The sequence below is a fragment of the Paraburkholderia solitsugae genome (assembly GCF_013177695.1).
Lineage (GTDB): Bacteria > Pseudomonadota > Gammaproteobacteria > Burkholderiales > Burkholderiaceae > Paraburkholderia > Paraburkholderia solitsugae.
In genome coordinates this window covers 169,176-226,846 of the sequence record NZ_WOEY01000134.1, presented here as the reverse complement: position 1 = coordinate 226,846, position 57,671 = coordinate 169,176, and the positions used below count along the sequence as shown (strand labels likewise).

43 protein-coding genes and 3 pseudogenes (2 of these 46 cut by a window edge) are annotated in these 57,671 nt (G+C 58.5%); 24 read left to right on the top strand and 22 right to left on the bottom strand.

Annotated features, from left to right (window positions below; genetic code table 11):
* On the bottom strand, positions 1–10 hold the beginning of the coding sequence (locus tag GNZ12_RS35405; protein WP_172316602.1) for a methyl-accepting chemotaxis protein. 1,613 nt of this gene lie to the left of the window's left edge; 10 of the gene's 1,623 nt are visible here — the first part of the coding sequence; it begins with the start codon at positions 8–10; the stop codon falls past the left edge of the window.
* A gap of 1,087 nt (positions 11–1,097) precedes the next feature.
* On the bottom strand, positions 1,098–1,862 hold the full coding sequence (locus tag GNZ12_RS35400) for an SDR family NAD(P)-dependent oxidoreductase (RefSeq protein WP_172316601.1): 765 nt from the start codon (positions 1,860–1,862) through the stop codon (positions 1,098–1,100).
* A 641-nt stretch (positions 1,863–2,503) separates the two neighbouring features.
* On the opposite strand from GNZ12_RS35400, the pseudogene GNZ12_RS35395 reads away from it, so the two are divergent.
* A pseudogene (locus GNZ12_RS35395) lies at positions 2,504–2,725 on the top strand (thiolase family protein); the annotation flags it as partial.
* A gap of 40 nt (positions 2,726–2,765) precedes the next feature.
* On the opposite strand, the gene GNZ12_RS35390 reads toward GNZ12_RS35395, so the two are convergent.
* From GNZ12_RS35390 to GNZ12_RS35380, 3 genes are all read right to left on the bottom strand, one after another.
* Positions 2,766–4,937, bottom strand: coding sequence for an FUSC family protein (locus GNZ12_RS35390; RefSeq protein ID WP_172316599.1), 2,172 nt, complete (start codon positions 4,935–4,937; stop codon positions 2,766–2,768).
* 708 nt (positions 4,938–5,645) lie between these two features.
* Positions 5,646–6,047 carry a tautomerase family protein gene (locus GNZ12_RS35385; RefSeq protein ID WP_172316598.1) on the bottom strand — a complete coding sequence of 134 codons (402 nt, stop codon included), beginning with the start codon at positions 6,045–6,047 and terminating at the stop codon, positions 5,646–5,648.
* Positions 6,048–6,086: 39 nt separating this feature from the next.
* The gene (locus GNZ12_RS35380; protein ID WP_172316597.1) at positions 6,087–7,007 is read right to left on the bottom strand and encodes an alpha/beta hydrolase; all 921 of its coding nucleotides are present in this window, start codon (positions 7,005–7,007) and stop codon (positions 6,087–6,089) included.
* Positions 7,008–7,099: 92 nt separating this feature from the next.
* Here GNZ12_RS35380 and GNZ12_RS35375 point away from each other — a divergent pair, with 92 nt between their 5' ends.
* Both GNZ12_RS35375 and GNZ12_RS35370 read left to right on the top strand, forming a co-directional pair.
* Entirely contained in the window at positions 7,100–7,885 is a 786-nt protein-coding gene (locus tag GNZ12_RS35375) for an alpha/beta fold hydrolase (protein WP_172316596.1), read from the top strand.
* 120 nt (positions 7,886–8,005) lie between these two features.
* Positions 8,006–8,485, top strand: coding sequence for a MarR family winged helix-turn-helix transcriptional regulator (locus GNZ12_RS35370; protein WP_172316595.1), 480 nt, complete (start codon positions 8,006–8,008; stop codon positions 8,483–8,485).
* Positions 8,486–8,721: 236 nt separating this feature from the next.
* Here GNZ12_RS35370 and GNZ12_RS35365 read toward each other — a convergent pair whose 3' ends face one another.
* Complete coding sequence (locus GNZ12_RS35365; RefSeq protein ID WP_172316594.1) at positions 8,722–9,057, bottom strand: PAS domain S-box protein; 336 nt, start codon at positions 9,055–9,057, stop codon at positions 8,722–8,724.
* Between GNZ12_RS35365 and GNZ12_RS45650 the strand changes: the two are divergent.
* Positions 9,053–9,214 (top strand): annotated as a pseudogene (locus GNZ12_RS45650) (short-chain dehydrogenase); the annotation flags it as partial. The gene GNZ12_RS35365 and the pseudogene GNZ12_RS45650 sit on opposite strands and share 5 nt — an antisense overlap.
* 51 nt (positions 9,215–9,265) lie before the next feature.
* Positions 9,266–9,379: pseudogene (locus GNZ12_RS45645) on the top strand (2-hydroxychromene-2-carboxylate isomerase); the annotation flags it as partial.
* 574 nt (positions 9,380–9,953) lie between these two features.
* Here the strand turns inward: GNZ12_RS45645 and GNZ12_RS35355 are convergent.
* Positions 9,954–11,138, bottom strand: coding sequence for a thiolase family protein (locus tag GNZ12_RS35355; RefSeq protein WP_172316629.1), 1,185 nt, complete (start codon positions 11,136–11,138; stop codon positions 9,954–9,956).
* A 979-nt stretch (positions 11,139–12,117) separates the two neighbouring features.
* Entirely contained in the window at positions 12,118–12,600 is a 483-nt protein-coding gene (locus GNZ12_RS35350; RefSeq protein WP_172316593.1) for a MarR family winged helix-turn-helix transcriptional regulator, read from the bottom strand.
* A gap of 729 nt (positions 12,601–13,329) precedes the next feature.
* On the opposite strand from GNZ12_RS35350, the gene GNZ12_RS35345 reads away from it, so the two are divergent.
* Complete coding sequence (locus GNZ12_RS35345) at positions 13,330–14,364, top strand: NADP-dependent oxidoreductase (protein WP_172316628.1); 1,035 nt, start codon at positions 13,330–13,332, stop codon at positions 14,362–14,364.
* 572 nt (positions 14,365–14,936) lie between these two features.
* Here the strand turns inward: GNZ12_RS35345 and GNZ12_RS35340 are convergent.
* The 4 genes from GNZ12_RS35340 to GNZ12_RS35325 all read right to left on the bottom strand — a co-directional run bounded on the left by GNZ12_RS35340 (position 14,937) and on the right by GNZ12_RS35325 (position 20,616).
* Complete coding sequence (locus tag GNZ12_RS35340) at positions 14,937–15,932, bottom strand: D-2-hydroxyacid dehydrogenase family protein (RefSeq protein WP_172316592.1); 996 nt, start codon at positions 15,930–15,932, stop codon at positions 14,937–14,939.
* Between the two features lie 405 nt (positions 15,933–16,337).
* A complete protein-coding gene (locus GNZ12_RS35335) occupies positions 16,338–17,033 on the bottom strand; it encodes a dienelactone hydrolase family protein (protein ID WP_172316591.1) in 696 nt (231 codons plus the stop codon).
* 290 nt (positions 17,034–17,323) lie between these two features.
* Complete coding sequence (locus tag GNZ12_RS35330; protein WP_172316590.1) at positions 17,324–18,256, bottom strand: SMP-30/gluconolactonase/LRE family protein; 933 nt, start codon at positions 18,254–18,256, stop codon at positions 17,324–17,326.
* Positions 18,257–18,345: 89 nt separating this feature from the next.
* Positions 18,346–20,616: a CoA transferase gene (locus tag GNZ12_RS35325; protein WP_172316589.1), complete on the bottom strand. Its 2,271-nt coding sequence runs from the start codon at positions 20,614–20,616 to the stop codon at positions 18,346–18,348.
* A 1,016-nt stretch (positions 20,617–21,632) separates the two neighbouring features.
* On the opposite strand from GNZ12_RS35325, the gene GNZ12_RS35320 reads away from it, so the two are divergent.
* Together GNZ12_RS35320 and GNZ12_RS35315 are read left to right on the top strand one after the other, a co-directional pair.
* Positions 21,633–22,418, top strand: a complete 786-nt coding sequence (locus tag GNZ12_RS35320; RefSeq protein WP_172316627.1) for a 3-hydroxybutyrate dehydrogenase — start codon at positions 21,633–21,635, stop codon at positions 22,416–22,418.
* Between the two features lie 287 nt (positions 22,419–22,705).
* Entirely contained in the window at positions 22,706–23,014 is a 309-nt protein-coding gene (locus GNZ12_RS35315; RefSeq protein ID WP_172316626.1) for a DUF4148 domain-containing protein, read from the top strand.
* A gap of 651 nt (positions 23,015–23,665) precedes the next feature.
* Here the strand turns inward: GNZ12_RS35315 and GNZ12_RS35310 are convergent.
* Positions 23,666–24,481: an IclR family transcriptional regulator gene (locus GNZ12_RS35310; RefSeq protein ID WP_172316588.1), complete on the bottom strand. Its 816-nt coding sequence runs from the start codon at positions 24,479–24,481 to the stop codon at positions 23,666–23,668.
* Between the two features lie 786 nt (positions 24,482–25,267).
* Between GNZ12_RS35310 and GNZ12_RS35305 the strand changes: the two genes are divergently transcribed.
* From GNZ12_RS35305 to GNZ12_RS35280, 6 genes are read left to right on the top strand one after another with little or no spacing between them, the layout of a single operon-like run.
* Positions 25,268–25,714 carry a MarR family winged helix-turn-helix transcriptional regulator gene (locus GNZ12_RS35305; RefSeq protein ID WP_172316587.1) on the top strand — a complete coding sequence of 149 codons (447 nt, stop codon included), beginning with the start codon at positions 25,268–25,270 and terminating at the stop codon, positions 25,712–25,714.
* Positions 25,711–27,783 (top strand): FUSC family protein, encoded by a 2,073-nt coding sequence (locus GNZ12_RS35300; protein ID WP_172316586.1) that lies wholly within the window; start codon positions 25,711–25,713, stop codon positions 27,781–27,783. Before GNZ12_RS35305 ends, GNZ12_RS35300 begins: the two co-directional genes overlap by 4 nt.
* Positions 27,784–27,791: 8 nt before the next feature.
* Positions 27,792–27,986, top strand: a complete 195-nt coding sequence (locus tag GNZ12_RS35295; protein ID WP_407947747.1) for a DUF1656 domain-containing protein — start codon at positions 27,792–27,794, stop codon at positions 27,984–27,986.
* Entirely contained in the window at positions 27,983–28,876 is an 894-nt protein-coding gene (locus GNZ12_RS35290; protein ID WP_172316584.1) for an efflux RND transporter periplasmic adaptor subunit, read from the top strand. Before GNZ12_RS35295 ends, GNZ12_RS35290 begins: the two co-directional genes overlap by 4 nt.
* Positions 28,873–30,318, top strand: coding sequence for an efflux transporter outer membrane subunit (locus GNZ12_RS35285; protein WP_172316583.1), 1,446 nt, complete (start codon positions 28,873–28,875; stop codon positions 30,316–30,318). The genes GNZ12_RS35290 and GNZ12_RS35285 overlap by 4 nt, the downstream gene beginning before the upstream one ends.
* 20 nt (positions 30,319–30,338) lie before the next feature.
* Positions 30,339–31,292, top strand: coding sequence for a LysR family transcriptional regulator (locus tag GNZ12_RS35280; protein WP_172316582.1), 954 nt, complete (start codon positions 30,339–30,341; stop codon positions 31,290–31,292).
* A gap of 658 nt (positions 31,293–31,950) precedes the next feature.
* Here the strand turns inward: GNZ12_RS35280 and GNZ12_RS35275 are convergent.
* Entirely contained in the window at positions 31,951–32,526 is a 576-nt protein-coding gene (locus GNZ12_RS35275) for a TetR/AcrR family transcriptional regulator (RefSeq protein WP_172316581.1), read from the bottom strand.
* A gap of 512 nt (positions 32,527–33,038) precedes the next feature.
* Here GNZ12_RS35275 and GNZ12_RS35270 point away from each other — a divergent pair.
* The 7 genes from GNZ12_RS35270 (at position 33,039) to GNZ12_RS35240 (ending at position 44,472) form a co-directional block, all read left to right on the top strand.
* The gene (locus tag GNZ12_RS35270) at positions 33,039–35,909 is read left to right on the top strand and encodes an ATP-binding protein (RefSeq protein WP_172316580.1); all 2,871 of its coding nucleotides are present in this window, start codon (positions 33,039–33,041) and stop codon (positions 35,907–35,909) included.
* 1,005 nt (positions 35,910–36,914) lie between these two features.
* Positions 36,915–38,132, top strand: coding sequence for a bacteriohopanetetrol glucosamine biosynthesis glycosyltransferase HpnI (gene hpnI, locus GNZ12_RS35265; RefSeq protein WP_172316625.1), 1,218 nt, complete (start codon positions 36,915–36,917; stop codon positions 38,130–38,132).
* A 75-nt stretch (positions 38,133–38,207) separates the two neighbouring features.
* Positions 38,208–39,629: a hopanoid biosynthesis associated radical SAM protein HpnJ gene (hpnJ, locus tag GNZ12_RS35260; protein ID WP_172316579.1), complete on the top strand. Its 1,422-nt coding sequence runs from the start codon at positions 38,208–38,210 to the stop codon at positions 39,627–39,629.
* Positions 39,629–40,489, top strand: coding sequence for a hopanoid biosynthesis-associated protein HpnK (hpnK, locus tag GNZ12_RS35255; protein WP_172316578.1), 861 nt, complete (start codon positions 39,629–39,631; stop codon positions 40,487–40,489). Before hpnJ ends, hpnK begins: the two co-directional genes overlap by 1 nt.
* Positions 40,486–41,499, top strand: coding sequence for a lysylphosphatidylglycerol synthase domain-containing protein (locus GNZ12_RS35250; RefSeq protein ID WP_172316577.1), 1,014 nt, complete (start codon positions 40,486–40,488; stop codon positions 41,497–41,499). The genes hpnK and GNZ12_RS35250 overlap by 4 nt, the downstream gene beginning before the upstream one ends.
* Before the next feature lie 185 nt (positions 41,500–41,684).
* Complete coding sequence (locus GNZ12_RS45640; RefSeq protein WP_172316576.1) at positions 41,685–41,966, top strand: helix-turn-helix domain-containing protein; 282 nt, start codon at positions 41,685–41,687, stop codon at positions 41,964–41,966.
* A gap of 232 nt (positions 41,967–42,198) precedes the next feature.
* A complete protein-coding gene (locus GNZ12_RS35240; protein ID WP_172316575.1) occupies positions 42,199–44,472 on the top strand; it encodes a CoA transferase in 2,274 nt (757 codons plus the stop codon).
* On the opposite strand, the gene GNZ12_RS35235 is transcribed toward GNZ12_RS35240, so the two are convergent.
* The gene (locus GNZ12_RS35235; RefSeq protein ID WP_172316574.1) at positions 44,456–47,752 is read right to left on the bottom strand and encodes an ATP-binding protein; all 3,297 of its coding nucleotides are present in this window, start codon (positions 47,750–47,752) and stop codon (positions 44,456–44,458) included. The genes GNZ12_RS35240 and GNZ12_RS35235 overlap by 17 nt on opposite strands.
* 751 nt (positions 47,753–48,503) lie before the next feature.
* On the opposite strand from GNZ12_RS35235, the gene GNZ12_RS35230 reads away from it, so the two are divergent.
* On the top strand, positions 48,504–49,283 hold the full coding sequence (locus tag GNZ12_RS35230; protein ID WP_172316573.1) for an acetoacetate decarboxylase: 780 nt from the start codon (positions 48,504–48,506) through the stop codon (positions 49,281–49,283).
* Between the two features lie 28 nt (positions 49,284–49,311).
* Positions 49,312–50,094, top strand: a complete 783-nt coding sequence (locus tag GNZ12_RS35225) for a 3-hydroxybutyrate dehydrogenase (protein WP_172316572.1) — start codon at positions 49,312–49,314, stop codon at positions 50,092–50,094.
* 573 nt (positions 50,095–50,667) lie between these two features.
* On the opposite strand, the gene GNZ12_RS35215 is transcribed toward GNZ12_RS35225, so the two are convergent.
* The 3 genes from GNZ12_RS35215 to GNZ12_RS35205 all read right to left on the bottom strand — a co-directional run bounded on the left by GNZ12_RS35215 (position 50,668) and on the right by GNZ12_RS35205 (position 51,981).
* A complete protein-coding gene (locus GNZ12_RS35215) occupies positions 50,668–51,108 on the bottom strand; it encodes an SET domain-containing protein (protein ID WP_172316624.1) in 441 nt (146 codons plus the stop codon).
* Positions 51,109–51,293: 185 nt separating this feature from the next.
* Positions 51,294–51,500 carry a hypothetical protein gene (locus GNZ12_RS35210; RefSeq protein WP_172316571.1) on the bottom strand — a complete coding sequence of 69 codons (207 nt, stop codon included), beginning with the start codon at positions 51,498–51,500 and terminating at the stop codon, positions 51,294–51,296.
* A gap of 202 nt (positions 51,501–51,702) precedes the next feature.
* Positions 51,703–51,981 (bottom strand): HU family DNA-binding protein, encoded by a 279-nt coding sequence (locus GNZ12_RS35205; protein ID WP_172316570.1) that lies wholly within the window; start codon positions 51,979–51,981, stop codon positions 51,703–51,705.
* 1,069 nt (positions 51,982–53,050) lie between these two features.
* Between GNZ12_RS35205 and GNZ12_RS35200 the strand changes: the two genes are divergently transcribed.
* Entirely contained in the window at positions 53,051–53,479 is a 429-nt protein-coding gene (locus GNZ12_RS35200) for a hypothetical protein (protein WP_172316569.1), read from the top strand.
* A 183-nt stretch (positions 53,480–53,662) separates the two neighbouring features.
* On the opposite strand, the gene GNZ12_RS35195 is transcribed toward GNZ12_RS35200, so the two are convergent.
* The 4 genes in view from GNZ12_RS35195 to GNZ12_RS35180 are tightly spaced (at most 59 nt apart) and all read right to left on the bottom strand, a layout consistent with a single transcriptional unit that may run on beyond the window.
* On the bottom strand, positions 53,663–54,676 hold the full coding sequence (locus GNZ12_RS35195; RefSeq protein ID WP_172316568.1) for a relaxase/mobilization nuclease domain-containing protein: 1,014 nt from the start codon (positions 54,674–54,676) through the stop codon (positions 53,663–53,665).
* A 1-nt stretch (position 54,677) separates the two neighbouring features.
* Positions 54,678–55,211 carry a plasmid stabilization protein gene (locus tag GNZ12_RS35190; protein WP_172316567.1) on the bottom strand — a complete coding sequence of 178 codons (534 nt, stop codon included), beginning with the start codon at positions 55,209–55,211 and terminating at the stop codon, positions 54,678–54,680.
* Positions 55,212–55,219: 8 nt separating this feature from the next.
* Entirely contained in the window at positions 55,220–56,752 is a 1,533-nt protein-coding gene (locus tag GNZ12_RS35185; RefSeq protein ID WP_172316566.1) for an LPD7 domain-containing protein, read from the bottom strand.
* A gap of 59 nt (positions 56,753–56,811) precedes the next feature.
* A protein-coding gene (locus GNZ12_RS35180) for a PriCT-2 domain-containing protein (protein WP_172316565.1) crosses the window boundary here: on the bottom strand, positions 56,812–57,671 show its 3' portion. 964 nt of this gene lie beyond the right edge of the window; only the last 860 of its 1,824 coding nucleotides appear in the window; its start codon lies off the right edge, out of view; the stop codon is at positions 56,812–56,814.

Sequence of the window (57,671 nt, the reverse complement as noted above, 5' to 3'; positions counted from 1 at the left end):
ATAGCTTCATGTGCTTACCGACCTTTCAGATTGGTCAATGGGTATGGGGAGACGCGAAGTTCATTCTGAAGGGTGAGCTTCGACGGAATACATACATACATATAACGGTTCAAGGCCGATCGCGATTAATACCCGATCCGGGAACAGTCTTTTAAAGAAAATTGCAAGATACTGGCCGCCGGTATGTGATAAGGGCAGGCGCGGGCGCCGCAGGAGAAAAACGCCGGACGCCAAAACTGAAACTCGGGGGACCGGACAAGAGGCGACCGGTGCTTGGTGGATTCCTTCAGATTCAGGGCGACAAATTGGCTAGCCAGGAGTCTCTCGGGCAGGCTTTTCGCCGCTTACTTACCACGGTCGGCGCCGCGTCATCACTCCGATTTGCTGATGCGTGTGAGCACAAACAATTGTCGACACCGACTTTTCCACGAACTATGCATGGCGGCGCGCACGAGCGCTTCTTTAGACAAACAACAAGTGGCGCTTCGACGCTCGTCAGCGCTCGTCCCCCAAGCCGACCGTGAAGGGCCGTTCATGGCCGACATCTTCCTGACGCGAACGGCTGCGCACGATCTATTCCTCTCATTCGAGTCTCTGTGAAGCGAACCACTGGCATGCCTCGGCTGGGACTGCAACGTGCGCCTGAAAACACCATGAACACGGGGTCTGCCACCAGAAAACGGCGCAGCTTTGTGAACTGCACGTGAAAGGCCCAAAAAGCAATCCGAGGGTGTCATGGAGCCCGAGACACTTTTATGTATGTTGCTGTCATCTGACGTGCCGGTAGCGCCACGCCGGCTGACGTCACGTCAGCACGCGTTGCATTCCGGCATCTTTTTGCACTACAACAGATATGGCAAGTATTGAACGCCACCGTCAAATTCTCGAAGTCTATTCTCTGTCTGTTAATTGATCTGCTAAATATTGCCGCGCGCGTCGCATGTGCGACGCGCCACCGGCTACCTGTATAGCGAAGCGGCCGGCCAGCCGCTTCAACCTTACCACCCGAGGGTGTATATAGTTGGGCCATCAAGAAACGGTCCGTGCGTAGGCCCATCCGCTTCGACTACTACCCCCACCCGACCCATCGTGACGATTCAGGCCGTCCCTCCCCCATCCACGCTGATGTTCTGTCCGTGGATATAGTGACCGGCTGGTGATGCCAGCAGCAACGCGAGGCCCGCTACGTCCTCTGGTTCGCCGATCCGGCCCATCGGAATGCTCGCAACGGCTTTCTTTTCACGTTCAGGATCTTCCCAAAGCCCACGCGAAAAGTCGGTGCGCACCGCACCCGGGTTGATCGAATTGACGTTAATATTCGAAGGCCCGAGTTCGAGTGCAAGGTTACGCACAAGTTGGTCAATTGCAGCCTTCGACATTGCATACAAGCCGAGAAGTGCCGATCCACGCTTGGCCGCCCGGCTCGACATGAAGATGATCGACCCATCTTTGCGCGCGATCATCTGAGGCGCCAGCGCCGTGACGAGAGCGAAACTGCCACGCACGTTGTCGGCCATGACCTGGTCGAGTTGAGCGGTGGTATGGTTCAGAATCGAACCGGTTGGTGAGACGCCTGCGGCGCTCAGCACCAGAGTGTCGACGCGACCGAATGCCCGAAGTGCCCGTGCAGCGAACTGGTCAACGCTCGCAGGATCAGTAATGTCACAGGCTATTGCCTTGACGTCGATGCCATCCGAATCGTGCAGCCTAGCTGCAATCAAATCGGTGACTTCCTGGTCGCGACCGGAAATCACCACCTTCGCGCCAGCCGTGCCGAGCGCACGCGCAATCTCCAGTCCCATACCCTTGGTCGCGCCGGTTACGACGGCCACGCGGCCGCTCAGATCAAAAAGCTCATGCATGATTGTTAATCCATATTCCAAGTGTTGTTCGAGTTGCGTCTCCCGCTAAAGCCGCGGGTCACGCGAGCAGACGTGGCTCGATTGCGGTCCGTCGTAGATACCAGCCATGAAACCCATGGTCTGCCCGCAACAAAGAAGGGAATTCCCATTGATACTTGTACCTGCTAAATCTCTGAAGCACCAAAGCGGGCCCCTGCGTTGAGCCTATAGACGGGCCTTGACGCGTCTACTCTGCCGTCCATCACAATCACCTCCGCCGACCTTCCGATCCCTAGCGGACCGTATCTCGCCAGCGTGTAGAGGATCGAAAATTGCGTCGCCCGCAAACCAAATGGGTTCAGCGCCTGATCGTATGCGGCCGTGAGATAGCGTGTCGCGTGGCGGGCTGCCAGACAATTGCAGCGACCTTCGATATCTTCCACGGGTCTGCTACGCGTTGCCATTAATAGTGGCTCATTCAAATTCGCAAACAGGCGATATTATGAGTATATACTCCTTTTTACATCGAGAGTTGTCTGACGTAGAAACTAGGCGGATCGCCACCCTGCGACGACCCTTCGGCGCCCTTGCACAATGCCGGCAATGTGTGCCGCGCAAGCTGCAGACTCTAAGATTTCCACAAACTCGTGCTCAGTCCGACAAGCGGTGTGCGTATGAACCCCGCACGCCAGGCCGCGTCCGACGGAGGGTTGCCAGTGTCAGTGGCCGCGCCGACCATTGACCGCGTTTGCGGGCCGGGCGCCCAGGCAATCGAATCCGCCACCTGCACGGTTGCGCCAGGTCTAGCTGACGCGGCAATTGCCGGAAGTATGGTGAACATGGATCGGGCACCATACCTGCTTGACGGTGGTCGGTGCGGCTACCATGGGCGACGCTGAAAGAAAGACTGAACTAGCGCGTCGATTAGCGCATATTGAACGGCGCGTCTTTATCGAGCAAGGCAGTGCGAATGAAACGCAGGCTGCCGAGCATGCGCTGCAGGTCGTGGTGTCGCTCGCCATCCGCAGGGACGGTATCGAGAACCCCCTGCGCGATTGCGGTGGTCTCGCGCAACGACGTCAACACGCGATCAAGACCACGCCTCTCGGGACGTTCAAACAGCTCTGCTATATCGGCGCTCATCTCCTCGAGGCAGGCGCTCCAGCGTGGATGCAGCCCCTCGACATAAGTCGCGTGGGCCGCTTCGTTACGTAGGTCGATAACGGCATGTCCCACTTCGAGCGTGACGAGCATCCATCTCAATGCGTCGCTATGCTGGCGCGAGCGATTCTTCAGCAGCACGCGCAATTGCGCCATCAAATCGTGGGTGCTCGATTGAAAGTATTGATTTAGTCCGCCCAATTCACCCTTGCAGGCGAGTACGACCTGAGATCGCAAACTTCCTTTAATCTTGCCGATCAGCCATGGCATCTGCGCGGGGAAAATCACTGCCAACACCAACGAGGCAACGAGCATCGCCGCGACGAGTGCGACGCCGTTGTTGATCAGGAGATCCGGCTGATAACTCACCACATTGTCCGGGCCGGCCAGCAAGCAGAAGAACACCGAAAAGCCCACACCGTAGCCAGAGATACCTGGGCGCATCGCGATGAACGCGCCGAATGCCAGCACGGGCGCAAGCGTCACGCAAAGAAGCGGGAAGCCATCAATGTTCGGATACACATAGCAGGTGAACAGGTAGGCCACCACGGTGGCAAAGACAGTGCCGATGGCAATTTGCAATGTCATCTTCGATGCATCGGGCGCTGTCGAGCTCAATGCACACATGATCGCTGCGCCGATGAAGGCGAGGCCGCCGCTCGGCCAGTCGGTCTCGATCCAGAACCAGGCGACGATCCCCATGACAACCACCGAGCGCAGGAACGTAAGCCCGACCACCAGGCCGTTCGTTTTGCTGACGTACCGGACCACCGGCCACTCCTTGACTGGCGTGTGTTGCTCGATCGATGCGGAGGTCTCCGCATAACGGATGAACTCGTCTACGAAGCGATACAACAGCTCGGTCGAGGTATCGAAATCGGCCAGCAATTGAGGCACGGAAGCTTCCAGAGGGCCGCGCGCCTGCCGCACACGTCGTGGCAGCGTAACCTGAAAGATCCGCAGTTCGACTGCCGCACGAGTTGCATGCGACGCACCGGAATTCTGCTCATTCCGACGGACTAACAGGGCCGATAGTTCTTCGAAATATGGCGCAATTGTATCGACAACCGGGGTCAAGCCGTTTGCCTTCAATCGCTTGAGCAATTGATTCAGCGCGTGCAAGCGGGCACAGACGTCCATGAACTCGCTATTCAGGCGCGCCAGACGTTGGCTGCGCGTGCGCACGCCTGGGTCTTCGAAAGCAGCGAACGCACGCGTTGCCTCAAAGCCCACGATTCCATCCACAAGGTCCGCAAAACGCTCCTCGAATACATCCCGCTCGACCTTGCCGCCGAGCACCTGTGCAGCGAACGCCGTAAAATCGAGGTACCGATTGCGTAACGTGCGTTGCAGTGCGACGCTAGAACTTCGGGGCGCGATCAACGCACTAACGGCGCTCGAGCACGCAATGCCGACCGCGACCTCCGCAGCGCGCGTGAGGGCAGCGAGAAACAAATTGTTTGGGTCTGTCACGGTGGGAACGCCGATCAGTGCGGCGGTATAACCCGCCAGCACGAAGCCGTACCAGCGAAAATGCCGATACCGGAGCGCCGCAGCAATGCAGCCACCTATCCAGCAGCTCAGAGCAAGCATGTAGAGTTCGGGCTGCTGCACGAAGACTGCTCCCAGCACGAGCGCGGCGATTGCCCCCGCCGCAGTCCCGATGATCCGATAAAAACTTTTCGCCAGCACCATGCCGCTAAACGGCTGCATCAGCACAAACACAGTGGTCATGGCGGTGCGGGGCTGCTGCAGATCCAGGAGCATGGCGATGCCCAGCGCGAGCAGCGCCGCGGCCACTGTTTTGAACAGATGCATCCACACAAGACCGTCGCTCGTCGCCCAGTCGCGACTTGCTGTGGGCAGCGCGCGCAGTACCGCAGTCCATCGCCGACGAAGGTCGGACGTTTGCTGGATCAAATGCTGGTGTTTCATGAAAGTAACGCCGCGCCGTCGGTTGTCGTTCGAACTGGAAAGAGCGCCGGAAATGTCGCTGCACACTCCGGCTGGCATGGAGCCGATTGTAGAAGTCCCAGAGGTGCAGATAAATGACACACACGGGGAGTGTCCGTTTCCGATCGAACAACAATTGCGTTGCGCGACGGGTCTACAGCACTCCGGGCGATGTCGAGGTCAAAGTCGGCGGCCACGATCGCTGTGCCAACAATCGCAAGCCTGCGCGCGCACTGACAATCATGAACGGTGCGGCTAGCGATAGCTCGAAGGCGGATTTGCAGTTCAGCTCCGCAATGGTAGGGCAAGAGATCGCGGCCCGCACCACGGGTTTTGCTATAGATCGTTAGCAATATCGCGACATCGAAGCGTCGCTGACACTCTTACGACTCTCGAATTCCGACTTGCAAACGCTAGGCTGGATAGCGGATCTGTATGGCTCGATGAGGCGCAGACCCTACGCGAGCATGGCAGGCCAGCCGCTCGCACAAGCTATTCTCCTTCGGCTCGAAGGACGAGACGGCAAGCAATCAAGCCGTATCATCTGCAAAATGCCAGTAATGGACCGTACACGCTGAAGGCTCGGGTGCCGGACGGGCGCCGTCGTCGAGACGATGACAGATACCTTGTTATCGACACCCTCACGTTCAGCCACCGCGGCGACGAGGTATGCGGCCGCCGGCAGTCAGATCACCACTTCGGCGCGGCATCCGCCAACTGGGCCACGCCCCGGCCGAATGAGAAATTCTCGTTCGGCACTGGCACAAGCGCGACGAACACATCATCGGGTGATATCCCGGCGGCCTTCTCCAGCAAACGGGTTATCGCGGCCAGCAGGGCATTTTTGTCTGATGCGGGACGATGCGCGCCGATCAGAACTGAGATGATCATGGCGTCCGCCGTTCGGTTCATCCCCATGAACGTGGGATCGATGAACAGCTCATCATCGCCATGTTCACTGATCATTACAAAACGGTCTCCCTTGGGAATGTTCAGTGCTTCGACGAGCGACTGATTCAGCGCATTGCCGATGGCAATCTTCTGCTCCTTCAGAAAGCGGCCTTTCGGGATGTGGGCATGAAATACGGGCATAGCTTGTTCTCCAGATGATTACAGTTTTGGGACAGTTCGCTACCGCACCGCGGGGCAATGCCCGCCCTGTGCGAGGTGTTGCGCAAACCATTCGGTGGCAGCCTTGCTGGCAATAGCAAATGCTGCGTCATACGGATCAAAGTGGCCGCCTGGAACCAATACGAGGCGTTTGGGCTCGAGTGCGCGCTCGTAAGCGTCGAGTTCCAGATCAGTCATGGTCAGACGGTCATCGGTGGCGATGACCATCAGAAGTGGCGTTGGCGAAATGCGACTTATCCAAACGCCCGGTTCGTAGGTACGCGCTGCGAACGACGACCTGAGCGTGACGATATTCGTCCAATCTGCCCCACCAAGATCCTGGGAGTAGAAGGCAATCGCATCGGGCGAACGGTATGCCGCGAGTGCGCTCGGATCCGCGTTGACTACAGCCTGCAGTCGCGGAGGATCTCCACGGTGTTGCGCCCGCAAGTCATCGGCCAGCGTCGCAAGAAAACCGGGCAGCGCATCAGGCGATACCCGGCGCCGGCTTTGCTCGAAGCCGCTGATAGTGGGTACCTGTGAAACCACACATTTGACCCGCCGGTCGGTTGCTGCCAGCACGAGCGCATGGCCACCGCTAAAACTGCTGCCCCATATGCCGATCCTGCTGGGGTCAACTTCCGGCAGCGTTTCAAGGTACGAAATCGCCCGCCGCCAGTCGGCGATCTGTGCCCAAGGATCGATGTCCTGCCTTGGTGTCCCATCGCTCGCGCCGAAATTACGATGGTCGTGAACCAGCACAACAAACCCCGCCTCTGCAAACGCGCGCGCGAAGCCTTCAAGCCCATGCTCCTTAACGGCGGCAAAGCCATGACTCATTGAGATAGCGGGTTTTCGGCCATCACGTTCGGGCACAAACAGCCAGCCGCGCAGGGTCACGCCGGCCTCCCCCGAAAACTCCACGTCGCGTTTGCTGATCATCGGGTACCCCTTCCTTTACAATATGCGCATATGCTCATAATATGCTGGCTATACGCTTCTGGCAAGCGGATTTCCTTATCAGGAGAAACAGCATGGCAATTGATTCACATCAAGTCCACAAGACATCGCCCGGGCGGCGAACCTCAGTACGCGAGCATCAGGCATTGGTGTTCATCCACGGCTTTCTGGATAGTCACGTCAGCTGGGAGCCGCTGATGGAAGCCCTGTCGAAACACGGCGTCCCATCGATCGCGCCGGACCTGAGCGGTGCCGGGAAGCGGCAAGCGCACCCGGGGCCCTATACCCTCAATCAGGCGGTGACCGACATTCTGGAGCAACTCGATGAGCAAGGACTCACGAACGTGGCGCTCGTCGGCCACAGTATGGGCGCCCAGATCGCCGAGCTCATCGCGTGGCAGGTGCCGGAACGGGTAACTTCGCTGACACTTATCACGCCCACCCCCCTCGCCGGCAACATCCTGCCAGAAAGTGCCCGGGCAATGCTCCGCGAGTGCGGCGCCGACGCGCTCGCCCAGCGCAACATCCGCATGCAGTTCTCAACGAACCTGAACGGCGACCAACTCGACCAACTTGTGCAGCCGACAGTACTGATGGGCAAGGAGGTTGCTCGCGATTACTACGATGCTTTCATCCAGGGCGATGCGAGAGGTCACTCCCCGTGCACCTACGGAGGGCCCACGCTCATTCTCGGATCAACCGATGATTCTGTCATTCCTGCCCAACAGGTGGCTGAGATCCACCGGAATCGCTTTCCTAACGCCGACTTGAGACTGATCGACGGCTGCGGGCATTGGCCACAGCTGGAACAGCCGGAGAGAACGGCGGAAGTTCTCGCAAGTCACCTGCAATTGAGTTGATCAAAGCAGCTCGATGCTCGACGTTCCGCCCCCTTCATCGACCGAAATTCCTCGCCGCCTTGCATATATGAGCATATGGTCATATATTTCTTACTCAGACAAAATTTCGCGAGACGAGAGATGGCAGCACACCAGAAACGATTAAACGATATCGATGGGCTTTGTAATTGCCTCGCGGCCCGCCAGGCATCGCGGTACCTGACGGCTGTATATGACCAGGCGTTGAGTCCGGTCGAGTTGCGAATAACGCAGTTTTCGATTCTTTATAAGCTGGTGAAGAATGGCCCATTGGTCATCGGCGAGCTTGCCAGCAAAATGGCGATGGATCGAACGACCCTCTCGTCGAATCTGAAGCCGCTGGAACGTGATGGACTAGTCAACATCGTGCCAGGAGAGGATCGTCGCGTAAAGCAGGCGATGATTACGAAGGCCGGGCTTGCGCGGTACCGGATGGCGCTGCCGCTGTGGAGCGGAGTGCAGGCAAAGTTTGAAGGGACTTACGGCAAACAGCCTGCGGCCGAATTACGTAATGCCTTGCGGACGGTACTCAACTCCGGTTTTGAGCCATGGGCAGAGAGCGGGTCCGCAGCAAGCGCTTGACACTGTTCGGACCGGAGAGGTCGCCACGGAATGGCTGGCCTTCTCCGGATTCACCCCGAGGAGGAGTGACGGTTGGGCCGACCGCCCATTTTTTTAGGAAAGATATGCGCATATACTCATACATGATAGATGAATGATAATCGGGCCGGTCGAGCGCGGCGACCGTCTTGTCTGAATCCAGGCACACGTTATCCAGGTTGGAGAAACGACTGGCTTGCCACGAGCGCGGCGTCACATCAGCTATGCCTCGCCTCAATTGCGCTTACAGGACGTGCAGCGCGTTCGCGTCCGATACGCTCCCTCACGTCCCGTGCGACCGCCGCCGAGCCGAGCGCCGTCTCATCCGGGGTCTTGATCAACGCGAATGTCATTTCGACGCAGAGCTTGCATCCGCTCTTGTGCGTCGCGCGGGTCAACGTTGGCCGTCCACGCAGTCTCGTCGTGCCGTTCGTGATCGCCGCCCCAAATCCCGTGGAGTGCGCGGTCCGCAGATGCTCCGGGATGATCAGATCAAGCTTGCTGCCGAGCGCTTCGTTCGTACTGTAGCGGAATAGTATCTCGGCGCCCATCATTGAAACGACCGCTCAGACGTACTTCAAGGTGTGGGAAATGGCGTGTTTTGCCGGCTTCCTTGTCGGTCGTGAAGCGGCAAAGGTAATGCTGCCACGCAATCGCGGAACCATCATTTTCACCGGCGCAACCGCAAGCGTTCGAGGCTCCGCCGATTTCAAGGAACGAGTCACTTCGCCTGCGGTAAAAGAGAAGCTCAGGTGCAACACCGAGGAAGCTGTCAGGGCTGGCGTCTTCGGATGTCCGACCATCATGGTGAGAGAGACGCTATTCTTTGGACAAGGCCCGTCCGACTTCGTCAGGGAAACACTTAGTTCGCGTTGACGAAGTAGTGATGCGATGAAGAGGCGGCGGTTCACTGGGCGAAGTGATTCGTCGTAAGGCGCGGAACATACGGACGGGCATGGAAGCGTACGTGTTATGCCATTAGTCCGGCCCACCTCGCAAGTGAGCATACGGACATACAGGACGCCGTCGGATGCATTTCGGATTTCAACCCCTCAGGACTGCGGCAACAACCGTTTCCGGTGTCGTGATAATTAACAAATGAGCGGATTCGCGCTCGCCAGCGTTATTCGCACCGCGAGCTTCGTATGTTCCTACAGCAGCGAGGCACGCTCAACTGTTGCCGAGTCCCAAGATGGCGGCACACCCTAGTCCTCCGACGACTCACCTAGCCGCCCTGAAGGTTCGCGTCAATTTGGATATCGCGCAGTGTATCGACCGTTGCCCCTATGATTTGCCTGGTGGTGTGAAGTCGATGATGCTGCCAGCTCCATGGCGCAAGATCGCATGGCGTCCATACACTGCACTCCGATTTGGCGTGGATATGCAGTTGACGGCGCCACGCGCACGACACAAAGCGGTGGTGCATTAGCCTTTGAAAGTGGGAATCTAATCAGACAGCCTCGAGTGCCAGTGCGATGCCCTGTCCGCCGCCAATGCAAAGCGTCACAATTCCTCGCTTGATGCCGTCACGTCGCATCGAATGCATCAGACGTGTAGCCAAAACGCTACCAGTCGCCCCGATGGCGTGGCCGTGAGCTATTGCACCGCCCTCAACATTAGTAATGTCTTGCGGCAAGCCAAGTTCCTTTAGCACTGCCAGAGGCACCGCGGCAAAGGCCTCGTTGATTTCCATCCGTTCGACATCCGTCTTTTGCCAGCCTGCGCGCTCAAGCGCGATCCTCACCGCCGGCACCGGACCGAGCCCAAACATCCCAGGTTCCACTGCAGCCACGCCAAAGCCCGCAAGGCGTGCGTAAGGAACTAGACCCTGCGATTCGACGAAGGAACGTTCAGCCACCACCATAGCGGATGCACCGCTGTTGAGACCCGGCGCATTACCGGCTGTGATCGTTCCGTCCTTGCGGAACGCAGGCCGCAACTTGCTCAGTGACTCCGCGGTTGTGTCCGGCCGCGGCTGCTCATCTTTCTCGAACAGGATCTCACTTTTCTTCCCTTTGAGCGTAATCGCCGTGATTTCCGCAGTGAAGTGTCCCGTCAATTGCGCCGCGGCGAAACGCTCCTGTGATCGTGCGGCCCATTGATCCTGCTCCTCGCGGGAAAGCCCAGCTTTCTTTACGAGGTCTTCGGTATGCCAACCCGAGTGTTCGCCCGAAAACGCGTCGTTCAGACCGTCACGCAACATGCTGTCGTGAACTTCGGCATTACCCATCCGATAGCCCCATCGACCGCCGTCAAGGAGGTACGGTGCCCGATCCATGTTCTCCATGCCTCCGGCAATCATGACGTCACCGAGGCCCAAGGCGATCTCACACGCGGCCGATACGATTGCTTGCGCTCCCGACCCGCAGACGCGGTTCACAGTAAGCGCAGGGACCGACACAGGCAAGCCCGCGCCGATCGCTGCCTGACGAGCAGGGTTCATTCGATTTCCAGCCTGAATGACGTTACCCATGACAACAGAGGCAATCTGATCAGCATTCAGTCCGGTGCGCCTTAGAGTTTCACGCACAACGGCAGCGCCTAGTTCCGTTGCGGGGACGTCCTTCAACGCGCCGCCATAGGCTCCGATTGCCGTGCGCACCGGGGCGCATAGAAAAATTTCTCTCTTATTCATACGGTCCACCTAATCTAAAAATGTTCGTTCAAGCAACGTCTTCGGTCGCACACTCGGCCCCAATATTCCGGCGCCTCCAATTGTCTACCTAGTGCGTAGTCTTGCCGGAAGTCATCCGTACCGCGAAGCCTTGATGGTTCGAACCCGACAACGAGCCGGCGCACTCGACAGCTTCTCAATTAGTCCGATGAGGCTAATGTACCCTGCCCCCAGTTGAAAATCTTCACTCTCGATTCATGTACGCCGGAACCCAGTGTACTCGCATACACGAGCATATGCACCCAATCTATCAGAGCCTCTTTGAAGTGATCAAGTATTGCTGAAACCATGAGATATCCGCGGCTGCTGAACCAAAGCAGCGGCCGGCGATATGATTTGCAGCGCGCGGATGTATTGAAAAATGGCGCTTGCGAGTTCATCATCGCTCGTTGCAACCATCTCGCCGGGGTCCGCAACCGCAGTGATAAGTAGAATTAGCAGTCCCTTTTCAATGGCGAAAAAATGATGTCCGCGACTTCGCGATTGACACGTCAGCCAGAATGCCAACTCTGTCTGGGTGTGAACTGTGCCGATCCTTCTCTCTATGTCGAATTTCCTAACCCGTAAAACACTGTTTCAGCGCTGGAAATGAAGAGAGGGGAAAACTCTGAATGGAGCCCATTAAAGGCATCGTAAATGTTTGTCAGGCAGTAGAGATGTCCAGCGATGAGGCGGCACCAAAGCGATGTCGCCGGCCGGCTGGGTGACCATCTCCCTAGACCACCTCGTAGAGGTGGGTAATGGTGCCGCTCGCAACGCATTGCTCGGGAAGCCTCATCTCGCCTCGCTGCAGGATTGGGCCCCCATACGCTGTATCGACGGCATGCCTTTGACAATCATCGGCGCGCTGAATCTGACATTGTGCTCGCGTTCCCAGTCTCGACTGAGCCTCACCCAATGATACGGGTCAAGTCCCTCAAAAAGATCTCGTCCGTGCCCGCTACGCGTCAGCATCGACAAATTTTTCCGCCCACGGCTCGAAACCACTCTCGAGCACCTCCCTGAGGGCATCCCGAAGCCGCACGGCCGGAAACTCGCCATAGGAATCTTCGAACGCCGACTGGACGTCACTCCACAGTGGAAGTGCCCTTTTATACGTGGCAAGCCCCGTCTTCGTAATAATCGCCTGCTTCGCGCGCCTGTCCTCTTTGGACGGAACGATATCGATCAATCCGTCTCGCTCCAAAGGTTTCAGATTGGACGTCAGCGTTGTCCGGTCCATGGCTATCACCCCGGCCAACTCACCCATAGTGATCGGTTCGCTCCTTACGAGCTTGTGAAGAATGGAAAACTGCGTGATACGAAGGCCGACGGGACTCAAAGCCCTGTCGTAAGCAGCAGTGAGATACCGCGACGCCTGCCTCGCAGCGACAAAATTGCATAACCCGTCGATGTTGGGAAGCGTGTCCTCGTTCCGTTTCATGTCCGTCTGCCCGATATTACCCAATTACGGAAATATACGCTCATATCCGCCTATTGAAAACTGAACCCCATCCAGGAGACATCTGAGGCGTCGGCAACCTGAACCTTGCCAAGACATGCGGTAGATTATATTATGCGCATATCAACGTATTATTCTTACTGCCGAAACCACACCGGTGAATTCATCTGACTGCCCCGTGTTGCGAGACGCCCTTGTTCCTGGTTACGCGGTCTATTCGAATCGATCCTCCTGATACAACTGGTTCTGTGACGAACAAGGCACGAAGATGACAATGCATTTAGATGGGGAGTTTGAGGTTGAGAGCAATGAGCCGCTGCGAGCAAGGCTGTTCGTGCCAGAAGGATCTACTGAACCCAGGCCGGCCATCTCGATGGCGCATTGCGATGCCGGCTTAAGGGAACATGGTTTGAGCCGTTCGCACACGCTTTTGCAGACGCGGGGTCCGAGTAGAGCTCTGCTGCAACTTATCGCCGACGCCCTATGTTATGACATGAGATCTGAATCGAATTGATCTAAATGGCCGCACTGCTGTCGTGACACTCGACGCCAAGAGAATCGGCCAAGCGGTCGTCGAGCGAGCCTTGCGCTCAGGTGCCGCAGTTGCGCTGTGGGATATGGATGAAGAAACAACCTTTAGAGGCAAAACGCTTCGGCGGCACGCCATCGAGCGTGCTTGGGAAGCACAACATCATTATTCTGGAGAGCACAATGAAATCGCAGCAAGCAACTCAGGTCGTCTTGGCCTCCCGCCCCGCAACGGCTCGCGCGAGCCTCGAAAATTTCCGCGTTGAGACTACTGCAATGCCTGTGCCGGGGGCCGGGCAAGTGCTATTGCGCATCGATACCTTGTCCCTTGACCCGTATATGCGTGGGCGTATGAACGATGTGAGATCGTACGCCAAGCCAGTCGAAATTAGCGAACCGATGGCTGGCGAAAGTGTGGCGACCGTTATCGAGTCACATGCCCCAGGATTCGAGCCAGGCGATATGGTTCTCGCCCACACAGGCTGGCGTTCTCACGCGGCAATGGACACTGCGGGCCTGAAGAAACTCGACATCGACGGCATTGCACCGTCCGCCTACCTGGGCGTGCTAGGGATGCCCGGCTTTACGGCCTGGTCCGGGCTTGAAGTGATTGGCAAGCCCAAAGCGGGGGAAACGCTAGTCGTGGGCGCGGCGAGCGGACCCGTGGGGTCGCTGGTTGGACAGTTGGCGAAGCTTGCAGGTCTGCGCACGGTGGGCATCGCGGGTGGGGCTAAGAAATGTGCGTATCTGATCGAGGAACTCGGCTTTGACGCGGCGATCGATCATCGTTCGCCCAGCTTCGCCCAGGAGCTTCAGGCCGCCTGTCCGGACGGCATCGATGTCTATTTCGAGAACATCGGTGGTGCAGTCTGGAACGCTGTCCTGCCCTTACTTAATCAGTACGCGAGAGTCCCAGTGTGCGGCTTGATGGCGCAGGTGTCCGGCAAGCTGGAGCGCGACGCCTCGACAGATCATCTCGCGGCCACCATGCGTGCGGTGCTGACACGCAGCCTGCAGATTCGAGGCTATATCAACTACGAGTTCACGGAGCAGTACTTTGATGCGTTCCTTCGTGAGGTCGGGACACTCTTGCGCGAGGGAAAGATCAAGCACCTTGAGGATGTGACGGTGGGACTGGAAAACGCCCCGCAGGCATTCCTGGACATGATCGACGGTCGCAATTTCGGTAAGGTGGTGGTGCAGATCGCTACGACCTGAAAATCGGCGAGGTACCGGGTGGATCGCCTGCCTCGCTTTTGAGCGGGATAGGCTGCAACGTTCCGCCCGGGGACACCTACACGTCTGGTAGGTGGCTCTTCCGCCGGATACATAGGATGCAGTGCCTTCCCCGACGCGTCCAGCGCTGTCGTCAGGTCGCCCACTTCACTTGCCGAACTCATTAGATCGCTGCGCAAGTCCTCGATCGTCTTCAATGCGTTGAGCCTGATCGCATTCAGGTTCAGTTTGACCTCTCGCATTCGGTTTCGGCTCGTTGCGATGTCCGCATCAATACGGTCGACTTTGAAGATAGTTCAGTTCGAATCTCAACACTTTAGCCGAGATATCTATCCACGCACGTCCGCCCCGGCTCAAATATGCTTCCCGGTGCCGCACCAACGAAAGCTCGTACGAAACGATGGGATCAACGACTGTCAAGACGGACAGACGCTACGCACGGCAAGCGAGGGCGCGAATCCTTGCGTGCGACAGCCCCCTTCGATCAGGCTATTGATTTTGAAGTCTTCTGTGAATGCGACAAAGGCTTCCTTAGCCAGTTCTCCGCTCGAACATCATTCCCTCCGTGGTGAAACACCTACAGCCGGGATCACTTGTCCATCCCGTGCATCGAGCCACTGACGAATGTTGTGGACCGTCTCTTGATAGAAACGTGCATAAAGGCTACGCGCGACGTAGCCGATATGCGGTGTCGCCAGCAGGTTCACCTGGCTACGAAACGGATGATCGGAGGGCAACGGCTCCTGGTCAAAGACGTCGATCGCGGCGCCAGCGATCTGGCCACTCTGCAATGCTGCGAGCAGATCGGCCTCAACCACGATCGGTCCACGAGAAGTATTCACCAAGCGCGCCGTGGGCTTCATGAGCGCAAGCTCCTCAGTGCCCACGAGCCCCTGTGTCCGACCGCTAAGCACAAGGTGCACCGTAACGATATCCGCTCGTCGGAACAGTTCCTCTCTCGTGACCAGAGCGGCGCCCGCCTCCGCGGCGCGCTCGGCTGTCAGGTTCTGGCTCCATGCGATCACTTCCATGCCGAACGCCTTGCCGATCCGCGCCACTGCGCCTCCGACATTGCCGAGACCCAGAACTCCAAGCGTGCGTCCAGCGAGTTCGTCGCCGACAAAACGCTGCCAGCCCCCTGCGCGCAGCGAAGCGTTTTCTGCGACAAGGTTGCGCGCGCTGGCCAGGATGAGCGCCCATGTCAGTTCGATCGTTGGGGTGGAGCTATAACCGGTATGCATGACGTCGACTCCTCGCTCTGCGGCGGCCTGAACGTCGATCGACGCATTCCGTAACGCCGTCGAAACGATCAGACGGAGTCTTGGCAGACGCTCGATGATCGCTCGCGTCATCGGCGTGCGCTCGCGCATCACACAGAGGATGTCGAAGGGCTGCAGGCGGGCAATGACAGCGTCTGGATCTGCCACGTGGTCATTGAATACGGTGATGGCCGCGCGCCCATTGAGCCCCGACCAGTCCGCCATGAGAAGGGCAACACCCTGGTAGTCGTCGAGGATGGCGATCCTAGCGGGTCCGGATCTATTCGGCATGAGCGACTCCACCGACCATTCCCTCCTGGAAACGCGGTCCCGTCCCCTCGGAAGTGCCGCCACGCCCGGCTGCCGGCCGGTAAGCAAGTCGGGCGCCGCCGACCACCCCTAATCGAATAGGCACAATTTCGTGCGTATCTTGGGACATCTTTTACTCCTTGAGCGTAATCAGGAATCCTTAGAAACAAAGTGCAGATATCGACAGAAAGACGTGCTTCGCAGCCCTGCTAGCGTGGGACGGGTGCATCACCTCCCGATAGCCTCCCACCATGCCTGCCGCAGTCTCCAGGCTAACAAGCAACGTATCACCGCCAGTGCCCCCCGCTGAGGTCATTGATACCTCTATTCCCGCCATATCCGACAAGAGGATCGAACGAGAAAGCGAGCGTCTGGGTCTGCCAACGATCATCTGAGCTCGCGGTTCAAGAAATCACAGGTTCGACCGTTGGCCAGGTCCGCAGCGGCGGCATCGTAGTGAGCGCCATTGTTACGAGAGAACGCATGACGCTGACCGGGGTAGCTGTAGACGGCCACATTCGGTTTGCCAGCGAGCGCCGCTTTGATTTTCTCTTGAGCAGGCTTGGCGATGAACTCGTCTTCCTCCCCCAGGTGCATGAGCAGCGGCCCATGAAGGCTGCCCACCTCATCAACGTATCTTTCGGTATCGCTGCCGTGGTAGGCCACGGTGGCGTCAACCTCCGAGCGGACCGCTGTCAGGAAGCCCATCAGGGCACCAAGGCAATAGCCCAGGACGGCGACCTTGCCGGTGCACTCGCGTAGCTCGGCTGTGGTTTTGACGGTATCTTTGACGTCTCTCACGCCGGCGTCCCGATCGTAAGCCTGGTACAAGCGCAGCCCATGCTGCCAGTCAGGTTCCGATCTGACGTCGAGGTCGACATCTGGCTCTTGTCGCCAGAATAGATCGGGCGCGACCGCGACGAAGCCCGACGCCGCCAACTCGTCGCAATGCTTGCGAATATCGGCGTTCACACCGAACAATTCCTGCAGGACGACAACAGCCGGCGCAGGTAAATCGGCCGGCCGCGCAATATATGCTCCGAAAGAACCGTCTCGGCCCTCGATGACGATACGATTTCGCATCCCTTTCTCCTTTGCCGACCACAGTTCCCGGATTCCCGCCAATGTCGTTCCGGACCGCCTATCCGTGCTTGGCGGCGACCGCGGCGCGAGCAGTTCACATCACGTCGAGCGCCGCATGAGGTTGTGAGAACTTCGTGACGAGACTCTCCCGGATGGCATTGATACCAACAATGAGAACGACTCTGAAATGTTCCTCGTCACTTGCTGAAGGCAGACTTTGAAACGGTGCAATCGGTGTCAACGTGCCAAGACTTCCCGGATACGTCCCGGCTCGTCCCGCAAGTTCCGATTCAGCTGTCGACGTAATCAATACCTGTCAGCACACCCAAATGAGCAACGGTAGTGAAATGCGATTCGTGCTTCGTGTCGATGTCCAGCTCTCGCACGTTGCCGCCCAGATCGGTCACGAATGCCCGACGCCCCCGTATATCCAGAGACACGCCAATTCCCTCTTTCAGACCGCGGGCAAGCACGTGGCGATCAACTAACCCAGACGCCGTGATTCGTGCGCGATTCAGTGTGTTTCCGTCATGCGTATCGTCGCCACGATCCGTCCAGTAGAGCATGGCGTCGCGGTGATCGATATCGAGATCGATTGGTTCGGGCAGATCGGCCAGCATACATTCAATGTCCGGGCGCTGATCGGGTTTGGCACCAGGCGGCAGCTCGATACCCGCCCTGAAGATGCGGCCCTCTCCGGCATCCGGCGCTCCCTTTTGCGTCCAGTAGACATGCCCGTTTGCCTGATCCAGGGCGATTCCTACGCAATGCCGCTTCGCGTCGCCCGTGTCCTCCGGGAAATTTCCGGTGCGGACGAGTTCCGTCACCTCTGTGCCGTCCGGCCGCGCGCGCATGACCCGCATGCCTTCGCGATCGCACCAATAAAGGTGAGCACCCTCCTTGTCCAGCACGAGCTCCTTGGGCGTTCCGGCTTTACCGGAAGGCACCAGCACCCGATGCCCGGTGCCGTCGAGCTTGGCGCTTTCGATCGTGCCGTCGTTCGGGGGAACTGCGCCGGAAGCCGGATCGCCGTCGACCAGATGGATGCCGGTTCCCATGTTGGTCCAGTAGACCATCTGGCTTTCAGCATCGACCTTGATGCCGTCAGGCGTTCGTGTGAGGTTCGCGACAACCACCTTGTGTGAACCGTCCGGTGATAGAGCAATGATCGCTGGTGGACGTGCCTGCAGGACATACAACGTACCGCCATTCTTCGTAGCCACGGTGAGAACCCTCCGTCAGGTTTCAATAGATACCGTCGTACCGGCCGGGTCTATCCGTAGATCCGCCGCTGCCGAACGAACTCCCCTTTTTAGGTCTTAAGCGCTGCAGAAGAGGCACCCCATAGGATCTGACCGACCGCTTCGGCGGAGATCATTCTGTCGATATCCGCTGCGTCGTAGCCCAGCCCCAAGAGAATGTCCTTTGCGTCAGCCCCAGGTGCAGGAGCGGGCGCGAGTGCAGGTAAGGGACGGCCATCGAACTGGAACCAGGTAGGCTGGAAATTTAAGGCGGGAAGCGCGCCGGCGTCGGTCTTGAAAGCGACGTTGGCACAAGGAGCGTCTCGATGTCGCGCCTTGAGTTCGGCGATTGATTGCACTGGTGCAGCAATGATCCCGGCAGACTTGGCGGCAGCCAGCGCCTCCGGCACCGTTAGTTCGGAAATGCCGCGAATATCGGCATTGGCCGGCTCGACGCAAATCCAACCGCCCTTCACCTGCCGCAAGCAATCCGCCGTTCCGACTGCTGCGGGCGCTACCTGGAACGAGAGCTGGAGGAAGCTCACGGCGCTAGCAAGCGACGTGTCGACCCAGTCACCGCCCCCCTCGGGACGCCGTTCGCGAGCGACAAGAGCGACGACCGCTCCGAAAGCTGCGATGTACCCTGTGAGATAGTCGACACAGGACGCTAGACCGTGCAATTCGGGCGCGTCGCAAGAGCCGAATCTCGCCATGATGCCAGTCGCGGCCTGCAGGATCGGGTCGTAACCAGGGTAGTCGTCGTGGCTGCTCGGCCGCTCTCCTTTGAAGGCGCTGAGCTGGACGGCGATGGCACTGGGATTGATCCGGGCGAGGCCGGCCCGATCGAGGCCCAACCGCGTCATGACCGGGTCGAGTTTATTGAACACGACCAAATCAGCCTGGGCCACCAATCGTCTGAGAATCTCCCGCCCATTTTCCTTATGGAGATTGAGAAGAATGCTTCGCTTCCCCTGAGAGAGTTCTCCCGGCCAGACTACGGTTACCAACGGCACGTGCTCGGGATGCGTGGAATCCACTTTGATGACCTCGGCTCCGAGCTCGGTCAGCATTCGGCCGCAAGCCGGCCCGGCAATGACATTTGCGAGATCGACGACGCGCATGCCCGCCAGCGGAGCAGTCGATTTTTCCGCTACCGTTGCAGTAGGCAATTTCGAAGCCGGGAAGAGAGTTCTACCGGTTGTGCAGGTCTGGAGGGGCGGATAGGGCTGAGCGGTAGCCAGCCGAACGACACGCCCAAGCTGCGGCCAGGCGCATCCACCGACTGTCTCAACGATTCCGGACTGTCTCGCATGATCTGAAGCGCGCCATTCGTCGAAATCGCGAACCATCGCACAGGGAATGTTGTCCTCGCCAAGGGTCCGTTCCCACTCTTCGGCCGGCTTACGCACAACGGCGGCAGCAATGAGCTCAGCCAATTTCGCGCGAAGCGGCAAACTCAGATTCTGCGCCACGGCGATATTGTGATCGGCGAATTCAGCGTTAACTGGATCATAGATCGGAAGGTCGACCACTCCTAGCGCCTGCATGTCTTCCCAGATCCCAAGTTTCTCGAGCAGCCTCCGGGCGTACTGGCGATGTATGACGCTAAGAAACATGATCTGGCGACCGTCGGCGGCAGGGTAGCAGGCAAACAAGGGGTTCATCAGCCGTTTGAGCGATTCGAAATAGGCCTTGTCCGCACGAGCCTCGCTGGCGTGCGCCTCCAGTTCCGGAGGCAGCGAAATGAGAGGGTGAGTCTTCAGATGCTCAGGAATGCCGTCAACCTCCAGCGCCAGCGCTCCGACCGCAGAGAGGCCGGCGGCCAGGCGCGAAACGACGATATCCCGGCCAGCACCGCATTGGATGCGGTTCAGCAACGCTGCCCCGACCGCCGTCGCACCGATCACGCTGGCATAGATTGAACACAGCGGCAAGGGGGTGTAAAGAACGTCGTCACCAAGCAGCTTTCGCGTAATCGCAAGATCGGTATAGAAACCCGCGACCGCTTTGAGGATGTCGTCACCGACGCTGTCCGGGAATGAGTAGACGTCCTCGCCGGGAAGAACGGCCGTAATAGCGAGACGAATTTGCCTGTGGCTTCTTTCACCTGTGTCAATGCCGTCGCGAATTACCACGTCGGCGCCGGCTGACCAGGCTGACTCCGTTCCAGCATGTATATGCTTGCCGCGGTCCAGATACACATCCAGGGCTGCGGGCTCGCCTCCCTCGCGGCAAACGAATACGGTTGCGCCTTGATCCGCCAACAGCAGGCCCGCTAACCTGCCTGCCAATCCTGTCCCGTATTCGACGACGGAGATTCCCGACAAAGGTAAAAGCGACATAGACGCTCCTATGCATTCACTCAGCAGAGTTAACTATCTGCTCCGCCGATCCCAGGTAAAAGATTTCTTAAGGCTACTCGGGCGGCAGGATGCAATAGGAAACGGCCTCAGCGGCGAGCAACGAGTGGTCGCAAAGGGCGTGCGGTGTCAGCTCGCCTCCATGCACCAGTGCAGCGCAGCTATGCAGTCCAACTTCGTTCCGAAATATTGCATCGCGAAAATCTATATCCTGCGAGCCAACTCCCGTGAACTCGAGGTCTTTTGTCCGATGATCACCCCTTTCCTTTCATCTTCCACGGCCACCTCCCCGCGATAGAGATCCGGAGCGAGTGCGAAATGGCTGGCGCCCGCTAGCTAGTCCACGCTTTAGCGTATTCGATCACTAAGTGCACATCATTCCGGCAGGGCAACGACGGCGGCCCCGCTTCACGGTCGATCCGTTCGTGCTGCAACGTTGGGTATCCGTCGAGGGCTCGCTCGCGTCGGACGCTCAAAGCCAGTGATGGAGCCATGACGTTTCATGATCGCTGCGCCTCTCATGTCTGCCGGCCATGAACCATAGGATAAGAGTAGATACCCGGCAACGCCATCGCCTCCTGTTATGCTGAAAAGTCCTGAAATCTTCTGATATCGAGCCGCTACACCGTGGACGCGAAGTGCGGCGAATGCAAGCAATAGCTTGGCGTCGCCGGGGCACAAGGCAATCGCGAGAGATCGAAATTTTTTAACGCAATCACCTTTTTTATGTGACTACATTGACCTAGATTCATTGACATCGGATTGTGTTGAGCACGCACATCCTCGCAGATCTTGCGCTCGATCTATGTGAGGTCTTGTAGGACTACCTCGCGCCAGTGGCTACGCAGACTCAGCGGCGGCCGGTGTTGCGAACGCCCTCGACGAAGATACGCAAGTGCGCTTGATCTCGCTTCGCCAGCGTGCAGGAGAGTAAGGTGCGTGGGCGCTGGTGCAGTCTTAACCTATCGGAGCGCAACGGCGCTCCACGGAGAATCCAAATGCAAATCCTGGAAAACAAAACCGCGCTTGTCACTGGTGCGGCCAGCGGTATCGGCAAGGCCATTGCGCTTCGCCTCGCCGGCGTGGGTGCATCCGTGGCAGTCGCCGATCTGGACCGTTCCGCCGCTGTGCCCGTCGCCGCCGAAATTGCAGCAATGGGTCGCCGCGCAGTCGCTGTAGAAATGGACGTCGCTGACGAGAAAGCCGTCGAGCAAGGCTTCGCTACTGCACGCGCCGAGCTCGGTCTGATCGATATTCTCGTGTCGAACGCGGGGATCCAAATCGTCAATCCAATCGAATCGTTCGCGTTTGCCGATTGGAGAAAGATGATGGGTATTCATCTGGACGGAGCCTTCCTTACAACCCGCGCCGCCCTGCCCGATATGTATCGCAATGATCGCGGAGGCGTAGTGATTTACATCGGCTCGGTGCATTCGCACGAGGCGTCACCACTCAAATCGGCTTACGTAACCGCCAAGCATGGGTTGTTGGGTCTTTCACGCGTCCTTGCGAAAGAAGGGGCGGCGCACAACGTGCGCTCGTACGTCGTCTGCCCAGGCTTCGTAAGGACGCCACTCGTCGAGAAGCAGATTCCCGAACAAGCGCGCGAGTTGGGCATAAGCGAAGAGGAGGTTGTCCGGAAAGTCATGCTTGGGCAGACGGTCGACGGTGTATTCACAACCGCCGACGACGTCGCGCAGACAGTAGAATTTCTCACCAGCTTCCCAAGCGCCGCGCTGACCGGGCAGTCATTCGTGGTCAGTCACGGATGGTTTATGCAGTGACAGGCCCAGGAGGTCAGGTCAGGCCTAGGCATGCCCGGCTTCAGTTACGTTCCGGCAAACGCCAGCAGCACGCGTCGCCCGCCCTGCGGCAATCGTGCATTGATAAAACTGAAGCCGCTCGACTATCGCAACCCGGGCTCCCATCATTGATGATTGACTCATATTCAGGAGTGGATTTTCCCAGGAACAGCTCTTAATCTCGAACGTCTGCTTATCTAGACTTGGATCACTGACTCATGAACAGGGCTGTTCGTGGCAGAACCGAAAAAAGTCTGGAGGTTGTTATCATGAAATCGCTTATTCAAGCCGCTGTCGTTGCCGCAGCTCTTGCTGCGCCTGTTGCAGCGTTCGCTCAATCGAACGCCCCTTTGACTCGTGCACAGGTGCGCGCCGAGCTCATCCAGTTGGAGAAGGCGGGATATCAACCCGGCCAAGGTGACAACACGACCTATCCGACGCAGATTCAGGCTGCTGAGGCCAAGGTCGCAGCACAAAACGGCGCGACAGACGTCGGTGGCGTTGCGAATGGTTCGTCGGACGCGGGACGCCCGGCTGTATCGCAGGCCGACTGGAACGCAATCTACAACCATCCTTGACTCGGCAATCCGGGGGCGCCCAGACTTTGGCACAATATCAGTGCCGCCCATAACACTGCAGGTCTGCTGTGCAACAGCCGGGAAGGTCTCTTCCCGCTGTTTTGACTAAAGTGAGGTTATCGGGGAAATCCTATTGCTACCCGCTTCCGATCCTCTACCGAGTGCCTCGAAGAGGTCCACTTGACTAATTGCCACAGTGACTTTGCTCTCGATTGAACCAAGATCGTTCTCGATCAGGCGCGACTCGCATCCAACTCATCGAGGTAAGTTGCCCTACCCCAGCGGACAACCGATTCACATCGTCAGCAGATCCGATAGCCGAGGCGTGCGCTCGTTGCAGCGCATTGAATTGCGCGATACTTGCCTGATAATTGGCCAGACTTGACTGAACCTCCTTTATGGCTTGCAGGACGACACCATCGAATGATGGCTAACGCTGCACGCTGAACGACGCGGGCCCCGAAAATGCGCGCGGGTAGCGAACAGTTTGTCGCTCACTCACCCCACAACAGGGGACGTCACGTTGACGGTGATCCCCATACGCGCCGTCCTCTCTTGTTGAGACAGGGCAAATTATTGCAAATGTCACGCGTGGGCTTCCAGTCAGGAGGTTACCACCAACGTTTCATTTCAGTCTGTGATGCAGAGTCATCAGTTTCGCACGATGCGCTTCAGTTTTTGCTCCGGGCGCATGGCAGCGGCACCTGCGAGATGTTTCTCAAGATGCCGAGCTTCCTCTTGCAACTGGCGCCCCATCTCCTGCTGACGGTCCCTCTGCAGTCGCGACTCTACCGCGGCGATCGAAAGAGCCCCCACAACGTCTCCCGACGGCGAGCGGACCGCAGCAGCGACTCCCCACGAACCGCGAACCACCCGCCCCTCGTTGACCGAATATCCCCTCTCCCGCGTGAGAGCAACTTCCTTCCGTAGCATTGGCACAGAAAAGTTCGAATATGCCGTCTTCAGTTGCTGGTCGTTTATCAGAAGGCAGCGTTCAACTTCCGCGTCGTCCATAGCGGCGAGCATAGCAAGGCTGCCTGCACCGACACCTAGCGGGTGTCTAGTTCCAGGTTGTAGGACGTGCGTCTTGAGCGGGAAGTCTCCGTCTTCTCGCAGAACACAAACGGCAAAAACATCGCTGCGAATCGAGAAGAAAGCCGAGTCTCCCGATGAGCGTGCGAGGCGCGCCACAGCGTCTGCCGCTTCGCGACCTAATCCGAAGCGCTCGTTCGCGATGCTACCCAAGACATAGCATTCGCGTCCGACGAAATATCGCAAAGATTGCGGATCCTGCTCGACCATTCCTTCAGCGATCAGCGCAAGCACCAACCGATGGACGGTCGGTTTGTTAAGACTCGTGTCGCGCACTAGTTGCGCGAGATTGATACCAGCGCTTCTCGTCCTCGCGACCGCTCGCAGAACACGCAGGGCTCGAGAGACCGCCTGCGCTCCAGGTACAGCTTCCATCACGCCGCCTCCAGTTCTTGGTTCGATCCATATTATGGCACCATGATTAATCCATTTTATGGATTTTGTAGCTTAATTTATCCCGGATTTTTTGCCTACAATCGAAAAATCGCACAGGTTACGATGACCAGGGGTCCATTATACGAACCTGTAAAAAATCAACCAATGGGCCGCTCACCCGGTGTTGTGAGTTAGAAATTCGCTGCGTTGATTCGCCGCTCTTTCCCAAGTGACGAAGTGCTGATAGAGGCATTGTCAAGTTTTCCAACGGCGCGCGTCCGAACACATAGCATGCAAGGGTGACCGATTGAAGCAGCGATGCGCTCGGGCATCGGAGGGCCCGCCCCGCCTTTCCATGCCTCAATGCCTGCTCGCGAATCGCGCGCTTCTGCTAGACGCCCGTGTGGTAGCGGCAATGCAGGCACAGACTACGTTTGGATCGAACTGGTTGGCGCGTTACTCCCCTGCAACAGGCCCTGCAGTCGCAACGGCGCTGGCCACTATGACCTTGAAGCGGTCGTGTTTCTTGCTGTTGTTGGTCAAAGTCGACCACGCGCGCGTCAGTCCACGTGCGTGCAACGATCTACATCGGCCGGCCAAAGGTTTCAAAAACCAGCGAGAAAGAACAAATTCTGCATTGTTACCAACGTTGGTATGAATCTCTTGGCAACCTCGGTGTGTCCTCGAAACGAGCGTGTCCGTACACTGAATTTTTCTAGACGGAAGCCGCTTCCCACTGCTGACTATTAAACGGTCACCAGTCGTGTCGAATCGGCAACATCGACCATGTGTTCAGACACCGACAAAAAGCAACTTGCTGCAAGCGCAGCCTTGACAACGGCGGCGCGGCGATGGCGCTACGTCAGGAGACAATGCCTCAGCTCGCTGCCGCTCGCAGAGGCAGGTGCAGAGCCTTTAATGCTCCTGAAGAAACTTGCCGAACCGGTTCATCAGTCAACGTTAGCCCAAATGGCTAGCCTGAAAGGTCCATCCCTCAGCCGGTTGATTGACCAACTCGCCCTCGCGGGCCTTGTAAAACGTTTGAGCTATCCCGGAGACCGTCGTGCCAATTCCGTCCTCTTGACCGAAAAGGGTTTTGAAGTGGCTGATGCTGCGGAGGTAAGACTCGCAGAGTTGCGCTCTCGAGCTCTCGCGAACATTTCAGACAATGAGCTGGATATAACGATCAAGGTGCTTCAAGCGTTCTTCAACGCTGAACGGAGGCGAGTGTGATAGCTATCTTGAAAGGCACGGGGTTCCGCTTCCCGTCTCGACTCGAATGGCTATTTTCTCTCAAAACGTTCATTGCGTCGATGATCGCGCTCTACATCGCGCTCAAACTGGAACTACCGCGACCATACTGGGCGATGGCCAGCGTCTATGTGGTGGCGAACCCATTTGTCGGGGCGACCCGGTCCAAGGCCGTTTATCGAGCCGCCGGAACAGCCATCGGTGCAGCCGCCGCCGCGCTGCTGCTTCCTCGCTTCGTTGAAGAGCCGTTGATCTTTTCCGCAATCGTTGCACTGTGGAGCGGTCTGCTCGTGTTTGCGTCGATGCATGACCGGAGCGCACGCAGCTACTTGTTTGTTCTCGCTGGATACACCATGCCACTGGTCGCGCTGAGCGCTGTCGATTCACCATACACCGTGTTCGATATAGCGGTCTCCCGCACCGAAGAGATTACGGTTGGAATTATTTGTGCGAGTGTCGTCGGAAGCATTCTCTTTCCCGTAAAGCTCAGTTCCTCTCTCGCAGACAGAGCAAGCGGTTGGTTTGCTGACGCGACCAAGTTTGGTCAGATATGCCTTTTGAGCCACGACCAGACGGCAGATATGCCGACACTTCGCAGGCGACTCGTCACCTTGTCGAATTCACTGGAGCTCGTGGTGAGTCAATTGTCCTACGACCACGTGACGCCATTGGCCATAAAGCAGGCGCAGCATCTAATTTCCCGGATGCAACTCTTTGTGGTGATTGGCTCGGCAATCATCGACTCCTTGTCTCAATTGGAGCGCGACGGCCGGGCCATCCCTGCCGACTTGCAAAAGGCAATCGATCTGGTCACGCAACGATTTGAAAAAGGTCAGTCCTCCAGAAATTCCTTACGACATCTACGGCATGATGTGGCGAACTTGGCACGAGAGTGCTTGGCTGCTCACGCACCTGACTCTGCCAACCTCGCAAGCGTCTTCCGCCGCCTGAGACAGTTCATGGACGTTTGGGAAGACTGCCTCACTCTCGAGGCCGCCCTTCGCGAGCCCAACCCATCTTGGCGCGGAGCGCTTCGCCATTGGCGGATAAACACCCCGAAGCCATATCGCGACACGCCCGTCCTTGTTTTTTCGGCGCTTTCTGCCGTTCTTGCGATATTCGTCGCTTGCTGCTTGTGGATTTATTCGGGATGGACCGACGGTGCGCTGGGAGTTACGCTCGCGGCGGTTTCCTGCTGTTTCTTTGCGACGGCCGACGACCCGGCCGCACAGATAACCCAGTACTTTGTTGCCGTGTGTTGCAGCCTCGTCATCGCCGGCATCTATGTGATTGAAGTATTACCGCACGCCCAGGACTTCGCAATTCTGGTTGTTATATTTTGCGTGCCGTTTGTCCTGATAGGTACCGTGCTTCCTAGACCCCGATTCGCCGTCGCCACAGCCCTAACCGCTGTACACACGGCAACATTTCTTAGTATTCAAGGTGTTTTCGATATCAACTTTGATTCGTTCCTCAATCTCAACATTGCCGGTGTCGTTGGACTGCTGTTCGCAATCATCTGGATGCGGCTGACGAAGCCATTCGGACCTGATCTACTCGTAGCCCGGCATACCCGTCAGTCCTGGTCGGACATCGCTACGGCGGCGTCGCTCCGACCGATTGCGAATCAACGGCTGTTTGCCGCACGCGCTCTCGACCGCCTAATGCAATCGGTACAAAGGCAAACTTCCAGCGGCAACAAAGAAAGCCATCCTTCGTCCGAGAGCCTAAGGGAAGCACGAATCATTTTCAGTGTTCTTGATCTCAGGAGAACGCAGAGGCGTGTAACGCAGGACATACAAGCAACGCTCGAGGGCGTCTTCCGGAACATTGAGTCGTACTTCGATACGTGTGTTCGACATCGGCATCGGAAGCCGATCCCTGCTGCTCTGCTGGCATCTATCGACAACGCCATGAGTGAGGTTTCTTCTCCTCAAAGTGGTGCTCCCTCCGGAGGGCGAGAGCGAGCTAAGGCTCGAGGTGACATCGCCTTCCATTTGGCCGACTTGCGCATCGCTCTCGTCCGAGGCGACAACGGAGAAGTCAATTGATCGAAGACGTGGATATCGTAGGCATCTTCGCTCCAGCAGTCGTTCTCCTGATGCTGGTCGCCTGGATGCTAAATCTAGCGGTAAAACGAGTACTAGAACAGATCGGATTCTATCGGCTGGTTTGGCATCGCCATCTTTTCGACCTGTCCTTGTACGTCGTGATACTTGGAGTTCTTGTTCTCTTTACTGTGCCAAGAAAGTGAAAAACATATTCTTAGCAAGCGGCCGCGTCCTGCTTACGCTCATTGCAGCATCAGTTGCTGTATATATTCTTTGGAAGCTTGTCGGATATTACTCCTTTGCGCCATGGACAAGAGACGGACACGTTCGTGCGGACGTCGTTCAGGTTGCGCCTGACGTCTCGGGGCTCATCACCGCAGTACCAGTTCACGACAACGAACGGGTCACCAAGGGGCAACTTCTCTACGAGATTGACAGGGAGCGATACACGCTAACGCTCAGCAATGCCATGGCGGTGGTAAGTCAACGACGAGTCGAACTGGACGAAGCACGACGCGAAAGTGCGAGAAATGCTGCGCTCGGAGAGCTCGTCTCGGCCGAAACCAGCGAACAGGGTCGAACGCGCGTCGAGGCCGCGCAGGCGCAACTCGACGCAGCAAATGTTGCGGTGGGCGTAGCGCGGGTCAACCTCCAAAGGACTCGCGTGTACAGCCCCGTTGACGGCTACCTGAACGATCAGGCTCCACGAGTGGGAGAGTTCGCGACGAGCGGCAAGTCTTTGTTATCGATTGTCGACCTCAATTCGTTTCGGGTTGACGGCTACTTCGAAGAAACGAGACTAAGGGGCATCACCATTGGAGCACCTGTTGATATCAAAGTGATGGGAGAGCCCATCCTCCTGCATGGCCATGTCGAGAGCTTTGCGGCGGGCATCGAAGATCGCAACCGGACGCAAGGCTCAAGTCTTCTGCCCAACATCAACCCGGCTTATAGTTGGGTCCGTCTGGCTGAGCGTATTCCTATTCAGATTGCGTTCGACAACGTCCCGGTTGATTTCCGGCTCATCGCCGGCCGTACCGCTACAGTGTCGGTCAGACAATCAGGCGGCGTAACTACACGGAGCGCTCGATGAAAAAGGCTGTCGTCGTGGTCGCACTCTCGACCATCCTTACAGGATGTGTGGTCGGTCCGAACTATCGGCTGCCATCTGAGGCCGCGATAAACCAGGACGTGGCTAAGCAGCCGCTTCTCGATGCAAAGGGATACACGACGGATTCGCAATCTCCGCCTCCAAACTGGTGGAAGCTGTACGATGACCCCCTTCTGAACGACATGGTCCAAAGAGCGTTGCAGCAGAACACGGATCTCAGGGTAGCGATGGCAAATCTTGAGCGCGCGCGCGCAAGCGTCCAGTTTGCTGACGAGCAGGGAGGTTTCTCGGGGGGGATTTCGGCCCTGCAGGAACGCACGCAGGAGGCGGGTGAGCAATACCTGCTGCCCGAAAAGGTGCCCGTCGCCAACGCCAGCAACTTTGGCATCAACGTCACGTACGAAATCGATCTGTTCGGAACGCTCAAACGAGGGGTGGAGGCCGCAGAAGCAGATAGCGATGCAGCATTAGCGGCAAAAGACGTTGCGCGTGTCGCCGTTGTATCGGACGTCGTGCACGCTTACGTTGAGAACTGTGGCTCTGGAGCAGAGTTGAGTGTCGCTCGCCAAGCGGTTGCTGAACAGCAGTCTCGGGGAGAGCTCATTGCACGACTGCACGCACTGGGCCGAGCGGACGTATCCGAGACCTCTCGACAGGAAACAGCGATCCGGGAAATAGAAGCTACCATACCAAAGTACAGCGCACGTCAACACATTGCACAATACCGCTTGGCGGCTTTGCTCGCTGAAAGCCCAGCAGAGCTTCCAGAAGCTGTCCGCGAATGTATGCGTTTACCTCAACTCGCATCAAAGATACCTATCGGAGACGGCACCGCACTATTAAAGCGGCGCCCAGACGTTCGGGAGTCGGAGCGAAAGCTTGCAGCCTCGACTGCGCGCATTGGCGTGTCCATCGGCGCCCTGTATCCTAACGTAATTCTTGGTGCGTCTACGGGTCTAACAGGCACAACCGGCGACTTGGGGATGGGAAGCACTGCGCGCTGGTCCGTTGGCCCGATGATTAGTTGGACTTTCCCCGTAAACGGTGCGCGCGCACGTATTTCGGAAGCCCGTGCCGAGCAGCGCGCAGCATTGGCTTCGTTCGATGGTGTCGTCTTACAAGCACTGAAGGAGGTTCAGTCGAGTCTGGCAGGCTATGAAGCAAGTATGGACCAACTCAACGCACTTGAACGTGCGCATGCCTCGGCTGTCGAGTCCGCGTCCGATGCACATCGGATGTTTGTGGGCGGTAGGGCAACTTATCTTGACGATCTGGATGCGAGTCGTACCTTGACAGCGAACGAACTCAGGCTGACCGAAAGCAAAGTCGACGTGGCAATGAGCCAAGTCGACCTGTTCAAATCACTCGGCGGGGGATGGGAAACTAGTGGCGATATGATTAGTCCCGCAACCGCCTCGCGCTAATCAAAACAACAGGGAGCTACATGGACATGTTCAATCAGATGCGTGTATTTGTGCGTGTGGCTGAATGCGGTAAGTTTACAGCCGCTGCCGAGATATTGAATACCAGCCCCGGCGCCATCTCCAGAGCCGTAACCGAACTCGAAATGAGATTGCGTGCACGGTTGTTCCATCGTTCTACACGAAAGGTTGCGTTGACACCCGCGGGCGAAGTTTATCTCGATAGATGTAAGCAGATTCTCGCGGATGTCGAGAGAGCCGACGAGGAAGCTAGCGGTGCCCAGCAGCGCCCCATTGGGAAATTGCGCATTCACAGCTTTGTGGGATTTGGTCAGTACTATATTTTGCCGGCAGTCAAAGAGTACCGGACTCGTTATCCTCATGTCGCTGTTGAGCTTACCCTATCGCAACGGCTCCCTGAACTCTACGAGGGGAGCACTGATGTCGCGATCGTAGCAACCTCAGCGGCGCTTGCGGACTCCGATCTCATTTCTCACCTGCTCGGCTCCTCGTTCAGCGTGTTGTGCGCATCCCCCGAGTACGTGCGCGATCGTGGTATGCCACTCAGCCCGAGCCAACTCGCGCAACACGAGTGCCTTATCCTGCACACTCCCGCGTTTCCTGCATATGAGTGGTTGTTGGAAAGTGACAAAGGTATCGAGTCGATGAAAGTGTCCGGCTCGGTAGAGTTGAATACGGCAGAGTCCATGGCAATGGCAGTAAGTTCAAGCATGGGAATTGGCGTGTTGCCTGTATATTCGGCGCTCCTCGGCTTGGCGAACGGTAGTCTGGTTCGAGTTCTGCCCCAATATACATTGCAAAGGATGAACATCTACGCTCTGCATCCCTCGCGACGATATACCGATGCAAGGATACGGACTTGGATAGAGTTCTTGCGCGAGTTCATGCCCACAGTGATTACGCGCGACGCTCAGGTGATCGAGGGGCATGCTGCTTTGCCAGGTGAGCAACCTTGAATCACCCGTTCGCGGAGTGCCACCCAGACGATTTGACGCATTCTATTTGCCTCTTGACGTTCTCCCCGAGACGGTTTTTCCGCTCAACCGGCAGCGTTTTGCGTGAGCATGCAGTCGACCTTGCTACGGGTCGCGCTCGAATACGCGCGGACAACTTGGGCCTTGTCGACAACCGACTGGCCTCCATCGCTTGATATACCAGGCAGCGAGCCCTTCAATCCAACATCGATATCAAAGCCTACCCGAATAGATCCGACGCCTACCCTACCGTTGAGCGAGACGTCAGCCGGGATTGCAATCTTGTTCTGCGCACCGAGGAACCACCCGCTGTGGGTAGTAGCAAAAAGTTGTTCAGGGTTGGTGCCTTCGTCGCCTGTATCCCCAGGCCCACGCGCGGTATTTAGCCTGAAGTCGAACTTGCTCTCGTGCACGACCGTGCGACCGTGGCGAGCTCCGGTGGCTTGAGCATGGCACAGTACAGAACTTTCTCGATAGGCATGATAGGGTTCCTACAATTGAAATTAGCAGGTCGCGCCATCTCCTACCAGATGGATTTTTTCACGAAATCCGTCACACCTCCGATTCATCACCCGCCCGCAAACAAAATGCAAGAGGGTTTTCGCGTTGTGTGAAAAGCTTCGCCCTTTTCGGTGCTGTTTTACCTCACGATCTTCCATGCGGCTTCGATTTCTTTGCGACGTGCTGCCGTTCGAAACAGGCGACTTGCCAACATGCTGCCCTGATATGCAGCGAAGAGCATTCGGGCCGCACTATCCCACGGGCCCTGGACGGCGAGCGGGCGTTCGTCGAATCCTTGTGCTAGCACTTTCGCAAGCCAGCTTTCGTTGGCTGTGAAGAATGTCTGAACCGCAAGTCGGACGCTCTCTGGCAACCAGCGAATGTCCGCGGCTAGCATACCGCACAGACAAATCTGGTTACCGTCACCCAATGCGCTGTCGAACAGCTCTGCGTACTTTGCAAGCTGCGTGTCCGCTGGCAACGCAGCATCGATCTCCTGCATGGAGTTGAGTACGTTATCGCTGTACTCGTTGACGGCCTCGAGCACAAGATCTTCCTTGGACGGGAAGTAGTAGTGGATGCTCGAAGTCTTAACGCCAACCAGCTCCGACAGGTCGCGATAGCTAAACCCGTTGTAGCCACGCTCCATGATCAGGACTATGGCATGATCGAGAATCCGCTCGCGGACTGTTAGTGTTCCCGTTGGTGTTCCCATGTGTCGCTGCAGCTTCTATAGACGGCACACCACCGTCCGGTTGATCAGACCTCAAAACGAATCTCTGATGAGGTTATTTCTTCCGCGTTATGCTGGCTCGCTGGACGTTGAAAGCGCGCTTGCTGACTGTGCTGGTCAGGTTGCACGTTCGGTGCAAGGGCCGTGCGGCGGAGTCAGATAGTCGTTGAACTCTCGTCGGCCGCCGCTCAAGAGCGATAATCGCTCCGTCGAATTGCATGTCCGCTACTCCACTGACACGCGTGCTGGCCAAGCCGAACATGCATCGATCATAGCGGCCCTGCAACGTCATCTCCTCTTGGTACGCTGAAAAGTCCTGAAATCTTCTGGCGCCCGGCTGCCGCGTCTCTGAGAGCAGCGGCTGCCGCCAGCAGGAACTTGAAAGGGGGCGGGAGCCCGAAGGTCAGGGCAGCAAGTTACTTCAAGGAAAAAGTAGCGCCGCGTTGCCTGTGACGTTACACTTTTCAAAGTCCGCACTGCGCGGAGGACGCATCATGGTCACGCCGTCTCAATCTGCCGTCCTGTTTCGCTTCGGCGCGACGACCGTTAACCCCGGCCGTCGCGAGTTGAGTCACGACGGTGTATGCGTCAACGTTGGGGACCGCGCGTTCGACCTTCTCGTACTGCTCATCGAACAGCGTAGCATGGTCGTTAGTAAGGAACAGATCATGGAGGTGGTCTGGCCGAGAAGAGTCGTCGGCGAGAATACCCTCGAAGGTCAGGTATCACGACTGCGCCGCGCGCTGCGAAACGACCGCGGCGCGATACGGACCATTGCCGGACGCGGGTACCAGTTCGTCGGAGATTTGGGCATTGATACGTCGTTAGTTCCAGATTCGTCAAGCCTGGCACCGACAAGCAGGTCGGCATTCCGCGGCAAAGGACTTCCAGCTCACGTATCGCGCCTCATCGGCCGCGAAACGCAGCTCGTCGAGATCGCCGATCTCATCCGGTCACGACGCCTCATCACGCTCGTCGGCACAGGCGGCGTCGGCAAGACCCGGCTCGCGATCGAGGCTGCCCGCCAGATGTCATCGTACTTTGCCGACGGCACTGTTCTCGTGGAATTGGCGGCGACCGCGTCGGCTGACTACCTGCCGGCCACGGTCGCTGCCGCGTTCGGTTTCCCGCCTGGCGATGGGGCGCGATATCTCGAGAAAATCTCCCCTACCCTCCAAGATCATCGCCTCCTGATCGTTGTTGACAATTGCGAACACCTAATTGAAAGCGCGGCGCGGCTCGTAGAGACGCTGCTGCAGATGACACCGAACTCGACAGTAATCGCCACGAGCCGGGAAGCGCTGAGAATCGCGGGAGAGCGGGTCTATCACGTGCCGTCGCTCGCCATGCCGTCGCATTACGATGCGCAAGACGCCGTGCGCTTCGGCGCGATCCAGCTTTTCCTCGAACGGACCGGTTTGGAGCCGGATGCGGAAGTCGACGCATACACACCACTGATCGCTCGTATTTGTAGACAACTGGACGGCATCCCGCTGGCAATCGAACTCGCTGCCGCATGCACTGCTTCCCTTGGCATTCAAGGGGTAGCCGATCGTCTCGACCATCGCTTCCAGATTCTTCGAAACGGGGCGCGAACCGCGCTCCCGCGCCAGCAGACATTGCGCGCGACGGTGGACTGGAGCTACGCGCTTTTACCGCCGCACCTTCGGACGGCGTTGTCGCGACTCAGTCTGTTCGCCGGGACTTTCACGCTGGACTCGGCGCAGCGGATGATTGGCGGCGCCGACATGCTGCAACATGAGGTGGCGACCGCTATCGCCGAACTCGTCGACAAGTCACTTTTGTGTGCCATCCCTAACCTCCCCCAGATGCATTACCGGCTTCTCGACACGATCCGCGCGTATGCGCGTGACCGTCTCGTCGAAAGCGGTACGAGCCACGACTGGCTAGTACGCCACGCGCGGCACATTCTGGACATTTTCCGGACCGCCGAGAGGTTCGCTAGAGAACGCGCGGAACTCGACTGGAGCCGCACGTTCGGGTTTTATCTGGACGATCTTCGGTCTGCTGTTGAATGGAGTTTTTCAACAGACGGGACAACGGTTATCGCCATCGAGCTCACCGTGGCCAGCATTGCCCCGACCATGCAACTTGCATTATTCGAGGAGTGCCTCTCCCGCCTGGACACAGCTCTCGACGCGTTAGCCAAACTTCCCGTCCAGGCCCGGCTGAATTTGCCGGTAGTCGAATGGGAGATGAAGCTGCAGACAGCGCGCGGCGCATGCCTGCTATTTCAAAGTGTAGGGGCTCAGACTTGCGAACCATTTGACTCTGCGTTGGCACTTGCCCAGGAGACGGGTGATATTGAATATCAGCTGCGAGCCTTATGGGGTTGCTGGACTCATGCATGGCTGAATGGACAGTATGTGCGGACCCTTGCTCTAGCGACGCGCTTCACGGAGGTTGCCGGGGAATCCCGCTGGCCCAGCGACCGGACCGTGGCGCGGAGGATGGCCGGAATGGCTCGTCTGTGGCTTGGGGAACTCGATGAAGCACTCACTGAACTGGAGTCGATCAGAATACCGGACGGCCGTGCCAGCCGCGCCGAGCGTATCCGCTTCCTTTTTGACGAGCACAGCGCAACCGGCTCCGTGCTCGCGCAAGTACTGGCCTTTCTCGGCCGCGACGATGACGCCGAGCTGACAGCGCGGCGAGCACTCAAGGACGCGCAAGCACTCGGCCACACGCCATCGATCTGCTACGTGTTGAGCGAGGCACTATGTCCGACAGCATTGCTGCGCAACGACGAAGCAGGGCTCAACCAAGCGGTCCAGATGCTCTCGGACGCCGTGCGGCAGCACTGCGTGTGGGCATTTAAGCCGCGCGCGGAAATGTGGCGAGGTTTGACTGCGCTGCGCCAGGGGCAAGTCGAATCGTATGACATCAGCATCGCCCCTTCGCTGGAGAAAATGGGCGACGCGCAGTATTGCGTCGTGCTAATCGCGTTCCTGGCTGAAACCGCAATTGCGCTAGCGAGATTTGGCAGAGCCCGCGATGCTGATGCGTTGCTCGCTCGTGCGATGACAAGAGCAGCCGCTATGAACGACCTTTTCTCATGGGTGGAACTACTGCGAGCCGAAGCAGAGATCATGCTTTTACGACGCGAGTTCGACGCCACCTCGCACTTGGCGGAATGCACACTCCTGAACGCATTGCACATCGCGCGAAGTCGCGGGTTCGTGGCATGGGAGATGAGGTGCAAGGATAGTCTCGAACGGTTATGGAAACTCTCTGGAAAACCGCCCGTTGCGTTCGACCTAGCGGAATCAACCTTGCAAATGCCACGCGAGTTCTGCGATTTCCCTCTCGCGATCGCACTTCGCGCCAATGACGCCGCCGTCTGATAATTGATCCGATCTCTATCCGACGGGTATCGTTCAGCCGTCGAACCGCGGCTCCGATATTTCCCGCGGTTTGCGCTTGGCCCTCGCTTCGTCTACTTCGGTGACAGATCCAGACGACAAATCGTCAATTTACTGCACGCATGAAAACGCGGAACCGCGCCATGCTGCACGTACCTGCTTGAAACGCAGGTTAGTGGCGGCGAGCAGATATGGCATCTATGCCAGACACATCATCACAGACGCTGTTCGTTGTCCAGGTCTGCGATCAAACGTGGCCTATCCACACCGTCTGCTCATCTGTCCGGGGCCGCGGCCTCCAATCAAAAACCTTCTATGGGGCATGTAGCATCAGCCAATGGGCAGCCGGTTTGCCTCAAGCCGATAGTGCGACCGCTTCAGCACGCCGGCCACTTCAGGATTAATACTTCCCTTCTTTGATGAAATCGTCCGCCTATGTCGTGACAGCATAGCAGCCAGTCTAATCGCGACAGAAATCTGAAAGCAATTACTGAATTACACAGCATTCTTATTGTTAATTATTGAATAAACTATTCTATTTTTTAAAACAATCAAGAAAGAAAAACGTAATTTTCATATCTGCCGAGATACGGTATCGTTGGCGCGGCACCTACGCTGCAGCCTCATTCACGCGCTGCTACAATCCCTCACTGATTGCTGAGGGTGTGTCTTTTCTCGAATCACATCGCAATTGAAATGAAGGTACGCACGAATTTTTTGCATCCGCACCACCGTAGCCCATATTGATTAATCTGACTAATTAAAATCAGATCTGTATCGTATCGACCTAAAGATCCGCATAATGTTTTCATTAATATTACCGAACATTACGGAGGTGGTTTGTCGCCGCCTGGAAGCTGCCCGGCAGAGATTGCGCCGCTTCGCGTGTAAGACAGAAGACAGAGTCGCGTCGATTTGCACACCGGCGAAGTTTGTGTCGCCATCCCCCTGGCCCGCTCTGCGGGGAGTGCGTACGAGCATCGGCCAATGACAGTGCATCCAATGCAGGTATCGATCTGCCTGCTTGTTCTATCCTGCGGCCTCGGTTCCGTGTATGTAACTATCGCTGCCGTCGCGATGCCCTTTTTCGAAGGATCGAGCGTCAGCGCGAGGGACCACCGTCAGATTGGGGGCATCAGCGTACTGAAGCCACTATGCGGGTCGGAACCGCGCTTGTACGAGAACCTTGCTACATTCTGCGAGCAGACGCACTCCAACTTCCAGCTTCTGTTCGGCGTCTCATCCTCGCGTGATCCAGCGATCAACATCGTCCGACGGCTACAAGCCGCGTACCCACTGCGCGACATAGAGCTCGCAATCGACACGCGGGTTCACGGCAGCAATCTCAAGGTGAGCAATCTGATCAACATGGCGGAACGAGCGCGACATGACATCATCGTCATCGCCGATAGTGACATCGCCGTAAGACCAGATTACCTGGAGACAGTGGTCGCTCCACTGACCGACGCCACCGTCGGTGTAGTCACATGCCTGTATATGGCTCAGGGCGTAGGAGGCTTCTGGCCACGTGTGGGCGCGTTGTTTATTAATGAATGGTTTGCGCCGTCGGTGCGAGTCGCGCATGCCGGTGGTTCTCGCCGTTTCGGTTTTGGCGCCACGCTGGCGATTAGACGCGAGACTCTCGAACGGATTGGGGGCTTCGAGGCACTTAAAAACTGCCTCGCTGACGACTACTGGCTCGCCGAGCACGCTCGCGCCCTCGGCTTGCGAACTGTGCTGTCTCCGGTGATGGTCGCGACAGACGTTATTGAGCCCACGTTCGCGACGCTTTGGCAACGCGAAACCCGCTGGCTACGAACGATACGGTCGATCAATCCGTGGGGCTTCGCATCCCTCGTCATTACGTTTCCGACACCGTGGCTTCTGTTCAGCGCCGGTATTGCGGCGCTGTTCGATTCAGCAAACGGCGCTTGCTCCCACCACCAGGCGGCCGCGATTCTGGCCGCAAACACGGTTTTCAGCCTCGTTGCGCGAATAATTTTACACGGGCGCAGTGCACGTCATACGCGGACATTCTGGCGCGATCTGCCTCTCGTGCCTCTGCGCGACATGCTTCTTGCGCTGCAGTGGCTTGCTGCGGCGTTCGGATCGTACGTAGTCTGGCGCGGAGCGCGCATGCCAGTCACCCAAGCCATAGAATCAGTACGCACCGCAAACACGACAGCGATGAAGACATCCGATTGACGATGATATTCGTACACGTGCCGTGTGATCAGCATCCTCATCGTCCGGTACATGATTTGCGCTCCAGGAGTGCTCATGAAAACATTATTTTTACAGGCGCCGTCGTATGACGGCTTCGATGGTGGCGCGGGTTCGCGCTACCAGGCCAAGCGTGAAGTACGCTCGTTCTGGTATCCGACTTGGCTCGCGCAGCCCGCCGCGCTCGTGCCCGATAGCCGCGTACTCGATGCCCCCGCCGACGGCTTGTCCGTCGAAGCGTCGCTCGACATAGCAAAGCAATATGACCTGGTGGTGATCCACACCAGCACACCGTCTTTCCCCACCGACGCACTGTTCGCCGAAGACCTGAAGAAGCGCAAGCCTTCGGTGCTGATCGGCATGGTCGGCGCGAAGGTCGCGGTCGATCCGCACAATTCGCTGACCGCGAGCGAGGCGATCGATTTCGTCTGCCGTGAAGAATTTGACTTCACCTGCCAGGAAGTTGCCGAAGGCAAGCCGTTCGCCGGCATCAAAGGTCTGAGCTATCGCGCGGCCGACGGTTCGATCGAGCACAACGAAGCGCGCCCGATCCTGGAGAACATGGACGAGTTGCCGTTCGTGGCGCCCGTCTACAAGCGCGATCTGAAGATCGACAACTATTTCATCGGCTATCTGAAGCACCCGTACGTGTCGATTTACACGGGCCGCGGCTGCCGTTCGAAATGCACGTTCTGCCTGTGGCCGCAAACGGTGGGCGGGCATCGCTACCGCACGCGTTCGACCGAGAACGTGCTCGAAGAAGTGAAGTGGATTCGCGACAACATGCCTGAAGTCAAGGAGATCATGTTCGACGACGACACCTTCACCGACTTCAAGCCGCGCGTCGAGGAGATCGCCCGCGGTCTCGGCAAACTGGGTGTGACGTGGTCGTGCAATGCGAAGGCGAACGTGCCGTACGCGACGTTGAAGATCATGAAGGAAAACGGCCTGCGCCTGCTGCTGGTGGGCTATGAATCGGGCGACGACCAGATTCTCCTGAACATCAAGAAGGGTCTGCGCACCGACATTGCGCGCCGCTTCAGCGAAGATTGCCGCAAGCTCGGCATCAAGATTCACGGCACCTTTATTCTCGGCCTGCCTGGCGAGACGCAGGACACGATCCAGAAGACCATCAAGTATGCGAAGGAAATCAATCCGCATACGATTCAGGTGTCGCTCGCGGCTCCCTATCCCGGCACGACGCTCTACAACCAGGCGGTCGAAAACGGCTGGCTGGAAGAGAACAAGGTCATCAACCTCGTCAGCAAGTCGGGCGTGCAGCTCGCGGCGATCGGCTATCCGCATCTGTCGCGTGACGAGATTTACCACCAGCTCGAAAACTTCTATAAGCGCTTCTATTTCCGTCCGTCGAAGATCTGGGAAATTCTGCGCGAGATGCTCACGAGCTGGGACATGATGAAACGGCGCCTGCGTGAAGGCGTGGAATTCTTCCGCTTCCTACGCGCCCACGAAGCGTGATGCCAAGGAGTGAGCCGACGAGGTCGCGCGTTGGTCATCGCAGGCTAATCATAACCGCTGATGATTTCGGTTTGGACGTGCGTGTTAATGAGGCCACCGAACAGGCCCACCGACACGGCGTACTGACCGCGGCAAGCCTGATGGTGAGCGCGCCCGCTGCAGCCGACGCCGTTTCTCGTGCGCGACGTCTACCGGACCTGCACGTCGGTCTTCATCTTGTGTTGGCCGACGGGGCAGCCACGCTTCTACGCCAGTCAATACCAGCCTTGGTCGATAAGCAAGGCCACTTCGGTCGCAACATGGTGCGTGACGGCTTCCGCTTCTACTTCTTGCCGCATGTCCGTCGACAGCTCGCTGCGGAAATTCGCGCCCAGTTTGACGCGTTCGCCAGAACTGGGCTCACGCTCGACCACGTGAATACTCACAAGCACTTCCATTTACATCCAACTGTCCTGTCGCTGATTCTCCAGATCGGGCCGGAATACGGCATGCGCGCCGTGCGCCTGCCGTTCGAAGCAAACTCCCCGGCTTGGATTAAACCTTGGGTAGCGCTCGTCCGGGCGAAACTCGATCGCGCGGGGATCGCGCGAAACGACTACGTGGTCGGCATGTCCGAAACGGGGAAAATGGACGAGACGGTGATACTTGAGGCGATAGCCGGCATGTCTGAGGGTGTGTGCGAAATCTACAGTCACCCAGCATCGCTCGGTGATGGTCCACTGACGCCTGCGATGAGCGCGTACCGGCATGCCGACGAATTCGCTGCATTGACATCGCCGCGTGTGATGAAGGCCATTTCGGCTTCCGGTGCGATTTGTACTGGCTTTGCTGAAATTGCTTGTGGGGACAATGCCCGATGAAATGGCTGCAACGGATGGGACTACCGGCTGGCATCGCACTACTTCTTTATCTTGTATTGCACGACGGCGGCGACATTGTGCACACGATCCGGCAGGCCGGGCCGACCATCCTTTGGCTGGTACCGTTACACGCTCTTCCACTGCTACTAGACGCCTGCGGCTGGAGGACCCTCCTAGGTAAGTCCACGTCACTTCTCTTCCTATGGTGGATTGCGACGGTGCGTGAGGCGGTCAGCCGCCTGTTACCGGTAGCTAGTATTGGCGGCGAAATCGTGGGCATCCGACTTGCGAACTGGAAGGCGCATAACCTGAGCAGCGTCAGTGCGTCGGTGATCGTCGAAGTGCTCGTGACAATGATGGTGCAGTATGCGTTTTCGGCTATTGGTCTGGTCCTTCTCCTCGCTTGCACCGAGATGAAGAATTCACTCGGGCCCATTGCTCTAGCCGTGGGGCTCTCATTGGCACTACCCGCCGTCACCTTCATTGTCGTTCGGCGTGGGGGCGTCTTTCATGCAATAGAACGTTGGGCAGCGCGCTTGCTTGGAGCGGAAAATCCGTTACTTCAAGCTATCGACGGTATACAACTTGATACGGATATCGATGCGTTGATGTCACGCGGCGGCCTTTTGATTCGCAGCTTTCTGTGGCAATTTGCCGGCTATGCACTCGGAGCGCTGGAAACGTACTGGGCGCTTTCAATGCTTGGTCATTCAATCTCACCAGCTGGCGCGGTCGCAATCGAAGCGCTTACCCAGGCAGTCCGACACGCGGCTTTCATTATTCCGGCAGGTATCGGTGTGCAGGAGGCGGCTGTCGTTCTGCTCGGACAAATGTTTGGGGTAGACCGCGAAGCGGCGTTGTCGCTGGCGTTAGTCAAGCGTGTGCGCGAAGGAATCTTTGGCTGCTGTGCGCTCGCCTCGTGTCAAGTCGCGGAGATCTTAATCAGACGACCAGGTGAAGTCGCGGCTGCCCAAGCAGCAAATCAGTTACCGGATGACGCGCGGATCTAGATAACGGGGCGGCGCTACCGTCACCGTGTCGGAGACCTCGACTATGTCGGTATTTCCCCCACGCTTCGGCCTACACTCGGCGGGTCCTGCAGTAGTGCCGAGTCGACAGTAATCACGTCGTCGGGTTTCGGCATCTTGAGTCATGCCAGAGTCGGCGACCTAAAATCTGAACTGGCGGCGTCGTGATGGAGACCGCACCTGGAGCGCAGGCCGTTTCACGCGCCCTGCGCCTGTTGCGAGCGGTGGCGGGAACGCTCGGCGCTGGCATCAGTCTCCCGCAACTCATGCGCGGCACCGGCCTCGACGAACCGGCCGTGCATCGGCTAGTGCTTGCGCGAATCAGCGTAAGGAGGGAGTATCCGAACTATTCATCAGTACTGCTATGGAGCGACGTTGCTTTCACGCGGGCGAGAGAGTACTCGGTCAGCGAGAGACTTGCGGTTACCTGCGCACGCACGGCCCGATGACTCCGTGTTCGAAGTACCCGATTATTCGATCGAGTGGCTGCCGCCGGTTTTGAAGGCGGGCGACCATTTGGACATCGAGGCGGCGATCGTTCGCTCACCCCTTCTATCCTCTTGAATTTTAAGGAAAAACGCCACGTGCGGCGATGTATGTTACCGTAACAAACGTTCCGCCGGGAACGGCTAGAGCAGATAGTCCTCCAAGGTTTATATGAATGCAGGATGGGAGGAATAGATGTCGCTTTTGCCTTTGTCGGGAATCTCGGTCGTCGAATGCAGCACTGGAATGGCAGGCCGGTTGGCGGGCCTGCTGCTGGCGGATCAAGGCGCAACCGTAATCGTTTGCCGCGAAGGCGGCGAGCCCGCGCCCCTGGACGCGTATCTGGACCGCGGCAAGCATATTCATGCCGGTGCGGAACCTGCTTGCTCGGCGGGGGCCGACGTGGTAATCCGTGACGGCACCGATAGTGGCGATAGAACTCACGGGCAAATCCGTCTCGCCGTTACAGCCGTCCTTCCCGGTGAAACCGCCTATCCTTTCCCGGACGAGGTTGGTGACGACATCCTCAAGGCGGTCTCGGGCTTCTATACCGATCTGGCGATGACCCGAAGTCTGCTCGGCGACAACGTCCTTTACACCCCCGTGCCACTGTGCTCGGTCTATGCCGGCGTCCTCGGTGCGACAGCCGTCGGAGCGGCTCTGATGGACCGCCTCCGGTACGATGCCGGTCGGGATATCGTCATTTCGCGTCTGGCTGCTGGCCTGTCTTCGGTCGGCGCGCTGGCGCTGGAGGTTGCGGGCGTTCCTGAGCATCTGAAGACCGGTCCTATTATTTCGCTGCCTCCCGAACTGGCTACGCACGTCGACAAGGCCCGTGCCGACAAGGCTTATTTCGAATGGCTCAAACGCCAGATGAACCCCTTGTTTGCCTGCTATCCTGCCGCCGACGATCGCCAGGTCATGTTTCTCAGCGTCATTCATCGTGATTACGCTCGGCGACTGCTTGAGACGCTCGGGATCTGGGAGGACATGCAGGCCTTGGGGGTGGTCGACCTCCCGATCTATGATCCAGCTAACGCTGAGTTCGCCGATCACAATATCGCCGTGGCGCAGAATCTGCGTTTGCCGCTTCGCGCCAAATTGGCTGAACTGATTGCTGCCGCCGTCGCCCGCAAGTCGGCCGAGGAGTGGGAGCGCATCCTTGGCGAGGCCAACATTCCCTGCGCTATGGTTCGCGATTTCGACGAGTGGCGCGCGTCAGATCATGCAAGGCAGTCCGGAATCGTCGAGACAGTTGGCGGTTGCGACTGGCCGCAACTCGGGCGTGCCGTTCGACTGGCTTCCGCCAAACCCTATCCGGCTCTGCACATCGGCACGACCGGAAAAACTTCATTGCCGGCTTCACAGTCGGCAACCGCAAAGGAAGCGGCAAAATCGGCTGCTCCCCTAGCCGGCATGCGCGTCGTCGATCTCGCCAACGTCATTGCCGGGCCGGCTTGCGGCCGGATGCTGGCTGAACTCGGCGCCGAGGTCATCAAAGTTGACTCCACACAGCCCGAGCATGTGCCAGCGGTAACCGTGGTCTGGCCGAGCGAACTCTCCCAAGGAAAGCGAAGCATTCTCCTCAATCTGCGACAGGAAGACGGGCGAGAGATCCTCAGACGGTTGGTAGCACAGGCTGATTTTGTCGTGTTCAATAAACTCGACCCGGTCATGGAGCGATTGGGTCTCGATCGGGCCGGTCTCGCGCGGCTCAATCCCGATGCCATTGCCGTGCAACTGAGCGCCTTCAAAGGCGAACGGCCGGGCAGCCTCGACGACTACCCTGGGTACGACCCGCTCTTGCAGGCCGCGACCGGAATCATGGCCAGATTCGGCTCTTCCGATGCGCCCGAGTTGCACGGGCTAGCGTCCTGTGTCGACTATCTCACCGGGTACATTGCGGCTTTCGGAGCGATCGTCGCTCTCTTCGCCCGCGAAAGGCGTTCTGAACGGGGCGGCGACTGGGTCGACACGTCCCTCGCCAGCGCCGCGAGCTTCATTCAGGCTTCGTTCCAAGTAACGCCCGCACCGGTCGGGACGGCAAACTGCTTGCGGCAGGTCAAGGACGGCTGGATTTGCGTCGAGCCGGCCGATACCCATATCCCCGGCATTTCCGAACTAACCGTGGCGGAAGCGCTGACCGCAGCCAAGTCCGCCGGAATCATCGCGGCACCGGTGCAATCGATCGCCGAACTCAAGGCTCGACATCGAGGGAACCCTTGTGCGGACGTTGCCTTCAAGACCTCCTCGGGCGCTCTTCCTGCTTTCAATCTGCGGCCGACCTGGTTCCATTTCGATGGCTCCCCGTTGCCAGAACTCGCGGCGGCTCCGGCACCGGGGGCCAATGCACAGGAGATTCTTCAAGAACTCGGATACGGCGCGGCGGATATTGTGAAAATGATGTCCGTCGGAACGGTCGGACAGGTGCTATGGGACAGCCCTTCAGAGCTTAAGACGGCCGAATAGCGCGATCTTTCGTCAGGGCAGCCAGGCTCTTTTGCGCGCGCTGCTCGAATATGGCGGAGCCCTGCGATGCTGCGAGGGCGACAGCGTGGTTGAAATAGCCGGCTGCGAGGGCCTTCCCGTCGGAACCCTCCCCTTTCAATGTCAACTCGCCACGCCTTCGAAGGATTTCGGCATCCCAGATATGTTCGCTATGGGATTGGACAAAGTCTTCGGCCTGGATAAGAGCGCCCAGCGCCAGATCGTTGCGGTTGCCCAGCGCGCAGCATTGGGCAACCGTCATCCAGAGGAAGGGAGAGAGGAAGCCACCCCAACCACGGCAAAAATCGGCGACATTTCGGCTCATGGCCTCATAATCAAGAGGCCGCAAGCCGGCCATGGTCTCACTCCAAGCCAGGACGAGTTCGGCCATTGGACTCCAATGGTTGAAACCATGTTTTTCGCTGAGTTCTCTCAATAGTTCGCCATGTTCGTGCCCATCTTTGGTTGCGCTACGGAGAATGTCCAGCACCGAACGCCAACCCAGAACGATGGCCTGGGTTGGCGCGTGCTTTTGCGACAGAGCGATCGACCAGGCCAAATCCGCTCGCGTCAGGGCCGCTTCGTCGTCGCCTTGCAGAAATAACGCCCATGCACTATAGACGGCGGCGGTGGCTCCAGCGTCATAGCCGTAGGAAGGCCTGTAACGCGCCAAGTCATAGCGACGCAGAACTTTGTCGTACCAGCGCATTGCCTCTGACAGTCGCCCTTGAAACAGGGCGCTCGTACCGAACAGCCTGCGGGCTTCCAGAAGCAGGCCGCGATGGCGCGCTTCCTTGGCTCGGTGGGCAACCTCGGAGGCAATCGCAGCCGATTCCGCCCAGTCTCCGCGCGCGCAGAAATAGGCCCAAAGCCCGGCAAAGGTTGCGGCTTCCTGGTCGGGAATACGAATCTCTGCGCAGAGCGTTTTGGCCTCTTCGTAAATAGGCAATAACTCAAGCGCTCCGTAACCCTTGGTAACCCGAACAACGACGCCCAGTTCCGTGAGCAACTCGAGCCTGTGCCTCTTGTTTGCGGCGGTAAGCGCAGGTCCGTTGAGCGCCGCGAGACCGGCGCGAAAATGGCTGATCGCCTCCTCGTTGGCGAAATCTCTCGCGGCCCGCTTTCCTGCCTCCAACCACCGGGGCGCCGATTCTTCTGCCAGACCCGCCTTGACGAGATGGTCTGCGATGATTTCGGCGCGCAGATCAAAGCCGGTTTGTCCTGCCAACAGTCGGGCGATCCGCTGGTGAATCTCGCGGCGTCGCTCGAGTAACATCGATTCATAGGCTGCGTCGCGAAACAGGATATGGCGGAAGCACCCTATGCCTGTCCCACTCTCCCCACCGGGAAGAATCACGCCCTCCTCGACTAAAGTCTGCATGGCCTCGCCGAGGGCGGCTTCCGGCACTTCCGCTACAGCGGCCAAAAGATCACTGCGGAATTCCCGACCGATCGCCGCCGCAACTTGCGCGATGAATTTCTTGTCGCCCAGCCGATCCAGTCTTGCCATCAGAAGATCAATCAATCGTTCAGGAAGTCGTCCGCGAAACTCAGGCATGTCGCAAAGGGTTTTTGCAAATTCTTCGACAAATAGGGGAATGCCTTCGGTCTTTTCGACTACGAGTTTGCGTTGTTCCGCCGACAGTCTTATGGCGCCGGCGACTTCGTCTATCATCTGTTCGACGTCAGCCGTTCCTAGTGGCGCAAGTTCCAGGACCGTGGCGCGCGGCAAACGACGCCACTGATCGTTGCCCGGTCGCGAGGTCACTGCCAACATGATTGGCTGGCCCTGGAGGCCGCGGGCGATCAAATGAATCAGTTCGGTCGTGGAGGGGTCGAGCCAATGAACATCCTCGACGACTAGCAGCAGGGGGGCCTTGCGCGCTGCGGCGAAAATCACCCTAACAAGCATTGCAAAAGTCGCTTCCTTGCGACGACTCGCCGGCATGGCTTCCAGCGCGTCCGGCAACGCCAGGCCGAACAGCGAGCCGAGCATCGCCACACCCGAGGGCTCGGACTCGGCCGGTGTTATCGCCAGCGCGAGGAGTTTGGCGTTGATTTGTTCGCCGCCATCCGTACGCATGATCCCGGCCAATTCGGATATTGCGTCCCGCACAGGCGACAAGGCGCTCCTCGAATAGAGCGGCAAGGCCCTGAGAAGCATGCGCCGCCCCCCATTTTGCCGGATGGACGCCCACAGATCGTTGATCAGGCGCGACTTGCCGATCCCTGGTTCGCCGCTGATGACGACGACCTGCCCCTCTTTGCCCTCGGCCAGAGACCAACGTCCGAACAGAAGGTCGAGTTCGTGGCGGCGCCCGACTAGCGGCGCGCCCTCGGTGGACTCGGAGGGGATCCCCAATTCCTCAAGTCGCCAGACGGTCTCGCCGGATGCAAGGCGGCAGCAAGGCAATTCGGCGCGACAATAATGGCGCAAGACCCGATAGGTAGCTTCGGACAGGAATACGCTCCCGGCCGAGGCACAGTAAGAAATCGCCGTGGCGTCAGCCAATACGTCTCCCAACAATGCCGGAACGGGTGTCCCAGAATCGGAGTTTCGCGTACCGCTGATCGCCCAGCCGGTTGCCACCCCGACCTTTATCGCGACATGCTCCAGAGTCTGCCCAGGCCCGGCGACGGATTCATCTCCAGACGAGTCAATTTCCCCGAGAACCAACTCTCGTGCTGCAGCGACGGCAAGATATGCGGCATTCTCCATGGATCTCGGCCAGCCGAAATAGCTGACGAATCGGTCGCCAGCCTCCTCCGCAACTCTTCCACCATATTTTTCGGTGATCCTTCCAAATAAGCTTCGAAAAACAAGAAAGTCATCGTGTATTCGACCGGAATCAATTGATTGATTGGAGAAACTTCCAGGATTTCTGCAAGCGATCACCGTGACGTGATGTCGGCCGGGAAGTTGGGGCGTATGGTCCAAGCTTGGAGGCAGCCGTTCCGATGTTGGTGCCCGGCGAAGGAATGGCACATAGCTGCCCTTCGGTATCTCAAGGAAATGCTGGTCATTCATCCCAGAGCCACGGGAATAGTCGGCTAGCAGGCGGCGTAGTCGTCCAGCCTCCACGCGAACGATGGCATTGCTGCCCGGATCGAATGACGAATCCTTGCGGAAGACCGACATCGCGATGTTCAGTTCCTTCAGCGACCTGTCACGGCCGGCAAGCCATTCCTCGACCAGGAATTTCAGAAACGCGCCCATCCGTGGAGACGACAGAAACTCTGGGCTGGCCAGGGTGCGGGACAAAACACCTAGCACCTCTTCCGGCGAAAGAAAATTTGACCCGTGACCTCTGGTTGGCCCACCATCGGTAAGCGGCATTCTTTTGACCATTCCCTTCTTGATTTGGTGATGTCGACGCGAAGCACGTCGACATGACGGCGTTTGCCTGACCGTAAGACACTTCCTGCTCCCGGCAAAACGCTTTGATCGCCGGCCGCGTGTCTGGTTGCTCCGCACCTCTAACCGCAGCACGGTCGCTGCCTATGACGCTGCGAACAGCGAGATCGGCTAGTGACAAAAAAGTACTAACACGCATCTACCAGACACCAACAAATATAGCATCAAACTTTCAGAGGTTATCGGCGACGCTGATGACGCCCGAACCTGCGTCGCGCTCGCCGCACAACCGGGCGCAGAGCTGAAACCCGGCGCGCGGTGTGGCGGTACATGCGACATCTGTCGCGTCGGTGCGCTGGACGACGGATGATACTTCTGCTCGCCCCTGCATACCTGTTGCGTCGCTCAACAGCGGGAGTGACGGCAATCTGGCCCGACGCCCTTACTGGGCATGGCCCGCTGCGTTTCTTTTGCTAGCAAATATTGTGAACATGGTGCCGGTAGCGCGTACGACACCGTGACCTTGACCGAGGTTCCAGCCACAGAGTTTCAGTCTGGCTAACGGTCTTTTAACAAACGGTGGCTCCTACTGTATCGGCATTGCCTCTACCATTTCACATACCTAGTCTGCATGGACCACCTTTCGTAGAGGACTGTTATGAATTTCACTTCGATCCGCAAAGACGCCTTTGCGATGCCTGTTCACAATCCCGCCTATCCCCGGCCGCCGTACCGCTTCATCAATCGGGAATACCTCATCATTTCGTACGAGACCGATTTCGATGCGCTGCGCGCCATCGTGCCCGAGCCGCTGCATCCGGAAAACGACGTCGTGCATTACGAATTCATTCGCATGCCGGACTCATCCGGTTTCGGCGACTACACCGAAAGCGGTCAGGTTATCTCGGTGCGCGATCAGCAAGGGCGCCTCGGCAACTACACGCATTCGATGTACCTCGACGACGAAGGTGCTATCGCCGGCGGCCGGGAGATCTGGGGCTTTCCGAAGAAGCTGGCTAAGCCGACCTTGAGCGTAGACGGCAACGACACGCTGCTCGGCACACTCGACTACGGCACACAACGTATCGCAACCGGCACGATGGGCTTCAAGCATGTGCCGCTCGACATCGAGGTTGAACGCAAGAAGTTTGCGGACACACCGAATTATCTACTGAAGGTGATCCCGCACGTTGACGGTTCGCCGCGCGTGTGCGAGCTCGTGCGCTTCTATCTGCACGACGTGAACGTGCTGGGCGCGTGGTCGGGTCCCGCCGCGCTCGAACTGCATCCGCATGCCTTGGCGCCCGTCGCCGATCTGCCGGTGAAGCGGGTGGTCGGCGCACGACATGTGATCGCTAATCTAACATTGGATATCGGCGAGGTTGCGCTCGATTATCTCGCCACAACCGAGAGCATGAAGCTCGCAGTCAATCAATAACGGTCTGTGAACCGATAAGGAACGCAACATGTCGTTGAACAATAAAGTCGCGCTTGTGACGGGTGCAGCAAGCGGTATTGGTGAGCAGTGTGCACGCAAACTCGCTAGCCTCGGGGCCGCAGTAGTGATTGCCGACCTGAATCTCGAGAATGCGCAGAAAGTGGCCAACAGTATTGTCGCCGCGGGCGGAAAGGCGCTGGCCGTTGCAATGGATGTCACCAGCGAAGAAGCGGTCAATAGCGGCATCGAACGCGCGGTGAAGGAGTTGGGCGGCCTTGATGTGCTCGTGTCAAACGCGGGTATCCAGATCGTCGCGCCCATCGAGGAGTATGCGTTTGCCGACTGGAAGAAGATGCTGGCGATCCACCTGGACGGCGCTTTCCTCGCGACGAAGGCGGCGATCAAACACATGTACGCGGGCGGCAAGGGCGGCGCGATCGTCTATATGGGCTCGGTGCATTCGCACGAGGCATCGAAGCTGAAGTCCGCCTATGTGACCGCCAAGCATGGTTTGCTAGGCCTGGCACGGGTGGTTGCGAAGGAAGGGGGCTCGCGCGGCGTTCGGGCGAATGTGGTGTGTCCTGGCTTTGTGCGTACCCCGCTCGTCGACAAGCAGATTCCCGAGCAGGCCAAGGCGCTCGGTATCTCCGAAGCCGATGTCGTGAAGAACGTGATGCTCCGGGAAACCGTCGACGGTGAATTCACCACGGTCGAGGACGTCGCCAATACGGTTGCGTTCCTTGCAGGATTCGAGTCGAATGCGCTCACCGGGCAGTCGGTGATCGTCAGCCACGGTTGGGCGATGCAATGAGGGGCCGCGTATGCGCAGCAGCACAAGTAAAGCCAACCGGCAGCCGGACGCGTTCGTGCTGCCGCGCTACGACGAGATCGCTCTCGTGCTTCAGGGCGGCGGCGCGCTCGGGTCTTACTAGGCTGGCGTCTACGTGGGCCTCGCCGAGGCCCGCGTGCAACCGCACTGGCTCGCCGGCGTCTCGATCGGCGCACTGAACACCGCCATCATTGCGGGCAATGCGCCGGAGAGCCGCGTGGAAGCGTTATGCGGTTCTGGAATTCGATCTGCCATCCGCTCGACTGGGTCGGTGGACTGTGCGGCTGGGCGTCGCCCGGGTTCGCGATGCATGACCTGTCGCTCAGGTGGGCCAGCATGTGGGCAGCCAGGCGCGCGTTGGCAAAGGGTCAGCCGGGCTTCTTCTCGCCGCGCAACCCGTTGCCGATGGCGGGTTTCGGCAAGCAAAACCCCAACGTGGTCAGCTACTACGATACGGCCGCGCTGAAGGGGAGCCCGTTGAAGATTGCCGATTTCGATCGAATCAACGACGGTGACATTCGGGATAGCGAACCACTACCTCCTCCCCCACACTGTTCACGCAGCGTCCGCGAGCATCGAGTGCCGACAGTCCGCGGTGGCGCACCGGCAGGCGTACTGCGCCCGGACGTCTTCATCCTGCGGACCGTCAGTGGCGAGAAGATATTCAATGAAAAGCTCTTCCCCGGCTCCGATCGACCGGAGCGTATGGATGAAAATCCGTCCCTCATCCTCGATAGTCTCGCAGTTCGGCTCACAGGCGTGATTGAGCCAGCGCGCACTATTGCCGCCACGGCTGCCGTCGATCACCCGCCCATCCGACAGCCCGAAAAGGAACGTATGTCCTTCGACGCCTTCACGCCGGTGACGGCGCACCGCATTTCGCCACGAGGTGACTTCACCCTTGTACTCAAGCACACGCTCGCCCGCCGCGAGGGCACGCATGGCGAACACGCCTTTGCCGTGAACTGGAGACCGCCGGACAATCACGCGCCGCATACCCTTTCCTTTCCCGATGTCAGCGCCAGTATACGAGCAGCAAATTTCTGCATCCAGTGCGATGAGATGAGCGCGCACTTGCGGCATTCGGGCACCGATGGCCATATCGAAGCTGAAGTGGCTCGATATGTGATCCGCTGGCTTCCCGGAATGGACGACCAATCGGCCCGCGAAGATATCCAGCTTCAGAAAAGCTGATTGCCCAGCTTACGAAGGCTGCCCCACTTCACCGTGCTCACGAAGGTCCGGCCTGCGGTGTCGAGCGATTCGATCATCGCGCGTTGCCCGCGGGCTTCCGCAATGACGCGCACGATGCGCGTCCGGTAGCGCAGTAACGCACCGATCGTTGGGCACGAGGTTTCGCGCCCAGTCCGCGATCGTTTCTTTTCCATACGGCTATCTGTAGAGACATGCAGCGAATCGCAGGGGCCGCGGTACGTCGCGGCATCTCGCACTGATGCTACCAGGCCGATTGGCCGAGGTCCAGGCCCTGCCCGATCATTCTGTGCCGTTGCTGCCGCCAGCACCTGTCGCGGCTATCCTGTCGGCAGCCGCGCCATCGGCAGAAATCCGGGTGGCAGCTTGCGTCCGGTTTCAGGCGACGTTCACGGCATCCTTGAATGCCTTGCCCGCCGTGAACTTTACCGTCTTCGCAGCCGGAATCTGGATCTCGTCGCCGGTCGCCGGATTGCGACCGACCCGCGCAGCGCGGGCGCCCGTCGAAAACGAACCAAATCCCACCAGTTGCACCGTGCCGCCTTTCGTCACTTCGCCGGTAATCGCCGCGATCACCGCATCGATCGCCTCGCCGGTTGCCACTTTGCTGCCGCCCGTCTTCGCGGCCACTGCGTCGACCAGTTCCTGCTTGTTCATTGCTTGCTCCTCGCTGTGGTTGTGAATGCCGCCACACTACCTGATCCACGCGCCCTTGCGCAACAGGAGCGCCCTCGCTCCCGGTTCACGACACCGACCAGGCGCGCCGTCGAGGCATGGCCGCCACAGGGCGCCGCCATCAAGCCGGAGTTGCACACCGGGTCTCCGCGGCTGTCGACCGGCCGTATCCGCGGAATGGATTTGATAGGCAGGCAGGCGCCGACCGCGCCTCAGACACACGGGCGTGCCGGTGCGGTGGGTGTGCGTCATTGCGCTGGTTGACGGCGACCTCTGACGAGCGGCCGCTGCCGGTCGGTGCCCTGTGCTCTCCGGGCCCGGCGTCCTGTCCGCCTTTCGCGCCGCATCGGAACCGCCAAGGTGGCGGACATCCGCTACCCGTTCGGCGCGCGGCTCAGTCCGGATACCGCGGCATTTGCTGACGTGATCCATCCCTCACAGACGGTAAATGTCCGCCAATGAAGCGGTATGTTAGCTCTGACTATCCGTGCCTTCATTTCCCTCGCGGCTGCGCAGCACCCGAAGCTCGTTCACAAACGATTGATCCGACCGTCGGTAGGGTCTTCTTCACAGTTTCAATGGTGATAAATCGCCTTAGCTCCGTTGCGTTAAATGGCACACAGGAGCCGTGGTAACACGCGTTTTTAGCGCGGCCCATGTGGCCCGGGCCAGTCCCGCGGGGATCTTACGGCTAGCGCCCGTAGCCTCTCAACGCTCTTAATCGTCTGGATAAGCGCGAAGCCAAAAAGCCAATGTCACATCCGCACAATTGTTTCCGCGTCACGGTTTTCCCCGTGCGCTCATGACCGAGCGTACCGTCACCGATTGGTAGAGACTTTGTTGTGCGTCGATAGCGACACTCAAGCAGCCCCCCAGCCGCGTTTTCGCAATGCCCATCGTCTTCGCGACCGATACAAACTGCCTTTGTCCGAGCCAACCCGAGCGTCTATATTGGATAAAAAGCAACGCAAATGCCGCGTGCACCGAAATCACGCCCTTCACGGGCAGTCGTCCGCATATCTCCATAGTTCGACGATCGAGGAGTGAGGTAGTGGAAATCCTGAAATGTGTCGTTACCGTAGGCGCCCTGATTGGCCTTGTGAAATGTATCCAGTTATTCAGCCGCCACTGCCGTCGCCGTTTTGGACATCGCTTTTTCACGCTTCGCGCATTCTGGTTGGCAGCACTGGCGATCAACCTCGCGTGGCTGGGATTCTATTGCTATGCAAGCAGCGTACGCGATCATGCTTCCATCAACGATGGACTCGTTCTTGTCGTTTTAAGCTTCGTCCCCATTGTCTGGATGGCCTATGAAAACATCCGTGAAACGGACCTTGTCCACGGACTAGGCGGTTCGGCATTGCAGTTTGCGTTGTTCTTCCCAGTGGCAGTCTATAGCCTCCCGGTCCTCCTGATTGCTATGGCAATCGTGCTTTTCGCATCCTTCAAAGCTGGGCCGGCGTGGCTCGTCGATCGCTAAGTGGCGGTTAGCCTTCCGCACCAGTGCGCTTTATCGCCCCGTCCCGCTCTCCACGCACCACACATTGGAACAACACCCGCGGGTCATCTGCCCCCTCCAGCCGACGAGGGGCAGTTCCCTATGCGAAGCGGTGCCGTCTGCTCCTCTGACCGTATACCGGATGTCCATCATCGTCTCAGCCGATCAGCGCTCCGGATCCGGCCCGACATCGTTCGAACGACCTTCGCTTCCCTGTACCGTGCGATCCAGCCGCGTCGGTCCGGTAACTCGCTCTCGTTCCGCCGCAGGCCTGTCCCGCTGTACCGGCATGGCACCCACGAAATAAGCCATATCAACCGCCAGCACACGATCCTCACTCACGTTGGATCCCGCCATCGCAAAGGCCATCGCACGCCATGCGGCAAACACCCCGCCTTGTGCAACCCAACCCGTCTCGCGTTGCGCGTCGGTCGGGACGGCTCGCCAGAAAGCCGGCATCTCGCCACGCTCCATCATGTGCACGACTGCGGGTTTGGGATACCGTTGTGTGACGCCGCGGGTTCGCCGAGAAGTGGCGTTCGCCTCAACACCATGCGCCCGAAGTTGCTCTGCAAAGTACTCACGCCACCGCTGAAGATCCTTGTGACGTGGATTCAACCGGCGCCCGTCCGGTCCCCGCACTTGCACACTCAAATGCACATGCGGATGAGCCTCATCATCATGCTCTGCAAAGACGTACGCGCGTCCGTCGCCAAACTCAAGTGCCGCAAAACCACGCGTCGCGTCGCGCACGGCCTGCCGGTTCGTTCCCGGCGGCATTGATAGAAGGATATTGAATACTTCGCGGCGCGTGCTGGTGTCCGGTATCCCCCATCCGCCGAACTGCCAGGTTTTCGTGAGGTCACGCAGCGCATCGACGCCGGATATTTTGTCGCCGTTCTGATCTTCCAGGTCTACCTGGCCGTTACGCGAGATGTAACGAAGATGCCGGCGTACAGCGCCTATTCCCTGGGCACTAGACGCCTTGTTGGTGATCTTGACCATCACCTCCGGAGTGCGCTTCAGCGTGCGGGCCAATTGGCCGCGCATGCGCGCGGCCTCGTCCCGAATTCCCGCTCGTGAAAGCCGAGATGCCCTCGCATGTCTGAACGGATCGTGAAATAGCCGATCACCCCAGTTCAGGAGCATTGCGTCGACGTAGATTTTTGGATACGGCATGCTATCGGCTCCATCGGTCGAGATTCGCGCGAATCACACCCGCGACAGCTCGCAGATGTGCGTCAATCTGTTCCCGGATACCCTCAAAATCAGCCGACTCCGGGCACGTGTGCCTCGCTCCACCACGGCGCGCAATCTGCCCCAACGACCGGCTGATGACGGCAAGCTGCTGGTTCGACGCCGACAGCAAAAGCAGTTCCCGTGTTCCCAACTGCGGCTCCCGTGTCAGCTGCGCGCGGATCAGCGCCACAATCCACCGATTGCTGTGCAGGCCCGACGCGGCCGCCCGCTGCTCCACCACCATCTTCTCTGCGGCGGTCAACCGGATTTCGATACGACCGCGCGACTCTCCGACTATCGGCCGGGTCAGTCCAGATTCGATCTCAACAGGTCGATTGTCAGCCTCTGCGTTGACTGCGACAGCAATCAACTGCCGTACGCCCTCGCCGGCCGTCACGCCACGGCGCGCGCACCAAGCATCCCAGCGTGGCCTGACCGCGCCCAGCTCGACGCACAGGCGCTCACGGAATCTCACGGCTCACCCTAAGGTGCTGGCATTGACGGCTCGGCCGGCGCCCGTTCGACTTCGCGCGCGAGCGCACGCTCAGCAGCCGCGCGCATCCGACGATCACGGCCCGAAGGTGCCTTTGCATCGAAGACCTTCGGCGGAGGCACCGGGAGATCCTCCTTCCCGAAAGCGTCCAGCATGCGTGCGGCGTGTCGCTGCACACGGGAAATCGAACGTTCGCTAAAACCCTGTTCCCGCATCGCAGCGGTCAGGACAGCCAGGTGCAGCACGCGTTCGTCACCCTCCCGCAGCGCGTCACGACCACGCTGCGGCCCAGGCTCTGTCGCGGGCTGTGAACGCTGGCCGGCATAAGGTTGAGCGGCATCACCTGATCGCGTTTCGGATCGCGACGTTGCCTGAGAAGCCGCCCGTCCACGCTGCACGACATCCACCTGCCATGTGTTCCGGTGCACGTCTTTCTCTTCCTCGCCCACCACGACACCATTGCCATCCAGAATCGGCACCTTAACAGTCACGAGTCGCTTGCCGAGGTTTTCGAGCGTCACCTGCTGCCCGATCCCGGCCAGCGATTCAAGAACGGCACGCTCGAGGTCCACGCCCCACAACACTTGATCGACGCCCGCCTCGTCGCGGAACACAACGTAGTACGAGTCGCTACGCGCGGGGTTGTGCTGATACGGCGCGCCTCCATGGTCGCGCAGTTCCCCGACGTACCGCCGTGGCGCGTCCGGTTCGTCATTCGCAGTATTCCGGCTTTCCAGAACAGGAGGCGGGGCGGGGCTCTCCTTGCGCGTAGGCTCAGCAGGAGATGCGTCATTCGAAGCGGCGCGCGCACGCGCCTGCGGCGATAGAGACGCTGCATAACGTTCATCTGTGCTCCCTCTCGAGCCAGCGGCAGCGGTCGGCTCTACCTTCAGACCTGCTTCAATGCGATTGTTCAGCCGCGCCTGCCGAGCGTCGGTGAGGCGAGCCAGATCCGCTGCCTTTGGCTCGTAGCCGCGCACCTCCATTCCGAGCAGCGTGCCCTGCAGCCACACCTCGCTACGGAACACCTCGTGCCCCGAAACGCGGATGCGTTGCCACGATTTGGCATGCGCCATATCGACCATCGACTCCACCACGTCCGGCCGGTTGTGCTCGGTGACGAGGTATGGCCCCAGATCCTCGAAAGCGAGCTGATACGGCGCCTCCTTCAGGAAATACTGGTTGCCCGCGCGCAGATACCGCTTGCGGACACGCTCCGGTGGTTGGTCAACAGGCACGCGGCCCGTAACGGTATGCTGCAGCGGCACATCGGCGGACGCTCGTTCTCCGGCTTGCCGCAGTGCCCCAGCATCGTCGCGAATCGCCTGGTCTCGCAGCCTCGTCCGCGCCGCATCGAACTCTCGACGACGCCGCGCCGACACCGCTTCAATTGCTGCCGAGTTCAGCGCGTCATCACGGTCATTACCACCTGATGGAGTTGCTGCGCTACTCACGCCCGGCGCATCTTCCTCGATCACATTGATAACCGGATCAGAATCCTGGGCCGAAGATGTCTGTGACATGATGCAACCTCATAGTGTTCAGGGCAGATTTTTCAAATGAACGCCGCGACCGGGATACGCTACCGATCGAGAGGCGCCGCCGGTTCAAGCGACGATGTGTGTTCCTTCGACTTCTTCAGTGCCGCGGCGCGGGCCTCTCTAATCCGTGCCCACGATCTTGCCTGCAGTTGATCGAGCATCGTCTCGAGATTCGGACTGAAATTCAGTTCACGTGCGGACTTCTTCAGCGAACCGACTGTCCGTTCCAGCAGATCGCGCGCGCGATCCCACGGATAAACCTTCGATCGATCGCCGTCATACCCGACCTGCACCTCGGAACCATTCAACCGTGCGTTCACGTCCATCCATTTCAGACGCTCGGAGGTGAACTCCATCTGGTCCTTCCGGTGAAACACGACGCTGCGCGTCGAGACCTCCTGGATCAGGTAGTGCTCGGTATTTAACACTTCACCACGGTACGGCCCGCCGTTCTCGCGCGGCGTTGCCATCCTGAGCGGTATGCCGAACCGTTGCCCGGCCAATGCCTTCATCTCGTCGGGAACGTCACCCAATCCAAACAATGGCTCGCCGACCGGCGCACGCGTGGGCGCAAACAGTGGCGAAGGGCCAGCGGGGACGACCGGCGCAGTCGGCCCGCTGGACGTAGGCGGTGCAGCAGATTCGGGCACCGCCTGTTTCGACACGCTACGCTCCGATGATTGATGATGCTGATTGCCTTCGGTGTCGTCCGCCGGGTTCTCTTTAGAGCGTTCCATTTCTCCCTCCTCATTCCGTTCATCCATCTCACTCACCTGCACGTCGGACACGGCATCCGTATCCTGCAATCTGTTTGCTCTCCAAAGGGACTGAAAGGCCACTTCACGCAGATGATCACCCACGGCATCGAAACCCGACAGTATCGCCATGTCGCTGAAATCGT

Excerpts from the sequence above, each read along its gene's own strand:
- GNZ12_RS35400 (WP_172316601.1), bottom strand. The coding sequence starts at position 1,862 with ATGCATGAGCTTTTTGATCTGAGCGGCCGCGTGGCCGTCGTAACCGGC.
- GNZ12_RS35390 (WP_172316599.1), bottom strand. The coding sequence starts at position 4,937 with ATGAAACACCAGCATTTGATCCAGCAAACGTCCGACCTTCGTCGGCGA.
- GNZ12_RS35385 (WP_172316598.1), bottom strand. The coding sequence starts at position 6,047 with ATGCCCGTATTTCATGCCCACATCCCGAAAGGCCGCTTTCTGAAGGAG.
- GNZ12_RS35380 (WP_172316597.1), bottom strand. The coding sequence starts at position 7,007 with ATGATCAGCAAACGCGACGTGGAGTTTTCGGGGGAGGCCGGCGTGACC.
- GNZ12_RS35375 (WP_172316596.1), top strand. The coding sequence starts at position 7,100 with ATGGCAATTGATTCACATCAAGTCCACAAGACATCGCCCGGGCGGCGA.
- GNZ12_RS35370 (WP_172316595.1), top strand. The coding sequence starts at position 8,006 with ATGGCAGCACACCAGAAACGATTAAACGATATCGATGGGCTTTGTAAT.
- GNZ12_RS35365 (WP_172316594.1), bottom strand. The coding sequence starts at position 9,057 with ATGATGGGCGCCGAGATACTATTCCGCTACAGTACGAACGAAGCGCTC.
- GNZ12_RS35355 (WP_172316629.1), bottom strand. The coding sequence starts at position 11,138 with ATGAATAAGAGAGAAATTTTTCTATGCGCCCCGGTGCGCACGGCAATC.
- GNZ12_RS35350 (WP_172316593.1), bottom strand. The coding sequence starts at position 12,600 with ATGAAACGGAACGAGGACACGCTTCCCAACATCGACGGGTTATGCAAT.
- GNZ12_RS35345 (WP_172316628.1), top strand. The coding sequence starts at position 13,330 with ATGAAATCGCAGCAAGCAACTCAGGTCGTCTTGGCCTCCCGCCCCGCA.
- GNZ12_RS35340 (WP_172316592.1), bottom strand. The coding sequence starts at position 15,932 with ATGCCGAATAGATCCGGACCCGCTAGGATCGCCATCCTCGACGACTAC.
- GNZ12_RS35335 (WP_172316591.1), bottom strand. The coding sequence starts at position 17,033 with ATGCGAAATCGTATCGTCATCGAGGGCCGAGACGGTTCTTTCGGAGCA.
- GNZ12_RS35325 (WP_172316589.1), bottom strand. The coding sequence starts at position 20,616 with ATGTCGCTTTTACCTTTGTCGGGAATCTCCGTCGTCGAATACGGGACA.
- GNZ12_RS35320 (WP_172316627.1), top strand. The coding sequence starts at position 21,633 with ATGCAAATCCTGGAAAACAAAACCGCGCTTGTCACTGGTGCGGCCAGC.
- GNZ12_RS35315 (WP_172316626.1), top strand. The coding sequence starts at position 22,706 with ATGAAATCGCTTATTCAAGCCGCTGTCGTTGCCGCAGCTCTTGCTGCG.
- GNZ12_RS35310 (WP_172316588.1), bottom strand. The coding sequence starts at position 24,481 with ATGGAAGCTGTACCTGGAGCGCAGGCGGTCTCTCGAGCCCTGCGTGTT.
- GNZ12_RS35305 (WP_172316587.1), top strand. The coding sequence starts at position 25,268 with ATGTGTTCAGACACCGACAAAAAGCAACTTGCTGCAAGCGCAGCCTTG.
- GNZ12_RS35285 (WP_172316583.1), top strand. The coding sequence starts at position 28,873 with ATGAAAAAGGCTGTCGTCGTGGTCGCACTCTCGACCATCCTTACAGGA.
- GNZ12_RS35280 (WP_172316582.1), top strand. The coding sequence starts at position 30,339 with ATGGACATGTTCAATCAGATGCGTGTATTTGTGCGTGTGGCTGAATGC.
- GNZ12_RS35275 (WP_172316581.1), bottom strand. The coding sequence starts at position 32,526 with ATGGGAACACCAACGGGAACACTAACAGTCCGCGAGCGGATTCTCGAT.
- GNZ12_RS35270 (WP_172316580.1), top strand. The coding sequence starts at position 33,039 with ATGGTCACGCCGTCTCAATCTGCCGTCCTGTTTCGCTTCGGCGCGACG.
- hpnI (WP_172316625.1), top strand. The coding sequence starts at position 36,915 with ATGACAGTGCATCCAATGCAGGTATCGATCTGCCTGCTTGTTCTATCC.
- hpnJ (WP_172316579.1), top strand. The coding sequence starts at position 38,208 with ATGAAAACATTATTTTTACAGGCGCCGTCGTATGACGGCTTCGATGGT.
- hpnK (WP_172316578.1), top strand. The coding sequence starts at position 39,629 with ATGCCAAGGAGTGAGCCGACGAGGTCGCGCGTTGGTCATCGCAGGCTA.
- GNZ12_RS35250 (WP_172316577.1), top strand. The coding sequence starts at position 40,486 with ATGAAATGGCTGCAACGGATGGGACTACCGGCTGGCATCGCACTACTT.
- GNZ12_RS45640 (WP_172316576.1), top strand. The coding sequence starts at position 41,685 with ATGGAGACCGCACCTGGAGCGCAGGCCGTTTCACGCGCCCTGCGCCTG.
- GNZ12_RS35240 (WP_172316575.1), top strand. The coding sequence starts at position 42,199 with ATGTCGCTTTTGCCTTTGTCGGGAATCTCGGTCGTCGAATGCAGCACT.
- GNZ12_RS35230 (WP_172316573.1), top strand. The coding sequence starts at position 48,504 with ATGAATTTCACTTCGATCCGCAAAGACGCCTTTGCGATGCCTGTTCAC.
- GNZ12_RS35225 (WP_172316572.1), top strand. The coding sequence starts at position 49,312 with ATGTCGTTGAACAATAAAGTCGCGCTTGTGACGGGTGCAGCAAGCGGT.
- GNZ12_RS35215 (WP_172316624.1), bottom strand. The coding sequence starts at position 51,108 with ATGCGGCGCGTGATTGTCCGGCGGTCTCCAGTTCACGGCAAAGGCGTG.
- GNZ12_RS35210 (WP_172316571.1), bottom strand. The coding sequence starts at position 51,500 with ATGGAAAAGAAACGATCGCGGACTGGGCGCGAAACCTCGTGCCCAACG.
- GNZ12_RS35205 (WP_172316570.1), bottom strand. The coding sequence starts at position 51,981 with ATGAACAAGCAGGAACTGGTCGACGCAGTGGCCGCGAAGACGGGCGGC.
- GNZ12_RS35195 (WP_172316568.1), bottom strand. The coding sequence starts at position 54,676 with ATGCCGTATCCAAAAATCTACGTCGACGCAATGCTCCTGAACTGGGGT.
- GNZ12_RS35185 (WP_172316566.1), bottom strand. The coding sequence starts at position 56,752 with ATGTCACAGACATCTTCGGCCCAGGATTCTGATCCGGTTATCAATGTG.